The sequence below is a fragment of the Jannaschia marina genome (assembly GCF_013404595.1).
Taxonomy (GTDB): Bacteria; Pseudomonadota; Alphaproteobacteria; order Rhodobacterales; family Rhodobacteraceae; genus Jannaschia; species Jannaschia marina.
Map to the genome: position 1 here is coordinate 1 of NZ_JABVAX010000016.1, position 56120 is coordinate 56120.

General features: G+C 65.9%; 55 protein-coding genes, 1 tRNA gene, 2 pseudogenes and 1 riboswitch (1 of these 59 running past the window's edge). Of the genes and pseudogenes, 29 read left to right on the forward strand and 29 right to left on the reverse strand.

Translation table 11 applies throughout. From position 1 onward, the window contains the following. A partial coding sequence (locus HSX43_RS19715) for a hypothetical protein (protein ID WP_235962725.1) occupies window positions 1-374 on the forward strand: 374 nt, incomplete at its 5' end. Window positions 375-951: 577 nt separating this feature from the next. On the opposite strand, the gene HSX43_RS17110 is transcribed toward HSX43_RS19715, so the two are convergent. From HSX43_RS17110 to HSX43_RS17125, 4 genes are read right to left on the reverse strand one after another with little or no spacing between them, the layout of a single operon-like run. Beyond that, complete coding sequence (locus tag HSX43_RS17110) at window positions 952-2961, reverse strand: S8 family serine peptidase (RefSeq protein WP_179381359.1); 2010 nt, start codon at window positions 2959-2961, stop codon at window positions 952-954. Window position 2962: 1 nt separating this feature from the next. Then, on the reverse strand, window positions 2963-4153 hold the full coding sequence (locus tag HSX43_RS17115) for a phosphatase PAP2 family protein (RefSeq protein WP_179381360.1): 1191 nt from the start codon (window positions 4151-4153) through the stop codon (window positions 2963-2965). 29 nt (window positions 4154-4182) lie between these two features. Continuing rightward, the gene (locus HSX43_RS17120) at window positions 4183-5967 is read right to left on the reverse strand and encodes a winged helix-turn-helix domain-containing tetratricopeptide repeat protein (RefSeq protein WP_179381361.1); all 1785 of its coding nucleotides are present in this window, start codon (window positions 5965-5967) and stop codon (window positions 4183-4185) included. Window positions 5968-5975: 8 nt separating this feature from the next. After that, window positions 5976-6620, reverse strand: a complete 645-nt coding sequence (locus tag HSX43_RS17125) for a hypothetical protein (RefSeq protein ID WP_179381362.1) — start codon at window positions 6618-6620, stop codon at window positions 5976-5978. A 276-nt stretch (window positions 6621-6896) separates the two neighbouring features. Between HSX43_RS17125 and HSX43_RS17130 the strand changes: the two genes are divergently transcribed. Continuing rightward, the gene (locus HSX43_RS17130) at window positions 6897-8387 is read left to right on the forward strand and encodes a hypothetical protein (protein WP_179381363.1); all 1491 of its coding nucleotides are present in this window, start codon (window positions 6897-6899) and stop codon (window positions 8385-8387) included. 656 nt (window positions 8388-9043) lie between these two features. Then, window positions 9044-9326 (forward strand): annotated as a pseudogene (locus HSX43_RS19720) (hypothetical protein); the annotation flags it as partial. Window positions 9327-9425: 99 nt separating this feature from the next. Here HSX43_RS19720 and HSX43_RS17135 read toward each other — a convergent pair. The 8 genes from HSX43_RS17135 to HSX43_RS17170 form a co-directional block, all read right to left on the reverse strand. Further along, window positions 9426-9502, reverse strand: a tRNA-Pro gene (locus tag HSX43_RS17135). Window positions 9503-9548: 46 nt separating this feature from the next. Next, window positions 9549-10523, reverse strand: a complete 975-nt coding sequence (locus HSX43_RS17140; protein ID WP_179381364.1) for a DMT family transporter — start codon at window positions 10521-10523, stop codon at window positions 9549-9551. A 104-nt stretch (window positions 10524-10627) separates the two neighbouring features. After that, entirely contained in the window at window positions 10628-11104 is a 477-nt protein-coding gene (locus tag HSX43_RS17145) for a GNAT family N-acetyltransferase (protein WP_179381365.1), read from the reverse strand. Next, window positions 11101-12204 (reverse strand): 3-isopropylmalate dehydrogenase, encoded by a 1104-nt coding sequence (gene leuB / locus HSX43_RS17150; protein ID WP_179381366.1) that lies wholly within the window; start codon window positions 12202-12204, stop codon window positions 11101-11103. Before leuB ends, HSX43_RS17145 begins: the two co-directional genes overlap by 4 nt. Before the next feature lie 57 nt (window positions 12205-12261). Then, window positions 12262-13110, reverse strand: a complete 849-nt coding sequence (locus HSX43_RS17155; protein ID WP_179381357.1) for an endonuclease/exonuclease/phosphatase family protein — start codon at window positions 13108-13110, stop codon at window positions 12262-12264. Between the two features lie 89 nt (window positions 13111-13199). Next, window positions 13200-13973 (reverse strand): hypothetical protein, encoded by a 774-nt coding sequence (locus HSX43_RS17160; RefSeq protein ID WP_235962715.1) that lies wholly within the window; start codon window positions 13971-13973, stop codon window positions 13200-13202. Between the two features lie 329 nt (window positions 13974-14302). Next, on the reverse strand, window positions 14303-14908 hold the full coding sequence (gene leuD, locus HSX43_RS17165) for a 3-isopropylmalate dehydratase small subunit (protein ID WP_179381368.1): 606 nt from the start codon (window positions 14906-14908) through the stop codon (window positions 14303-14305). Between the two features lie 29 nt (window positions 14909-14937). Continuing rightward, window positions 14938-15747: a DUF4198 domain-containing protein gene (locus HSX43_RS17170; RefSeq protein WP_179381369.1), complete on the reverse strand. Its 810-nt coding sequence runs from the start codon at window positions 15745-15747 to the stop codon at window positions 14938-14940. On the opposite strand from HSX43_RS17170, the gene HSX43_RS17175 reads away from it, so the two are divergent. Next, on the forward strand, window positions 15746-16921 hold the full coding sequence (locus HSX43_RS17175) for a HupE/UreJ family protein (protein ID WP_235962716.1): 1176 nt from the start codon (window positions 15746-15748) through the stop codon (window positions 16919-16921). The genes HSX43_RS17170 and HSX43_RS17175 overlap by 2 nt on opposite strands. Here the strand turns inward: HSX43_RS17175 and HSX43_RS17180 are convergent. Further along, a complete protein-coding gene (locus HSX43_RS17180; protein WP_179381370.1) occupies window positions 16913-17875 on the reverse strand; it encodes a DNA topoisomerase IB in 963 nt (320 codons plus the stop codon). The two genes, HSX43_RS17175 and HSX43_RS17180, sit on opposite strands and share 9 nt — an antisense overlap. 91 nt (window positions 17876-17966) lie before the next feature. Between HSX43_RS17180 and ade the strand changes: the two genes are divergently transcribed. The 5 genes from ade to HSX43_RS17205 all read left to right on the forward strand — a co-directional run bounded on the left by ade (window position 17967) and on the right by HSX43_RS17205 (window position 22954). Next, on the forward strand, window positions 17967-19769 hold the full coding sequence (gene ade / locus HSX43_RS17185) for an adenine deaminase (protein WP_179381371.1): 1803 nt from the start codon (window positions 17967-17969) through the stop codon (window positions 19767-19769). After that, the gene (locus HSX43_RS17190) at window positions 19766-21250 is read left to right on the forward strand and encodes an AMP nucleosidase (RefSeq protein WP_179381372.1); all 1485 of its coding nucleotides are present in this window, start codon (window positions 19766-19768) and stop codon (window positions 21248-21250) included. Before ade ends, HSX43_RS17190 begins: the two co-directional genes overlap by 4 nt. Before the next feature lie 114 nt (window positions 21251-21364). Then, entirely contained in the window at window positions 21365-21655 is a 291-nt protein-coding gene (locus tag HSX43_RS17195; protein ID WP_179381373.1) for an HU family DNA-binding protein, read from the forward strand. A gap of 118 nt (window positions 21656-21773) precedes the next feature. Next, a complete protein-coding gene (locus tag HSX43_RS17200) occupies window positions 21774-22649 on the forward strand; it encodes a DMT family transporter (RefSeq protein ID WP_179381374.1) in 876 nt (291 codons plus the stop codon). Window positions 22650-22687: 38 nt separating this feature from the next. Further along, window positions 22688-22954 (forward strand): hypothetical protein, encoded by a 267-nt coding sequence (locus tag HSX43_RS17205; protein ID WP_179381375.1) that lies wholly within the window; start codon window positions 22688-22690, stop codon window positions 22952-22954. A 469-nt stretch (window positions 22955-23423) separates the two neighbouring features. Here the strand turns inward: HSX43_RS17205 and aroC are convergent, their stop codons facing one another. Continuing rightward, window positions 23424-24527, reverse strand: coding sequence for a chorismate synthase (gene aroC / locus HSX43_RS17210; RefSeq protein ID WP_179381376.1), 1104 nt, complete (start codon window positions 24525-24527; stop codon window positions 23424-23426). 54 nt (window positions 24528-24581) lie between these two features. Then, window positions 24582-25478, reverse strand: coding sequence for a homocysteine S-methyltransferase family protein (locus HSX43_RS17215; RefSeq protein ID WP_179381377.1), 897 nt, complete (start codon window positions 25476-25478; stop codon window positions 24582-24584). A gap of 86 nt (window positions 25479-25564) precedes the next feature. Beyond that, window positions 25565-25664, forward strand: a riboswitch (TPP riboswitch). 37 nt (window positions 25665-25701) lie between these two features. On the opposite strand from HSX43_RS17215, the gene HSX43_RS17220 reads away from it, so the two are divergent. The 3 genes from HSX43_RS17220 to HSX43_RS17230 are packed head-to-tail and all read left to right on the forward strand — an operon-like array spanning window position 25702 to window position 28897. Next, window positions 25702-26682, forward strand: coding sequence for a thiamine ABC transporter substrate-binding protein (locus HSX43_RS17220; RefSeq protein ID WP_179381378.1), 981 nt, complete (start codon window positions 25702-25704; stop codon window positions 26680-26682). A 3-nt stretch (window positions 26683-26685) separates the two neighbouring features. Then, the gene (locus HSX43_RS17225; protein WP_179381379.1) at window positions 26686-28218 is read left to right on the forward strand and encodes a thiamine/thiamine pyrophosphate ABC transporter permease ThiP; all 1533 of its coding nucleotides are present in this window, start codon (window positions 26686-26688) and stop codon (window positions 28216-28218) included. Beyond that, window positions 28205-28897 (forward strand): thiamine ABC transporter ATP-binding protein, encoded by a 693-nt coding sequence (locus HSX43_RS17230; RefSeq protein WP_179381380.1) that lies wholly within the window; start codon window positions 28205-28207, stop codon window positions 28895-28897. Before HSX43_RS17225 ends, HSX43_RS17230 begins: the two co-directional genes overlap by 14 nt. A gap of 54 nt (window positions 28898-28951) precedes the next feature. Here the strand turns inward: HSX43_RS17230 and HSX43_RS17235 are convergent, their stop codons facing one another. After that, a complete protein-coding gene (locus HSX43_RS17235; RefSeq protein WP_179381381.1) occupies window positions 28952-29410 on the reverse strand; it encodes a c-type cytochrome in 459 nt (152 codons plus the stop codon). A 236-nt stretch (window positions 29411-29646) separates the two neighbouring features. On the opposite strand from HSX43_RS17235, the gene HSX43_RS17240 reads away from it, so the two are divergent. The 4 genes from HSX43_RS17240 to HSX43_RS17255 all read left to right on the forward strand — a co-directional run bounded on the left by HSX43_RS17240 (window position 29647) and on the right by HSX43_RS17255 (window position 34200). Further along, window positions 29647-30990 carry a helix-turn-helix domain-containing protein gene (locus HSX43_RS17240; RefSeq protein WP_179381382.1) on the forward strand — a complete coding sequence of 448 codons (1344 nt, stop codon included), beginning with the start codon at window positions 29647-29649 and terminating at the stop codon, window positions 30988-30990. A 25-nt stretch (window positions 30991-31015) separates the two neighbouring features. Further along, window positions 31016-31573 (forward strand): isopentenyl-diphosphate delta-isomerase, encoded by a 558-nt coding sequence (idi, locus tag HSX43_RS17245; RefSeq protein ID WP_235962717.1) that lies wholly within the window; start codon window positions 31016-31018, stop codon window positions 31571-31573. Between the two features lie 276 nt (window positions 31574-31849). After that, the gene (gene hslV / locus HSX43_RS17250; RefSeq protein WP_179381383.1) at window positions 31850-32407 is read left to right on the forward strand and encodes an ATP-dependent protease subunit HslV; all 558 of its coding nucleotides are present in this window, start codon (window positions 31850-31852) and stop codon (window positions 32405-32407) included. A 35-nt stretch (window positions 32408-32442) separates the two neighbouring features. Continuing rightward, window positions 32443-34200: a methyl-accepting chemotaxis protein gene (locus tag HSX43_RS17255; protein ID WP_179381384.1), complete on the forward strand. Its 1758-nt coding sequence runs from the start codon at window positions 32443-32445 to the stop codon at window positions 34198-34200. 3 nt (window positions 34201-34203) lie between these two features. On the opposite strand, the gene HSX43_RS17260 is transcribed toward HSX43_RS17255, so the two are convergent. Beyond that, complete coding sequence (locus HSX43_RS17260) at window positions 34204-34578, reverse strand: DM13 domain-containing protein (protein ID WP_179381385.1); 375 nt, start codon at window positions 34576-34578, stop codon at window positions 34204-34206. 139 nt (window positions 34579-34717) lie between these two features. Here HSX43_RS17260 and hslU point away from each other — a divergent pair, with 139 nt between their 5' ends. Together hslU and HSX43_RS17270 are read left to right on the forward strand one after the other, a co-directional pair. Then, on the forward strand, window positions 34718-36016 hold the full coding sequence (gene hslU / locus HSX43_RS17265; RefSeq protein ID WP_179381386.1) for an ATP-dependent protease ATPase subunit HslU: 1299 nt from the start codon (window positions 34718-34720) through the stop codon (window positions 36014-36016). A gap of 4 nt (window positions 36017-36020) precedes the next feature. Further along, window positions 36021-37271, forward strand: coding sequence for an MFS transporter (locus HSX43_RS17270; RefSeq protein WP_235962718.1), 1251 nt, complete (start codon window positions 36021-36023; stop codon window positions 37269-37271). Here the strand turns inward: HSX43_RS17270 and HSX43_RS17275 are convergent. The 3 genes from HSX43_RS17275 to HSX43_RS17285 are packed head-to-tail and all read right to left on the reverse strand — an operon-like array spanning window position 37239 to window position 39350. Further along, the gene (locus HSX43_RS17275; RefSeq protein WP_208454655.1) at window positions 37239-37805 is read right to left on the reverse strand and encodes a Smr/MutS family protein; all 567 of its coding nucleotides are present in this window, start codon (window positions 37803-37805) and stop codon (window positions 37239-37241) included. The genes HSX43_RS17270 and HSX43_RS17275 overlap by 33 nt on opposite strands. Before the next feature lie 14 nt (window positions 37806-37819). Beyond that, on the reverse strand, window positions 37820-38689 hold the full coding sequence (locus tag HSX43_RS17280; protein ID WP_179381389.1) for an MltA domain-containing protein: 870 nt from the start codon (window positions 38687-38689) through the stop codon (window positions 37820-37822). Window position 38690: 1 nt separating this feature from the next. Beyond that, a complete protein-coding gene (locus HSX43_RS17285) occupies window positions 38691-39350 on the reverse strand; it encodes a Tim44/TimA family putative adaptor protein (RefSeq protein WP_179381390.1) in 660 nt (219 codons plus the stop codon). A gap of 100 nt (window positions 39351-39450) precedes the next feature. On the opposite strand from HSX43_RS17285, the gene HSX43_RS17290 reads away from it, so the two are divergent. Both HSX43_RS17290 and secB read left to right on the forward strand, forming a co-directional pair. Then, window positions 39451-39921, forward strand: coding sequence for an FxsA family protein (locus HSX43_RS17290; protein ID WP_179381391.1), 471 nt, complete (start codon window positions 39451-39453; stop codon window positions 39919-39921). 75 nt (window positions 39922-39996) lie between these two features. Then, entirely contained in the window at window positions 39997-40533 is a 537-nt protein-coding gene (secB, locus tag HSX43_RS17295) for a protein-export chaperone SecB (RefSeq protein WP_179381392.1), read from the forward strand. Window positions 40534-40572: 39 nt separating this feature from the next. Here the strand turns inward: secB and dnaQ are convergent, their stop codons facing one another. From dnaQ to HSX43_RS17315, 4 genes are read right to left on the reverse strand one after another with little or no spacing between them, the layout of a single operon-like run. Beyond that, the gene (dnaQ, locus tag HSX43_RS17300) at window positions 40573-41262 is read right to left on the reverse strand and encodes a DNA polymerase III subunit epsilon (RefSeq protein ID WP_179381393.1); all 690 of its coding nucleotides are present in this window, start codon (window positions 41260-41262) and stop codon (window positions 40573-40575) included. After that, window positions 41259-41831, reverse strand: a complete 573-nt coding sequence (gene coaE, locus HSX43_RS17305; protein WP_179381394.1) for a dephospho-CoA kinase — start codon at window positions 41829-41831, stop codon at window positions 41259-41261. The genes dnaQ and coaE overlap by 4 nt, the downstream gene beginning before the upstream one ends. Then, window positions 41828-42646, reverse strand: a complete 819-nt coding sequence (locus tag HSX43_RS17310) for a shikimate dehydrogenase (protein WP_179381395.1) — start codon at window positions 42644-42646, stop codon at window positions 41828-41830. The genes coaE and HSX43_RS17310 overlap by 4 nt, the downstream gene beginning before the upstream one ends. Further along, window positions 42643-43233, reverse strand: a complete 591-nt coding sequence (locus HSX43_RS17315; protein WP_179381413.1) for a Maf family protein — start codon at window positions 43231-43233, stop codon at window positions 42643-42645. Before HSX43_RS17315 ends, HSX43_RS17310 begins: the two co-directional genes overlap by 4 nt. Window positions 43234-43630: 397 nt before the next feature. Between HSX43_RS17315 and hemJ the strand changes: the two genes are divergently transcribed. The 7 genes from hemJ to HSX43_RS17350 all read left to right on the forward strand — a co-directional run bounded on the left by hemJ (window position 43631) and on the right by HSX43_RS17350 (window position 51001). Then, window positions 43631-44065: a protoporphyrinogen oxidase HemJ gene (gene hemJ / locus HSX43_RS17320; protein WP_179381396.1), complete on the forward strand. Its 435-nt coding sequence runs from the start codon at window positions 43631-43633 to the stop codon at window positions 44063-44065. Between the two features lie 150 nt (window positions 44066-44215). After that, complete coding sequence (gene rho / locus HSX43_RS17325) at window positions 44216-45529, forward strand: transcription termination factor Rho (RefSeq protein WP_179381397.1); 1314 nt, start codon at window positions 44216-44218, stop codon at window positions 45527-45529. Window positions 45530-45545: 16 nt separating this feature from the next. After that, on the forward strand, window positions 45546-46832 hold the full coding sequence (mnmE, locus tag HSX43_RS17330) for a tRNA uridine-5-carboxymethylaminomethyl(34) synthesis GTPase MnmE (protein ID WP_179381398.1): 1287 nt from the start codon (window positions 45546-45548) through the stop codon (window positions 46830-46832). Further along, on the forward strand, window positions 46833-48710 hold the full coding sequence (gene mnmG, locus HSX43_RS17335) for a tRNA uridine-5-carboxymethylaminomethyl(34) synthesis enzyme MnmG (protein WP_179381399.1): 1878 nt from the start codon (window positions 46833-46835) through the stop codon (window positions 48708-48710). Continuing rightward, window positions 48707-49315 carry a 16S rRNA (guanine(527)-N(7))-methyltransferase RsmG gene (rsmG, locus tag HSX43_RS17340; RefSeq protein ID WP_179381400.1) on the forward strand — a complete coding sequence of 203 codons (609 nt, stop codon included), beginning with the start codon at window positions 48707-48709 and terminating at the stop codon, window positions 49313-49315. The genes mnmG and rsmG overlap by 4 nt, the downstream gene beginning before the upstream one ends. Next, window positions 49312-50100, forward strand: coding sequence for a ParA family protein (locus HSX43_RS17345; protein WP_179381401.1), 789 nt, complete (start codon window positions 49312-49314; stop codon window positions 50098-50100). Before rsmG ends, HSX43_RS17345 begins: the two co-directional genes overlap by 4 nt. After that, window positions 50093-51001, forward strand: a complete 909-nt coding sequence (locus tag HSX43_RS17350; protein WP_179381402.1) for a ParB/RepB/Spo0J family partition protein — start codon at window positions 50093-50095, stop codon at window positions 50999-51001. The genes HSX43_RS17345 and HSX43_RS17350 overlap by 8 nt, the downstream gene beginning before the upstream one ends. Here the strand turns inward: HSX43_RS17350 and hemW are convergent. From hemW to rph, 4 genes and pseudogenes are all read right to left on the reverse strand, one after another. After that, window positions 50981-52144 carry a radical SAM family heme chaperone HemW gene (hemW, locus tag HSX43_RS17355; RefSeq protein WP_328795489.1) on the reverse strand — a complete coding sequence of 388 codons (1164 nt, stop codon included), beginning with the start codon at window positions 52142-52144 and terminating at the stop codon, window positions 50981-50983. The genes HSX43_RS17350 and hemW overlap by 21 nt on opposite strands. Next, window positions 52141-52523, reverse strand: a pseudogene (locus HSX43_RS17360) (RidA family protein). Before HSX43_RS17360 ends, hemW begins: the two are co-directional and overlap by 4 nt. Continuing rightward, window positions 52520-53134: a non-canonical purine NTP pyrophosphatase gene (locus HSX43_RS17365; protein ID WP_179381403.1), complete on the reverse strand. Its 615-nt coding sequence runs from the start codon at window positions 53132-53134 to the stop codon at window positions 52520-52522. Before HSX43_RS17365 ends, HSX43_RS17360 begins: the two are co-directional and overlap by 4 nt. Beyond that, complete coding sequence (rph, locus tag HSX43_RS17370; RefSeq protein ID WP_179381404.1) at window positions 53131-53844, reverse strand: ribonuclease PH; 714 nt, start codon at window positions 53842-53844, stop codon at window positions 53131-53133. Before rph ends, HSX43_RS17365 begins: the two co-directional genes overlap by 4 nt. Window positions 53845-53960: 116 nt before the next feature. On the opposite strand from rph, the gene hrcA reads away from it, so the two are divergent. Beyond that, a complete protein-coding gene (gene hrcA, locus HSX43_RS17375; protein ID WP_179381405.1) occupies window positions 53961-55025 on the forward strand; it encodes a heat-inducible transcriptional repressor HrcA in 1065 nt (354 codons plus the stop codon). Window positions 55026-55040: 15 nt separating this feature from the next. Continuing rightward, entirely contained in the window at window positions 55041-55607 is a 567-nt protein-coding gene (locus tag HSX43_RS17380) for a nucleotide exchange factor GrpE (RefSeq protein WP_179381406.1), read from the forward strand. A 136-nt stretch (window positions 55608-55743) separates the two neighbouring features. Here the strand turns inward: HSX43_RS17380 and mutS are convergent, their stop codons facing one another. Then, window positions 55744-56120 carry the 3' portion of a DNA mismatch repair protein MutS gene (mutS, locus tag HSX43_RS17385; protein ID WP_235962719.1) on the reverse strand. 2221 nt of this gene lie beyond the right edge of the window, so the window shows 377 of its 2598 coding nt (coding positions 2222-2598); its start codon lies beyond the right edge, outside the window; it ends in the stop codon at window positions 55744-55746.

A 56120-nucleotide genomic window follows, 5' to 3' on the forward strand; every position in this document is an offset into this window, starting at 1 on the left:
TCGCCTTGAACGCGGCCGCGTGCCGCTTCCTCTTCGCCATCTCGTCCGTCTCCTTCTCGAAGACCAAGATGACCTCAGATCGTAGCTCCCGTCAGCGTCCAATTTCCAGGGAGCACCTCATGCACCAAAGACAGGACGAGAGCGATGGCGGCGAGGTAGTTGCGCGGGAGCTTGTCGTAGCGGTTTGCGGCCCTTCTGAAGTGTTTCATGCGGTTGAAGAAGCGCTCGACGGAGATTGCAGCGCGCGTAGATGTCATGTGGCGCGGACGATGGTGCAGTCGATGAACCGCACCGATTGCGGGAACCGCTCGGCCAGGCACTCGAACACGGCGATCCAGACCCCACGCTTGACCCAGCGATTAAAGGGGTTTTAGGCGGTCCTGTAGGATCACCGCTCGGGCAGATCCCGCTAGGGCGAGCCGGTCCTGAAGACTCAGAAGATCGCGTTCAAGACCCGCCGGCCACCCACCCGCACAGCACCGCATCCCTCAGGCGGAAGAAACGGCAGGATCAACGCCCATTCCGCATCCGTAAGATCGAACCTCGCCGTCCAAATCTCCCGATAGTCCCAGCGCGCTTGAATCACATCGATAACGGGTGCGTACAGAGCCTAGGGCTTCGGGTGACGTCGTCATCCTTGCCTGTATCAAGCCCAATGAAAAGCGCGAAACCCTCGAAAACCACTCAAGAGCAAGCAACTCCTGCACATCGAATGGCATGTAACCGCGAAAAGGCACGTGACTCCTGTACAAAACTCAGCCTGCTTCAGGAAAACGACGGGCCGTCGACACCGATACGATCATCCGGCCAAGGGACGCGGCTGCCCGGCGGGTCTCTGAACCCGGGGAACGGGAGACGGCGGCCGAGCGCCTTGCGCGGCCTCATTTGTCACGGGGGTAGACGTCGCTTCATGACGGACCGGATGCGGATCAGCCCGGCCGAAACCCGCATTCATTTCTGTGCATCATCGAAGCGGATCTCGACGCGGAGCCCCCCTGCGCCCGCTCTTCGGGGGTCTGCGTTCAGGGGGAACGGACTTTCCCCGACGGCCATGCGGCTCCAATCGCGGGCGGTGTCGGCCTTGCCCTGAATGCCCTTCGCAGCGGCACGGGCGACCCGAGGAGCCGCAACGCTCGTCCCCGACAAGCGCGCCCAGGATCCGCTGCGCGACCCGGCGCTGATGACCCCCCGCATCAGGTAGCTCTCGTCCGACTTCGCCGCGAGATCGGGCCCCTCCCGACCGGGTGAGCCGCCACGATCGCTGGTGGGACCGGCACCTGAGTATCCGGCGACCCCCGCCTCCCGCGCGCTGTAGCCGGCGACGACGACAGGATCCGCGCCACAGGCAAATCCGTTCAGGGTGCCCGACCGCGTTATCGGACAATCGCTGCCTGTCGGATCGACCGCCAGCGGCACGCCAAACTCATCGAAGCGGACGTAGTCCGCGGCATCGAAATATGCCTGACGTCCGCCGGGAAGAGACCCTGGAAGCGTCTCGTCCCGACGGACCCAGAGGTCGATGTCACCTGCCGGCGCGCCGGCGGAGCGTTCGATCTCCAGCTGCCAGGCCCCCGCCGGTGCCAGCACCGCTTTTTCATCCAGCCCTGCCGTCGGACCGATCGTCAGACCGACACGTCCGCGTTGAACGAAGCCACCGACGTACTGATAGGCGAGGCGCGCCACTTCCTGCCCCCTGGAGTTGAAAAGTGAGGCGCGCTGACCCGGTCGGGTCGAGATGGTTTTACGTTCGCCCCCGGGCGCGGTGATGCCGATCCGGGCGAAATCCGGCTGCTCCCTTTCCTCGCTCACAGGAAGCCAGATTTGCATATGGCTCGGCGTGCGATCATCCGGCTGTGCAATGAGATCGACGTTCGTCTGCTTGCCCGGACCCGGACCCGACGCATGCAGTTGAGAGAGGTTGCTGTTCCCTGCGGGCAAGGTCAGCCATGCCTTTTGACCACGTGCCGCGAACTCCGATCCGGCCCCAACGACATGCCGGAACAGAGAGGCAAACACGCCGGTGCCGTCATGCGGCCCGCCGGTGTTGCCGTAGGAGAAGTTGAAAACGACCGGCGCGGGGCCCTTGGTCCTGGTTCTGAACCGGCCGGCCTGTTTCGCGAGAATGACGAAGGCCAAGTAAAGCAGAGGCAGCAGATCGACACCCGTCGTATCCTGAACCACGCGCGACGGCAGGATGGCACAGATGATCGGGCGTGGCGCATCGGCGTGATGCGCCTTCCGCCCCGCCGCCAATCCCATGACGTGGGTGCCGTGCGAAACGCGCCGGCTGACCGGGGAAGCGGTGCCGGCCAGAAAGTCTGCCTGCCCGGTTTCCGCGTAGAACCGGTCCTCGTCCAGAAACCCGTTGTGATGACAACGCCGCAGAAGCGCGTCGATCTCATGTCGCGAATAGGATCGGCCGAGGCTGGCGTGCGACGATCCACTATGAGGAGCCGCCTCGAAGATCGACGCGTGCTCGATCCTGCTTTCGGTCGGGCCATCGCGAAAGAGGTCGTGGCCGATGGCGATCCCGTCATCGATGACCGCCATGACGACGGCGTTGTCGTCCACGCGGATCGGGCTCAGGGCCGGTGGTGTCGCGAAACGATCGAGGAGTGCCTCCGGGATCACAGCCCCCAGATGGACGCTGACCACGCCGAAGACGTTCCGCCCGTCGTTCAAAACCTCGATCAACGGCTTCCGGGCAAAGATCGTGACGGGTTGAAGTTCTTTCACCTCTCTGCGGTCGTCGGGATCGTAAGCTACCGGGATCAATAGATCGTCGGCGAACTCCGCAAGGGCCGCCTCGAATTGGTCGATCGACACGTCCGCGATTTCGATCAGGACGGACCACCAGATGCGCGCCGGATCGTCCGGGAAATGACTCTCGGACAGGCCCAGACGGAAATCCGTATGGTGATCGAGCAGGGTGTCGTCATCCGCGTGTTGCCAGGTGAACATGTCACTCTCCCTGAACCGGGAGGTCGCCGGGCCCGAGATCCTGCCATTCCTCCAGGGCCTTTTCCCAAAGCCAGGACAGAACCGGCGCGGGCTCGCCCTTGGAGGGGGCATGCGCTTTCGCGCGCATCCACACACCGTCTCCGGATTCGGCCTTCTTCTTCAACTCGTCCTTGCGGACATCGAAGATGTCATGCCAGTCGAAATCCCCCTCCGGATCGAAATGCGTCCCGTCGAAACGCGAAGACCACCAGCGCCCGCCGTTGCACTGGCTGTAGACGTGCTCCGCAAGGGTGCAGCCCAGAACCGCGCCGGCGGCGCTGTCGACCGGGAAGTGCACTCCCGAAACCACCCGGTTGGCGGCCACCCTGGCAGCGAGGCGCATGAGCATCTCTCCCCAATACGCCTTGTCACCGTATTGAGGCGCGTTGGAGTGCAGCATGAGCCTCCAGATCAGGCGGGCCATCAGGAACGCCTCCGATGCGTGGCCACTCGGCAGCGAGCCATGGGTCGGCGTCGGGATCATCGGTTGGATCTGCGGCGAGAATTCGATGGGGCGCTTCACAGCCAGGGCGAACTTGATGCGCTGTATCAGCGGGGCCGAAAAGCTGAGTGCCGTGGAAAGGAACTCCAGCGTATGGGGGGTACGGCCGGGGTCGATAAACCCGATCGTGGAGAAGAACGGGGCCGGCGCCGTCACTTGCGTCAGGATCTCGGCGGCCCTGTCGGGACGGATCTGGGCATAGCCCGAGACAAGATCGAGCTGACGGGTTAATCGCTCCACGCTCGGGCGGGTCATCCGGAGCAGTTCGTGATACTTGATGCGCCGCATGTCCCCCTTTTTCGCACTGCGGTGCCAGAGAACGGGGCTGACATCGCCGTCGCATGTCTCGATCGAGACGTCGATACTCGCGGCAAGCTCCGCCTGGAAGATCGCGGCGCGCACGGCGGGCGACAGCCGTTTCAAGGTCCGCGGATCGTTCGCGACGCTCTCCCGGACACTGCCGATCTGATCCAATCTGGCCCCGACGATGCCGTCGCGGGTCGTCATGAAGGCATCGGCCAGCATCGGGTTCTCGCCCGCACCCGGCGCACCATAGGCGCTATAGGCGGAGTACGCCGAATAGGCCGAGTACGCCGAGTACGCCGAATAGGCGCTGTAGGCGGAATAGGCGCTTTGCGGTACGATGGTCATGTCTCACTCCCCTTCTTGAAATCTCTGGATCAATCCGGAACCCCGGCCCGGCGCAGGAGATCTGCGAAGCGTCTCCCATTCCGGAACTCGGCGCTCGGTGACGATGCCTGCCAGGCGCTGACGCGCAGATCGGGCTGCTGCCTCATCAGTTCGGCCACTGTCTTCCGGGCCCCGTCCGGGTCACCGGCTCCGACCTGTGCCGCGGCCAGGGTTCGCAGGGTGGAAACATGCGTCCGGTTCAGCCGCAGCGACTCGCGCGCGAGCGCGACGGCGCGGTCGTATTCCCCGGCCGAAAGGTTCGCGGCAGCCGTCAGCACGAGATAGAAGAACCGATGCGGATCGAGCGGCGTCAGGTGCAGGGCCCGTTCGGTGTTGCGAATGCCGGTCTCGGGGTTGTCCCGGAAAGCTGCCAGCATTCCGCTCAGCGAGAGGCCCTGGGCGTCGTTCGGATTGTAGCTGAGTGCGAGCGCGTAGCGTTCTTCGGATTCATCCAGACGACGGGCCAGATGCGCCAGCACCTGCCCTTCACACACAAGCGCCAGAACATTCGTCGGATCGAGATCCAGTGCCCTCGCGGTGAGATCCAGCGCCTCACGGGCATCGTGATCGGGGGTATCGGTCCAGCCCTGCACCGACCTCAGCACGTGCCAGCGCGCCAGCCAGGCCAGGGGCACGGGGCTGTCGGAGACCTGTTCCGCAACGTATTCCAGATACGTCTTCGCGGTATTGAACTCCTTGATCGAAAATCGGTGCATCAGCCCGATCGCGCCATGCAACACGCTGAAGAGCTTCAGGTCGCCAATAGGACAGGAATGCAACCGGCGTGTCTCGTTCAGCATGATCGCGCTGCGGATGTGATGAACGATACTGTCCACCCAATCAGCGTTCCGCATAAGCTGATCGAGGCGCAGCTTCATCCGGTCGGACCACAGCACGAATCCGTTCTCCGTGTCCGCGAGCTCCACCGAGAGGATGACGCAACCGGCTTCCGAAACCCAGAGTCCGGACAGGACGAAATCGGCGTTCAGCCGTCGCCCCACCTCGCGCACATCCCAATCGCTCTCTCCGATGCTTACCGTGGACAGGCGCGAGATGACATTGGCGTCCTGCGACCGACTGAGTGCGCTCGAGATCTCGTCGGCGGCGAAGATACCGATCGGCTCCCAGTCCCCCTTGGAAAGCGCGCGCATCGGCAGGATCGCGAGCGTTGGCAAGACATCCCGCGGGTCGAGGCGCGCCGCGACGCCTTCGGAACCCCGCAGATGCAACACGCTCTCGGGAGCGATCACGGATGCGGGGCTTGCCGGCCCCGTGATCGCCTCGGCGCGCAGCACGTAGCCGCGCTTCCGCACGGTTCTCAGAATCGAGTGATCGCCATCCCCAATGGCGCGGCGGATATCGGCGATACATTGCGTCAGGCTGTCGTCGGTGACCGATACGTCCGGCCAGACTTCGTCGATCAGCACGTCACGGGATACAAGCTCTCCCGCGCGGGCCACCAGAAGCTGCAGGATCTGCGCGGATTGGTGTCTCAGAAGTACGTCGTTTCCATCCGCCTCGGTGAGACGACCGGACTGGGCATGATAGATCGCCGTCCCGAGCCGAAATCTGTCTGACGCTCCCCCCTCACACACCGAAAATGCTGCCTCCCGAACGACCAGCCAAAACGCTCGCATTGCGGTGGAACTGCTATTGCAACCGTTCTTTGCGAGGGCAGAGTGGTTGCCACTTGGAAAACAAAAGCTTTTGCCGCTTTGCACGTGTCGAAACGGCAGATGGACCGAATGGTAGAAGCTTTCGGGTTCAAAGTACATCGCCGGCTCTATCTCATCGCTTCAAGAAAGAGAGCGGGTTCACCTGCGTCCACACAGGTCAAAGCGGAAAAGCCGATGGATTGAAGGGTCCGGGAGGACTTGGCCGAAATGGCGATGCCTCGGAAACCTTCGGCGATCGCAGGCGGCAGCGTCGGATCCTCGATCAGAAAGCCGATGGAAGCCGGTGTCGTCAGAGGCGTCATCACCAGCCAGCCGCGCTGACCGATCCGGTTCTGCGATACGCCAAGAGACGGAGGAGGCGATGCCCAGGTCATGGTCAGATCCTCCAGCTTTTCCAGCCGGATCCACGGGTTCCGCGGGTCACCGGCAAGGGGTGCCACCGCGTTGCGGAAACGCCAGTTGATGGAGACGCCGAAGATCGGCGCGGGGGCGGTCGACGTACAGAAGAGCCAATGCGTGCTCAAACGATTTCCGTCGTCATCGACACCGACGGCACGATAGGTCGCACCCACGGTCAGCGCGTCAGGGATACAGGCCGCGTCCATGACCAGCTCGATGAACGTATGGTTGCGAAGCGTCCCTTCGGTATATCGCCCCAGACCGCCGACCAGGGCCGGATCGACCTCGATCGGGACGCCACAATAATATGGAAGGATCGCCAGGTCATGTAGCATCTTGATCTGCGTGCGCATGTCTCACTTCCGGACCGCTCGAAGAAATCGCCTCAATGACCAGGATCGTCTTCGCGTCCTCGGTTCACATCCTCAGCTTGCCCGCTCTGTTCCGATCGCGCCCGAAATCAATCCGAAATTATTCCGAAACACGTTTCATCGACGTTTCGCTCAGGCTTCAGGCACCGAACGAGCGACGGAGCGAAATTTGGGGGCCGTCAGCATCCGCCGGCGGCCGATCCAATCCGAATAACCCGCTTCAAGAGGAGAGAAGACATGGGTGCCCTAAGCGACGCAATGAAGACGCTCACCGAGCAATACTACAACGCCATCGTGACCCAGCTGAACCTGAGCGACCAGCATTTCCAGCTGGCGCAGGGTAATGTGGCGCTGCCCTCGACTACGCAGAATATCTGGTCCCTGATGGATCAGGTGCCTCCGCTCTCGATCTGCGGAAACTGGACGCCGGGATCTCACAACACGTTCTCGTCGCAGTACGGCGGGGTTCTGTCGCGCGTGCATGACGCGAGCAGCGGTCAGTTCCAGGCCGCGATGGGTGACTACTACACAGCCTGGATGACCTACCTGAAGAACAACCCCCCCTCGGACGGCAAGACGATCATCCAGGTCTTCTCGGGTTGGGCCTATGCGAACATGCCGCCCGACAAGGCCAACCAGGTGATCGGAATGTTCCAGGCCGCGCTCAACGGGCCCATCACGCAGGCCCAGATGGCTTGGGCCGCGGCCGGTGGCCAGACCGGGGTGAAGGCCTACACCAGCACGGTGGAGACCATCTCAAACGTCCTCAGCGGCGCACCGAGCGGGACCGTCACTCTGGACGCATCGACCCAGTCGAGCAACACGAGCCACACCTGGGCAGCCGGAGCGGTCGAGGGATTCTACGACATCTTCTTCGGAGGCGGCGAGGCGTCCTACGACAAGGTCAGCAGCGAGGTCATCGCGAGCTCCCTGAACTTCGACATCGAATTCAAGCACGTCTCGACGATTCCGGTCACGCCGCTCTCGCAGGGGCAGGTGATCGCCGGTCCCGATACCTTCAACCCATGGTACGTTCCCAATGCCCTGACAACCGCCTACAGCAACAACAACGGAAACACGTGGCAGTCCGGCACGCCCGACTGGACGACGTACTTCGGGCCGCAAGGTTCTCTGCCGCGGGCCGTGGACGCGCTGCTTCTGGTCGACGGGATCACGATCACGATCAGCTCGTCGAAGAGTATCGCGACCTCCGACCATACGGATGTCCAGAGCGCTTTCGAGGCCGGCTTCTTTCCATTCTTCGGCGTCGCCGGGGAAGGTGGATGGACGCTCGACAAGGTCTTCGACGATCAGGGCCGCCTGGCTGTCAGCGCGAGTTGCGACGTCGGTCATCCGCAGATCCTCGGCATCCTCCAAAGCGCGATCGGGAGCTACGTGCAGAAGGACAACCTCCAGGCAGCGATGATCGCCGCCCGCGCGGGTCAAGGCACCGCGCGCTCCGCGGTCAAATCGTTCGATGCCGAAGTGCGGGCGTCGGAAGGCTCGGACGAACTGGTCGGTGTCAGCCTCAACTGGTCAGATGCCGCCATGATCGGGCTGGAGAACTTCGCCAACACCCAGGTCCGCATGATGGTCATGAACCAGGTCAACAACTGGGCGGTGAACAGCCGGCCGCACTGGGCGGACAACAGCCTTCATACCCTCAATACCGGTGTGGGCACCGCGACGGCGCGCGCCGGAAGGTCGCCCGCGGGAACGATGAGCGTCGTGATCGTCGCTTTCGCCTAGCGCGTCGGCGTAAATGCAGCCAGGCAGTTTCGGAAGCTTGGCAAGGGCCGGTCCCCACGGGGCTGGCCTTCCCATGTGGGGTCGACCAAGACTTGCCGATCGGATGGATGGCCCTGTCTCGGGTTCAACCGCCGAGGCACCGATCCCGCACTCGACGCCGGCGCGGCCCGAGGCCGCCCTCTCGTGCGGACCACGACGGGGTGCGCAGCCGAAAGGGAAGGCAGATGCACCCTCTTTCCGGCGAGTATGAAGTCCCCTATCGCGTTTGGCTCAAATCCGACGGAGAAATAAATGACGGGCTCGAAACTGAAGCATGAGGGGGCCGGGTGATCTGCCCACTCGCTCTGAACGAGAGTCTGCGAGTTTGATTTCGGGAGTCGTCGGGTTCGGGGTTGGCAAGCGCGGCGGGCGCGAAGCCCTCAAATTGCTCAAGCGTCCGGTCTTGTTGCACAAAGCTCGCCAGGGATTCACATCGCGAGGCCAGCGGCACAGCCGGTCGACATGTCCAGGCCTGTGCCTACCCGCTCCCGCACCCTGAACCGGTCCAGCTTCGACGCCGCGCGGCGCGAGCGCCGGTCGCCGACGGTCTGGGTCGACCCTGGCTTGGCACGAGACGCCTCCTGGCAAGCCCGGCAAACAGCAGACCTTCTTGTACGCCGCCCCGCCGAAACGCAAAGCCCAGGAAGAAGGACGGTTCCGGGGCGGGAGCGGGGAACGAGGCCTTGCGCGTACCCAGGTACCTCGGCCGGACGCTCTGGCGGAAATAGAGCGGCTACCACCGCGGAAGCCGCGCCGAGACCAAGCCTCTCGGGACATTGCTACGCAATGCCCTGCCGGCCAGTGGATGAACTGCATGAAGCTGCGCGGCCAGAAGCTCATGGCCGAGACCTCGACCGCTTCACCGCCCTCGACATCCCCGTCATGCAGCCCGTCGGCTGACGTCAGACGGGGAAAGGGGAACTCCAGCCGAAGGCCATTTGCGCAACAAAGCCGTGTTGCCTGGGACATAGTCCCTGCAACTTTTCATCGTCAGAAAACTGGTCGGGCAGAGAGGATTCGAACCTCCGACCCCCTGCTCCCGAAGCAGGTGCGCTACCAGGCTGCGCCACTGCCCGACCGTGGGCGCGTCCTATCGGCCCGAGACACCCGAGGCAAGGGGTTTCAGAGCCGGGCCGACGGCACCGACCGCGCCTCCTCCGAGAGCATCCGCCCGATGCGGAAGGACGTGCCCGTCTCGGGCCGCGTCCGCGTCCGCAGGACGGGCGAATTCGACGATCGGCCGCGCCCCTCGCGGAAGACGATGTAGAGCCCCGAGGCGATGATGATCGCCGCGCCGAGCGCCGTCATCGGCTGGATCGTCTCGTCGAAGAAGAGCCACCCGAAGAGCGCGGCCCAGATGATCTGCGAGTATTGCATCGGCGCGACGAGCACCGCGTCCGCCCGCCGATACGCCTGGATGAGCGCGAGGCCCGCGAGGAAGGCCAGCGCGGCCATCATCGCCCAGAGCCCGAGGTCCGGCAGGGGCATGGGCTTGTAGACGAAGGGCAGGAGCGTTCCCATGATCGCGAAGTTCGCCACCATCGGATAGAGCATCAACACTGCCGCCCGCTCCTCCCGCCCGATCTTGCGCACGATGACCGAGGCGAGGGCGCCGGTGAACGCCGCAACCAGAGCCGCCACATGCCCGGGGCCAAGCTCCACTGCGCCCGGGCGCAGGACGACGAGCACGCCGACGAGCCCCGCGACGCAGGCCCCGCCGCGATGGAGACCGACCTTTTCGCCCAGGACCGGGATCGCCAGCAGCGTGATGAGGAGGGGCGAGGCGAAGATCATCGCGTAGACCTGCGCCAACGGCAGCACCGAGAACGCGTAGAACGCGCAGAAGCCCGTCGTGACCGCCGCCACCGTACGCAGCGCCGTCCACCATGGATGCCTGGGGATGAGCGTGCCGACCTCGCTGTCGCGCAGGAGCATGAAGACGACGAGGGGGAAGGTCAGCAGCACGCTGAAGAAGACGATCTGGAAGACGGCATATCCGCCGCCAAGCATCTTCACGGCGATGTCGTGCGTGGAGAACAGCGCGAAGGCGGCGAGCGCCAGCAGGATACCGGGAAGCGGGGAGGATCGTTCGGGCATGGATATTCCGGTCTTGGTCCGCCCGCCTCCCCTGCGCGCGGCATGTTCAGCATTGCTCTAGCGCGTCGTGGCCCTGCGGCTCAAGTCCGCGATTCCGTGACGCGTCACTCTCGGCCGGGCGAACCATCGGCCAGCCGCGCCAGCGCCGGGCCGGACAACGTATAGTGTGTCTTGCCGTCGTCCGGGGCCCCGAGTGCGGCATAGAACTCCCGCGCGCCGGGTTCGCCGGTCTCCCACTGGAGGCGCAGGTGGCCCATCGTGAGGACACGTGCCGCGATTGTGCGCATCAGGGCGCGCCCCGCACCCGACCCGCGTCCGTCCGGCGCGACGAAAAGCTCCTTGAGGTAGGTGGCGAACCCCGATCCGGCGGGCACCCGCAGGGTGAAGGCGAAGCCGATCGGGCGGTCGCCCGTCCACGCGATATCGGCATGGGTGCCAAAGTCGGCGGCCAGCTCGCGCAGCAGGTCGTCGAGCATGGCCGGATCGGCGGAACCGCAGGCGTAGTGCCGCAGGCAGGCCCCGTAGAGTTCGAGAAAGGCGGCCCGGTCCGACGGACGGTAGGGCCGGACCGCCAGGCTCACGACGCGTCGAGCGCCGCGAGGATCGCATCGCCCATCTCGGACGTCGAGATCGGCGTGCCGCCGTCGGGGCCCATCAGGTCGGCCGTGCGCGCGCCGCCGGCCAGCACCGTCTGCACCGCACCTTCGAGCAGGTCGGCATGTGCGCCCTCGTCGAAGGAGTAGCGCAGCGCCATCGCGAAGCTGAGGATACAGGCGATCGGGTTGGCCTTGCCCTGCCCGCTGATGTCGGGGGCGGAGCCGTGGACGGGCTCGTAGAGTGCCTTCGGCCGGCCGTTCTCCATCGGCAGGCCGAGCGAAGCGGAGGGCAGCATCCCAAGCGAGCCGGTCAGCATCGCCGCGCAATCCGAGAGGACGTCGCCGAAGAGGTTGTCCGTCACGATCACGTCGAACTGCTTCGGCGCACGCACGAGCTGCATCGCGCCGTTGTCGGCGTACATGTGGCTCAGCTCGACGTCCGGATACTCGGCGTCGTGGATCTCCTGCACGACGTCGCGCCAGAGAATGCCCGACTCCATCACGTTGGCCTTCTCCATCGAGCAGACCTTGTTGCCGCGCTTCTTCGCCAGTTCGAAGGCCGAGCGGGCGACGCGGGCGATCTCGCTCTCGGTGTAGCGTTGGGTGTTCACGCCGACGCGCTCGTTACCCTCCTTGTGGATGCCCCGCGGCTCTCCGAAATAGACGCCGGAGGTCAGCTCGCGCACGATCATGATGTCGAGGCCGGCCACGATGTCCTTCTTGAGAGAGGAGAAATCGGCCAGCGCACCGAAGCACTGCGCCGGGCGCAGGTTCGAGAAGAGGTCCATCTCCTTGCGCAGACGCAGGAGGCCGCGCTCGGGCTTCACGCTGAAGTCGAGGTCGTCGTATTTCGGCCCGCCGACCGCACCGAGGAGCACGGCATCGACCTCCTGCGCCTTCGCCATCGTCTCGTCGGTGAGGGGCGTGCCATGCACGTCATAGGCCGCGCCGCCGACCAGATCCTCCGAGACGTCGAAGACGAGGCCCTTCTTCGCGCCGAACCAGTCGATCACGCGGCGCACCTCGGCCATGACTTCGGGGCCGATGCCGTCGCCCGGCAGGATCAGGAGGGAGGGGTTCGCCATGTCTCGGGCCTTTGCTGCAAATGGTCGATGCCGGGGTAGGGGATGACCCCGCAGCCGTCAAGGAAGCGCCACGTCGACCCAGACGAGGCGCGCGGGACCGGCGGCATCGTCGCGCAGGATGCCGCTGTCGATGACCCGCAGTCCGCGCGCCGGCAGCACGTAGTCCACCCGCATCTCGCCCGCGCGCTCCCAACGGACGGTGGCGGTGTTACCCCCGTCGGACGGGGCGACATCCTGCAGGGCCGGATGATCGAGGAGCGCACGGAGCGCCTCCGCGTGGCCTTCGCCGCGCGCGGGGTCCTGATTGGCGCGGCCGAGCACGACGGGCAGCGGCACGTCGGTTGCAAGGTCGGTCACCTGCAGAAGCTCGTCCCGGTTGCGCAAGCCGTTGCGATCCTCCGGGCCATCGAAGACAGGGGTGCCGGCGGCCAGTGTGACGAGCATCAACTGCGCTTCGCCAACCCGGAGCGGCACGCGCCATTGCGCCGTGGTCGCGAGGGGGATCTCGTCCTGCGCCGCCTCGGGCAGGAGACCGGCCGCATCAGACCGGTCGGACCAGAGGGTCGCGGAGTGGTCCTTCGCCTCTCCCAACGGATACCGTGACAGGAGCGCGAGGCCGCTGTCTCCGGTGAACCAGCCGTAGCCCAGCGCGTCGCGCGGGCCGTGCGCCCGACCGTCCCCGTCGAGGTCGTGGCCGGACGGCGTACCGCTGTTGGGCCGCAGGGCAAGCGCGTGGGGATATGCCGCGCCGAGGTCGCGCAGGCGGTCGCGCAGGGCCGAGAGCCCCGCACCGCCATGGTCCCAGTCGACATCCATCAGCAGAATCACATCCGCCCCGGCCGCGGCGATCAGCGCCAGGGCCGCCTCCGCCTGAGCGTCGCGCCCCGCCCGCAGGTCTCGCACCATGAGGCCCGGCCCCTTGCGCCCGAGGCCGCTGTCGTAAGTGGCGAAGCGGATCGTGTCGGCCCCGACAGCGCCCCCGAGCGCGAGAAAGATCAGGCCGGCAAGAAGGCCGGGTCCGGCACGCCGTCTTCCTGCCCCAGACGCCGGCGCTTGTGCGAAATCATCAGTGCAAGGCGACGCATCGCGATGCCGCGCAGGAAGAGGGAGGTCGGAAGGAAGGCCCATAGCGCCATCACCCACACCAGCATCAGATCGCTGTGCAGCATCGACAGGTCGTAGGACCGGGCGATGAACACGGCGAGGGGCGGGGCCAGATATGGCAGCAGAAGCCCTAACAGAATGTTAACGGCTCCGTCCCGGTTGAGTCGCTTCACGACGTCCGCCCCGGCGGTCGGGTCGAAGGTCGGCAGGTTGATCCAGACGTTGAAGCTGCCCGTGGGCGAGGGCCAGCCGCGAATCCGGATCAGGATCGCGAAGACGGTCAGGCCGACGAGCGAGGTCAGATAGGCGAGGCCCGCAGCGGCCCGCACCGAATGCGCCTGCGACAGCGACGTCCCCTCGGGCAAGAGCCAGAGGATCAGCCGGATCGGCGAGAGGGGGAAATCCATCGACTGCCCGAGGAGCACGCCGATCGCCATGACGAGACGGGACAGGAGCGTGCTCTCGTACTTTCCGGCGCAGGCCACCGAGATCAGGACGAGCGTGACGAAGAGCGTCAGGAACCGCACGCGGTTGAAGGGCGGGGCCCCCCGGAACTCGACGAGGCCGGGATAGGTCGAGCCGTATTCGACGATGACGAAGACCGCCGCGAAGATCGCGATGAGAACGAAAGTGTCGGTGATCTGGGAATTGGGATCCGGCAGCATCAGTGACGGTGTCAGAACCATCACCACCACGAGAAACGCGCGAATGCACGCACCTGGAAGCTGCGAAATCACTGCCTGTCGATCCTTATCGGACGGCCCCCGTTGTTTTCGGAGCCTCGTTTCTGCTGCCCTCGTTGGGGCGACTGCCTCATTCTTGCCACCAAGGTGCCTTGTTTAAGTTCACCCCGCAACCGCCTGAGGTTGAACGAAAAGCGCAAAGGTATTTTGTGTGCCCAGAAAGCCGCAAGGGCTCTCTCGAAAACCGAGAGAGCCCTTTAAAGACAGTATCTTAAGGATCGACGTTAAAGTTCTTGACGTCGCCCCCGGGATCAGACCCAGGGACGGGCCTGGGCCATGTCCCGCTCATAGCTGTCGATCGAGGCAGCCTTCTCCATGGTCAGGCCGATGTCGTCCAACCCGTTCAGAAGGCAGTGCTTCTTGAAGCTGTCGACCTCGAAGGGATAGGCCGTGCCATCGGTGCCGGTGACCGTCTGGCTCTCCAGATCGACGGTGATGCGCGCGTTCTCGCCGTTCTTCGCGTCATCCATCAGCGCATCGACCTGCTCCTGCGGCAGGACGATCGGCAGGATGCCGTTCTTGAAGCAGTTGTTGTAGAAAATGTCGGCGAAGCTCGGCGCGATGACGGCGCGGATGCCGAAATCCAGAAGCGCCCAAGGCGCATGCTCGCGGGAGGAGCCGCAGCCGAAGTTGTCGCCCGCGACGATGATCTCGGCCTTGCGGTAGGCCGGCTGGTTCAGCACGAAATCCGCGACCTCGGAGCCGTCGTCGTTGTAGCGCATCTCGTCGAAGAGGTTCACGCCGAGACCCGAACGCTTGATCGTCTTGAGGAACTGCTTGGGGATGATCATGTCGGTGTCGACATTGATGAGCGGCAGCGGCGCGGCCACGCCGGTCAGGGTCTCGAACTTGTCCATGCTGTCCTCCGGGATCTCTGCCGGAGCACTTACGCCGGTGGCACGGCGAAGGTCAACGCGGCCCAGAGCGTCTGCCAGACCGGATCGCCATCTTCGACGGGGTCAAGTGGCAGGATCGTCACCGAGTCGAGCAGGTATTCGTGCCCCGGCTCCACCGGCAGTGTCACGCGCCCCTCGCCGTCGGCGGTATGCAGCGTGATCTCGACGTTGCCCTCCGGGTCCTTGGCGAACATCTCCACCTGCGCGCCACCCTTCGGCGCGCCATCGAGCAGCACCTGAACCGGCAGGCCGGCCGACAGGTCGCCGACATAGGGGTTCGCGCCCGCGACGATCTCGGTGCGCAAGCCCCGCGCCGCATCGGCCCCAGCGCCCCCACCCACAGCGATGAGCGCCTTCGCGAAGCGGCGGTAGCTTTCCTCGAAGCCGGTCTCGGGCAGACCCCGGTCGAGGTGCTCCTGCTGCGCGAAGGCGAAATCCTTGTGGTCGGTGAACTTCACCCACTTGGCCCACTCCTTGTAGGTGACCGTGCGATCCGTCGTCTCGTGCAGGATCGTCAGCAGCCCCTCGGGCAGATCGGCCACGTCGAAGGCCGGATTGTCGCCGATACGGGCCGGCACCGCCTGCCGCTCCCCCTCGACGATCATCTCGAAGAGGGCCGAGCGGCCGGGAATGTAGGAGAGCGCAGAGCCGGCAAATTCCTCTCCGTTGCGGAAGGTCGCGGTGACCGGTCCGCCCGCCTCCACGGCGTAGTCCGTCGGTTCGATCCAGAATTCATGGGCTTGCAACGGCAGGCCGGGGGTGCACAGTGCCAGTAGAACAAGGTGAAAAGGGCGCAGCATGAACAATCTCCGGATGACGTGGCTCAGAGTGGCGCTGGCGCTCCTCGTGTCAATGGGACTGCCGATCACGGCCGCGGCACATGAGGTGCAGCCGGCGGTGGCCGACGTCACCGTCGACGAGGCCCGCGTCGAGATCGAGCTGCGCGTCGCCGTGGAGCCGCTCATCGCCGGGGTGAACCTGTCGGAGGTCGAAGACACCAACGACTCGCCCCTGTCGGACGAGAACGACGCCCTGCGCGCCCTGCCCCCGGAGGAGCTGTCCGCCGCGCTGACCGAGGCCTGGCCCTCGATCGCGGAGGGGATCACGCTGCGCGCGGGCGAGACCGACCTCGTGCCGGAGCTCACTGCGGTCGAGGTGCCGGAGGTGGGCGACGTCGAAGTCCGCCGCGATTCGACACTCACCCTCGCCGCCGATCTGCCTCAAGGCGACGAGCCGGTCGTCATGGGTTTCGACGCCGAGCTTGGCACGCTGATCATCCGGCAGATCGCCGAAGGCGAGGCCTACGAGGCGCTTCTGACCGCGGGGGCCCTCTCGGATCCGATGCCGCGCACGGGCGTCGCCACGCCGGAACTGGGCGAGGTAATCCAGCGCTACGTCGTCTCGGGCTTCATCCACGTCATCCCGGACGGGCTCGACCACATCCTCTTCGTCCTGGGCCTCTTCTTCTACGCGCTCGCATGGCGACCGCTCATCTGGCAGGTCACGTCCTTCACCGTCGCGCATATGCTCACGCTGGCGCTCGCCACGACGGGGGTCATCACCATTCCGGGCGACTGGATGTGGCTCGTCGAGACGATCATCGCGGCCTCCATCGCCTGGATCGCGATCGAGAACATCTTCGGACGCGGAGAGCGGCAGAATATCGGCTGGGGCCGCGTCGGCGTCGTCTTCCTCTTCGGGCTGGTGCATGGCCTCGGCTTTGCCTCGGTCCTGTCGGAGTTCGGGCTGGGCCAGTACCTTGCCGCCTCGCTGCTGGCGTTCATGGTGGGGCTCGAGATCGGGCACTTCACCGTGATCGCCGCGGCGTTCCTGCTCTTTGGCCTGCCCCTCGGGACGAGCCCGATCTACCGCAAGGCCGTGGTCATCCCCGGCTCGCTCGTGATCGCGGCGATCGGGGTCTACTGGGTGCTGAACCGCACCGGCTTCGCGGGCGATCTGCCCTATCTAACCTAGAAGCTTCAGAAGCGCCCGTTCGCCCTGCCGCAGCGCGGTGGGGCGGTCGGGCACGCCGACGTCCCGCCAGTCCTCGGCCAGCGCGATTACGTCGGGGTGGATGTAGGAATTGCGCGCAATGGTCGGCGTGTTGTGCAGGATCTTCGCCGCCGCCTCCGACATCTCCTTGATCGTGATGCCTTCGCCCGCGGCCATCGCCGCCTCCAACGCGCGAACCGAGCCGTTCCAGGTGCGAAAGGTCTTGGCCGTGGCCCCGTCGAGGCCCGTCGCCCCGCGCAGCCAGTCGTTCACCTGGTCGGCGTGGACGGTGTGGCGCGTGTCGTTCTCGATCCACTCGAAGACGGGCGCGCCCGGCAGGTCCGACAGGTCGTGAAGCGCGCGCATCAGCGTCCGGTCCGACAGCTGTCGTCGCACGCGCTTGCCGCCCTTCGCCCGCCAGTCGAGACGGATGCCCCGCCCGTCGATCCGAAGGTTGCGCGAGCGCAGCGTGGTCGCCCCCTCCGTCCCGTTCTCGGCGCGGTAGGCCTCGGAACCGATGCGGATCGACACCCGGTCGATCAGGCGCAGGACGGCGGCAATCGCAAAGTCCCGCTCTCCGGCTTCGCCCTTGAGCGCTTCGGCCACGCGCCGCCGGAGCGCGGGCAGCGCCGCGCCGAACTCCGGCAGCTCGCCGAACTTCTGCAGGTTGCGCCACTCGGACCAGCGCGCATGGTAGCGGTACTGCTTACGGTTCCGCGCGTCATGCCCCGTGGCCTGCAGGTGGCCGCGCCGGCGCGGCGAGATCCAGACCTTCTCATAGGCCGGCGGCACCGCCAGCGCCTCGATCCGCTTCCGCTCTCCGGCGTCGTCGATCGTCGTGCCGTCGGGCGCGCGGTAGGACCAGCCGCGCCCGGCTCGCCGGCGCGTGATGCCGGGGCGGTCGTCGGGGTAGTAGATGAGATCGGGCAAGTTCATGCGAACCAACGCGCGTCCGCCGCAATCGGGTTCCCGCCGACCGGGCAATGGCCCCGCTTGCACGTCCCCCCAACCCGTGACACCCTTTGCCATGACGCCCGAAACGCTGCCGACCTGGCCCGACTCCGCCGCTTCCCTCATCGCCATCGCCGCAGGCCGCGCCCCGGCCGAAACCGTCGTGCGCGGGGGAAAGGTCGTGAACGTGCACACGCGGGAGGTGCTCGACTGGGAGGTGGCGATCGCCCGCGGCCGCTTCGCCTACGTCGGACCGGACGCGAGCCATTGCATCGGCCCCGGAACGGAGGTGATCGACGCAGCGGGGCGCTATGTCATCCCCGGTCTCTGCGACGCGCACATGCATGTCGAATCGGGGATGCTGACGCCGGCCGAATTCGCCGCCGCGGTTATCCCGCACGGCACCACGGCGATGTTCACCGACCCGCACGAGATCGCCAATGTGCTGGGCCTGCCCGGCGTGCGGCTCATGCACGACGAGGCCCGGCGGCAGCCCTGCTCGATGTTCGTGCAGATGCCCTCCTGCGCGCCCTCGGCTCCGGGGCTGGAAACGACGGGGCACGAGATCACGCCCGACGACGTGGCCGAGGCGATGACCTGGCCCAGCATCGTCGGCCTGGGCGAGATGATGAACTTCCCGGGCGTGATCCACGAAGATACGAAGATGCTGGCCGAGATGGCGGCGACCGCCGACGCGGGCAAGACGATCGGGGGGCACTACGCCTCGCCCGATCTCGGCCCGGCCTTCCACGCCTATGCCGCGGGTGGCCCCGCCGACGACCACGAGGGCACCTGCGAGGCCGACGCCATCGCCCGCGTGCGGCAGGGGATGCGGGCGATGATGCGCCTCGGCTCCGCCTGGTACGACGTGGAAACCCAGATCACCGCCGTCACCGAAAAGGGCCTCGATCCGCGCAATTTCATCCTCTGCACCGACGACTGCATGGCCGGGACGCTGGTGAACGACGGGCACATGGACCGGGTGCTGCGCCACGCGATCGACTGCGGCTGCGATCCGCTGATCGCGCTGCAGATGTGCACGATCAATACGGCGACGCATTTCGGGCTGGAGCGGGAGCTCGGGTCGATCGCGCCGGGCCGTCGCGCCGATCTCATCCTGACGTCGGACCTGACGACGCTTCCTGTCGAGCATGTGATCGCACTCGGACAGACCGTGGCGAAGGACGGCAGGCTGACCGTGGCCTGCCCGCACCTCGACTGGCCCGCCGAGGCCCGCGAGACGGTGAACATGGCGCGGGATCTGAGTGCGAACGACTTCGACATCCCCGCCGCCGAGGGCGCGCACGAAGTGACCGCCCGTGTCATCGGCGTGGTCGAGAACCAGGCCCCGACGAAGGCGCTGACCCGTACGCTGCCGGTCGTCGACGGGTGCGTGGACACGACAGGCCACGCCGACACCTGCCGGATCGCCCTCGTGGAACGGCACCGGGCGACGGGCGGCGTGACCAACGCGCTCGTCTCGGGCTTCGGTTATACCGGGCGGATGGCGCTGGCCTCGACCGTCGCGCATGACAGCCACCACATGATCGTCGTCGGCACCGATGCGGAGCAGATGGCGCTTGCCGCCAACCGCCTGCGGGCCGTCGGCGGGGGCGTCACGCTCTGGTCCGACGGGGCGGAACGCGCGCTCGTCGAGTTGCCCATCGCCGGCCTCATGTCCGACAGCCCCGCCGCCGAGGTCGCCGCCAAGGCCAGCGCTCTGATGCAGGCGATGCGCGACGCCGGGTGCACCCTCAACAACGCCTACATGCAGCATTCGCTGCTGGCCCTCGTCGTCATCCCCGAGTTGCGGATCAGCGATATGGGCCTCGTCGACGTGACCACATTCGAACTGACCGACCTGATAGAGACCACATGACGCTGAACACCTCCCCCATCTGCAGCCCCGATGACCGCCCCGCGCGCCAATTCAACGACGCGGCCGAGGCCGTGGCCGAGCTCAAACGGCTCTACACCGAGGCGACGCAGTACCTGCAGATGCAATTCCAGGCGGCCCTCGGCGGCGCGATCCCCGAATGCCGCTACCGCGCCTACTACCCGGAGATCCGCATCACGACGACGAGCTTCGGCCGCGCCGACAGCCGGCTGAGCTTCGGTCACGTGGCTGAGCCGGGCCAGTACGCCGCGACGATCACCCGGCCCGACCTCTTCGAGCATTACCTGACGCAGCAGATCGGCCTCCTGATGACGTCGCACGACATCCCGGTCTCAGTCGGCTATTCCACGACGCCGATCCCGGTGCATTTCGCCGTGCTGAACGATGCGGACCTGAACGTGCCGCAGGACGGCGTCCTGCCGTTCCTGATGCGCGACGTCTTCGACGTGCCCGACCTCGAGACGACGAACGACGCCATCGTCAACGGCGTAGGCTTCACCTACGAGGACGGGGCCAAGCCGCTCGCCCCCTTCACGGCGCAGCGGGTCGATTATTCGCTCGCCCGGCTTGCCCACTACACGGCGACGTCGCCGACGGACTTCCAGAACCACGTCCTCTTCACCAACTACCAGTTCTACGTGGACGAGTTCATCGCCTATGGCCGCGAGGCACTGCGCGACCCGGCATCCGGCTATGTCGCGCTTGTCGGGCCGGCCGGACAGCGGATCACCGCCGACGATCCGGACAAGCCGATGATGGATCCGGCCAAGATGCCGCAGATGCCGAGCTACCACCTGACGCGCGAGGGCGGGCAGGGCATCACGCTCGTCAACATCGGGGTGGGGCCGTCGAACGCGAAAACGGCGACCGACCACATCGCCGTCCTGCGACCCCATGTCTGGCTGATGGTCGGGCATTGCGCGGGGTTGCGCAATTCGCAGTCGCTTGGCGATTTCGTCCTCGCCCATGCCTACCTGCGGGAAGACCATGTCCTCGACGACGATCTGCCGGTCTGGGTGCCCATCCCGGCGCTGGCCGAGGTGCAGGTCGCCCTCGAGGAGGCCGTGGAACAGACGACGCAGCTCGAAGGCTACGAACTCAAGCGGATCATGCGGACGGGCACGGTGGCGACCATCGACAACCGCAACTGGGAGCTGCGCGAGCAGGCCGGCCCCGTGCAGCGCCTCTCGCAGAGCCGGGCCGTCGCGCTCGACATGGAAAGCGCGACGATCGCCGCCAACGGCTTCCGCTTCCGGGTGCCCTACGGCACGCTGCTCTGCGTCTCCGACAAGCCGCTCCACGGGGAGCTGAAGCTGCCGGGCATGGCGTCGGACTTCTACAAGACGCAGGTAAGCCGCCATCTGATGATCGGCATCCGCGCCATGGAATCCCTTCGCGAAATGCCTCTGGAGCGTCTGCACAGCCGAAAGTTGCGCAGTTTCGAGGAAACTGCGTTCCTTTGACGCCACTTTCCGCCGAGACACCGCAAAAACAGGGTCACAAATTCTTGTGACCTCGCGAAAAGGCGGGTTAAGGTCCGCCCAATCAGCAAGCCTACGGGGAAGGGAGAGCCGCAAATGGCGAACAAACCGATGACAAAGACGCAACTCGTCGCCGCACTGGCCGAGAAGATGGACACCGACAAGAAGTCGGCTTCCGGTGCGCTCGACGCGATCGTCGAAATCATCACCGAGGAAGTGTCGAACGGCGGTGCCGTGACGCTTCCGGGCGTCGGCAAGATCATGTGCCGCGAGCGCCCCGAGCGCATGGTGCGCAACCCCGCCACCGGCGAGCAGTTCAAGAAGGACGCCGACAAGGTGGTCAAGATGACCATCGCGAAGGCCCTCAAGGATTCGGTCAACGCCTGATCGACCGGCCCCGCGGGGCCGCTCTCGACGATGACGAAGGCTCCCTCGCGGGGGCCTTTTTCATGTCGGGTCACCATGCGCGCCTTGCCTGCCGCGCCGAAATCGTCAGGGTCTCGCCATGGATCTCCGCGCGATCACCTATGGCCTGCTCTTCGCCTTCATGTGGTCGTCGGCCTTCACCTCCGCCCGCATCATCGTGGCCGAGGCCCCGCCGATCCTGTCGCTCTCGCTGCGCTTCGCGATCTCGGGTGTGCTCGGCATGGTCATCGCCTACGCCATCGGCGAACGGATGCGCCTGACGCCCGGCCAATGGCGGGCCGTGATCGTCTTCGGGCTCTGCCAGAACGCGCTCTACCTGGGGCTCAACTTCGTCGCGATGCAGTGGATCGAGGCCAGCCTCGCCGCGATCATCGCCTCGACGCTTCCCCTGCTGGTCGCGCTGGCGAACTGGGTGATCTTCTCCGAGCGCACGCGCCTCCTCGGCGTCGCGGGTCTTCTCGCCGGCACGCTCGGTGTCCTCCTCATCATGGGCACGCGGCTGCAGGGCGGGGCCGATGTGACGGGCATCGCGTTTTGCGTCCTGGGCGTCATCGCCCTCACCGTGGCGACGCTCTCCGTCCGCGGGGCATCGGGCGGCGGCAACCTCCTGATGGTCGTCGGGCTGCAGATGCTCGTGGGCTCCGCCGCGCTGCTGCCCGTCGGCCTTGCGCTGGAAACCTGGGAGGTCACCTGGACGCCGCGCCTGATCGCGGCGCTCACCTATACGACGCTCGTTCCGGGCCTCGCCGCGACGTGGATCTGGTTCCTCCTCGTCGGCCGCATCGGCGCAACCCCGGCAGCGACCTTCCACTTCCTCAACCCGTTCTTCGGGGTCGTCGTCGCCTGGGCCCTGCTCGGCGAAAGACTCGGCCCGCTCGACATCGCCGGCGTGGCCATTGTGACGCTGGGCATCCTCGCGGTGCAGCTCAGCCGGTTGAACCAGCGTGAGCGTTAGGGATTCCTTAATACACCTCGTTAGACTATATGTTTGTCATGGCCGTTGATCAGAACATCGAAAATCAACTACGCGCGCTCGTGGTCGACCGGATCGGCGAAGACGCGTTACGCGGCTTCAGTGTTGAGGACTATTTCGATCACAATGGTGAGCAAGCTCTTCGGATCACGCTGACCTTCGATGCGCAGGCATTCGACGAGATCGACCGACTCGACCTGATGACCGATCTTTTCGACGCTTTGCGCGAGCGGAAGATCGACCTGTTTCCCTACACGACGTTCCTGCGGGAGGGGGAAGCGGCCTGAAGCCCGCAGATCTCATCGAAACGGCCGAGCGGCTGATCGACGGTCCAGTCCGCAGACGCCCGCGCCAGAGCGATCTGAAACGGGCTATCAGCACAGCCTACTACGCTTGTTTTCATGCCCTGTGCAGAACTTGTGCCGACATGTCGGTCGGCGGGAACAATGCTGCACGGTCGCAAGCCGCGTGGCGACATGCCTACCGCGGCGTGATGCATCGACAGGCTTCGGAAATGCTCACGAAGCACGCTCCAACCCTTCGCTTTCCTAGCGAGGTGCGAAGCTTCGGTATCCTTTTCAAGACCCTCCAAGAGAAGCGTCATTCGGCAGACTACGACCCTCATAGTAGCTTTTCGAAGGCAGAAGCGATTTCCACCGTCGTCGACGCAAAGCGCGCGATCTCGCTCTTCGAGGCTATCCCGACCAAGGATCGTAGTGCTCTCGCTGTCCTCATTCTACTCGGTAAACCACGTCCCTAACCGATCCGCCCGCCGGTCTCTCCCACCTGCCCCCGATGCAGCAGGAAGTGATCGAGCACGACGCAAGCCATCATCGCCTCTGCCACGGGCACCGCGCGGATGCCGACGCAGGGGTCGTGGCGGCCCTTGGTCACGATTGTCGTGTCCTCGCCCGACTTGGTGATCGTGCGGCGTTCCGAGAGGATCGACGACGTCGGCTTCACCGCGAAGCGCACCACCAGGTCCTGCCCCGTGGAGATACCGCCGAGAATGCCGCCGGCGTGGTTGGAGGAATACACCGGCCCGTCCGGGCCCATGGAAATCTCGTCGGCGTTGTCGCGGCCCGTCAGGCGCGCGGCGTTCATGCCCTCGCCGATCTCCACGCCCTTGACCGCGTTGATCGACATCATCGCCGCCGCGAGGTCGGTGTCGATCTTGCCGTAGATCGGTGCGCCGAGACCAGCGGGCACGCCCTGCGCGACGCATTCGATGACGGCCCCGACGGAATTGTGGTCGTCCTTGCGCAGCCAGTCGAGATGGTCTGCGAACTCACCCGCCGCGACCGGGTCGGGGCACCAGAAATCGTTGCGCCCGATCTCGTCCCAGTCGAAGCGCGCGCGGTCGATCCCGAGCTCGCCCATCTGGACCATGTAGCCGGTGATCCGCACCTCCGGCAGCAGGAGGCCCAACGCCGACCGCGCGACGCCACCCGCCGCGACCCGCGCCGCCGTTTCGCGCGCGGAGGAGCGCCCGCCGCCGCGGTAGTCGCGGATGCCGTACTTCTGCCAGTAGGTGATATCGGCGTGGCCCGGGCGGAATTTCTCGGCGATCTCGCCGTAGTCCTTCGACCGCTGGTCGGTGTTGCGGATCATCAGCTGGATCGGCGTGCCCGTGCTGACGCCCTCGAAGACACCCGAAAGGATCTCGACGGCGTCCGGCTCCTTGCGCTGCGTGGTGTGCTTCGACTGGCCCGGCTTGCGCTTGTCGAGCCAGTGCTGAAGCGCCTCGGCCTCCACCGGCACGCCCGGCGGGCAACCGTCGATCGTCGCCCCGAGCGCGGGCCCGTGGCTTTCGCCCCAGGTGGTGACGCGGAACAGGTGACCGAAGGTATTCAGGGACATCGCGGGCCTCTCGATTGCCCGAGCGGGCCTAGCGCATGGCCCGGTCCAAGGCAATCAGCGGTGGAAGCCGGTGGCCCGGTGGCCCGCCCTCCCGAGCGCCCGGGCGACGGCCGCGATGTGATCCGGCCCGACCTCGCAGCAGCCGCCGAGGAGCGTCGCCCCCGCCGCGCGCCAGCTTTCCGTGAACTCGGCGTAGCGGCCGGGCGTCATGTCCGTCCGCGCCGACAGCGCATCGACCGTGCCACCCGGTGTCAGCGCCTCCACGGAGGTGAAGGCATTGGCATAGCCGCCGAACGGCAGGCCGCTGTCGGCGAGGCGCGGCAGGGACCGGCTGATCGCCTCGGGGCTGGAGCAGTTGAGCAGAATGCCATCTGGTTTCTTCGGCACGAGCCGGGCCAGCGCCTCGGCCAGCGGCTCCTCCGAGCGCAGGCGGTCGGTGCCGTCGTCGGCAAGGCTGAGCGCGAGGAGGACGGGAAGATCGCTCTCCTTCGCCGCGTCAAGCGCGGCCGTGGCCTCGTCGATGCTGGACATCGTCTCGATCAGCAGAATGTCCGCCCCCGCCACCTGCGCCGCCACGAGGCGACGGTATTCGGCCAGCGCGAGCGGATAATCGAGGCGCACGTCGGCCCGATAACTTGCCACCAGCGGCGGCAGGCAGGCCGCGATCTGCACGCCAGCCGTCGCGGCCCGACGCGCCAGTCGGAGCGCCGTGGCATGGGCTTCCGCGAAGCGGTCGCCGATCCCGTTCCGGGCCATGCGGGTCGGTGTGACCGTATAGGTGTTGAGCGTAAGAACCCGCGCGCCGGCAGCCACGAAAGCCGCGTGGACCTCGGTCACGACCTCGGGCGTGTCGAACATGACCTGCAGCGACCAGAGCGGATGCGCCGACTTGCCGGCCCGGCGCAGGATCTCCTGTCCGTTGCCGCCATCGAGTAGCGTGATGTCTGCCAAAACCATACCCTCCCGCGCCGAACCGGGCGCGCAGACAGCATGTGGCGCGGCGGGGGCTGGCGTCCAGCCGTCGGCTGTTCTATCCACGTGCCACCTCGGGGGGCCCGACAGGGCTGAGATGCATCACGCGGACCCGTTGAACCTGAACCGGTTAAGACCGGCGGAGGGAAGGTTTGCCGCGCAAGGCTCCTCGCCCCCGTCCGTCGCCATGGGAGTGAGAGAGATGAAGACCACCACCATCGCCACGGGCCTGACCCTGATCGCCGCCGCCGCCAGTGCGGAGCCGCTCACGGTCTATGCCCCCGACTACTTCGGCAGCGAATGGGGCCCCGGCCCCGCGATCAAGGCCGCTTTCGAGGCGGAGTGCGAGTGCGAGATCGAATACGTCATCGGCGACCTGCTGCCGCGCCTGCGGCTCGAGGGCGACCGGACGCCGGCCGACGTGGTGATCGGGCTCAACATCGACGACGCGGAGCGCGCGCGCCAGATCGGCATCTTCGCGCCGCACAACGTCACCTTCGGCGAACTGACGATGCCGGTCGAATGGACCGACGACGTCTTCCTGCCCTACGATTGGGCCTACGCGGCCTTCATCTACGACGCCACCAAGATCACCGAGGTGCCCGAGACCTTCGCGGCCTTCCTCGAAATGGACGACGACATCCGCATCGCCGTGCAGGACCCGCGCGCCTCGGCCTCGGGGCTCGACCTCGCGCTCTGGATCCACAGCGTCTTCGGCGAGGAGGGCGCGACCGACGCCTGGGCCGCGCTGGCCCCGAGGATCGCGACGGTCACCAAGGGCTGGTCCGAGGCCTACGGGCTCTTCACCGAGGGCGAGGTCGACATGGTCTTCAGTTACGCCACCTCGCCCACCTACCACATCATCGCCGAGGGCGACGACACGAAGAAGGCGATCCTCTTCGAGGAGGGGCACTACGTCACGGTCGAGACGGCCGCGCAGGTGGCCGCGACCGATCAGCCCGAGCTGGCGCAGGCCTTCATGGACTTCATCCTGACCGAGGGCTTCCAGTCGATCATCCCCGAAGGCAACTGGTCGATGCCCGCGAACCTGCCGTTCGAACAACTGCCCGAGGGCTTCCAGACCCTGCCCCTGCCCGAGACCGCGCTGACCTACACCGCGCCCGAGGCCGAGGCCCTGCGCGACACCGTTGTCGGGCAGTTCGAGGCCGGCTTGCGGAACTGAGCCATGGGCGCGCGACTGGGCCTTGCGGCGGCGCTCGCGCTCGCCGCGGCGCTCCTCCTGCCGCTCGGCGCGGTCGCGTGGCGGGCGGAAGGCTGGAGCGGGCTCAGGCCGTCGGACTGGGGCGCGCTCTGGTTCACGCTCTGGCAGGCGGCCGTCTCGGCGGCGCTCTCCGTCCTCCTGGCCGTGCCCGTCGCGCGCGCCCTCGCCCGGCGCCGTTTTCCGGGGCGCGGCGCGGTGCTCCTCCTCCTCGGGGCCCCCTTCATCCTGCCGGTGATCGTCGCCGTCCTCGGCCTCGTCGCCGTCTTCGGGCGCGCGGGCGTCGCCAACGTGGCGCTCGGCTGGCTCGGGATCGAGCCGGTCTCGATCTACGGTTGGCAGGGCGTGATCCTCGCCCATGTCTTCTTCAACATGCCGCTCGCCACGCGGCTCATATTGCAGGGCTGGCTCGCGCTACCCGGGGAGCGGCTGCGCCTTGCCGCAGCGCTCGGCTTCACCGCCGCCGATACTTTCCGTCGCCTCGAGTGGCCCATGCTGCGCGCCATCGTGCCCGGCATCTTCCTCGTGATCTTCCTCATCTGCACGACCTCCTTCGCGGTCGCGCTGGCGCTCGGCGGCGGGCCCGGCGCGACGACGGTGGAACTGGCGATCTACCAGGCGTTCCGCTTCGACTTCGACCTGTCGCGCGCCGCCCTGCTGGGCGCGATGCAACTCGCGCTCGGGGCTGCAGCCGCCGCGCTCTCGCTGCGGCTGGCGCTGCCGTCGGGCTTCGGGGCCGGGCTCGACCGGGCCGTGCCGCGATGGGACAGCCGGGGCGTCGGCCTGCGCCTGCAGGATACGCTCGCGATCGCGCTGGCCTGCGTCTTTCTCCTTCTACCGATGCTCCTCGTCCTCGTCGAAGGCGCGCTCCACGTCACCGCCCTGCCCCGCGTGGCCTGGGAGGGCGCGCTGCGCTCCCTCGTCATGGCGCTCGCCTCGGCGGCGCTGACAGCGGGGATGGCCCTGCCGATGGCCATGGCCGCCGTGCGCCGGGGCGGCGGCGCGGTCGAGACGGTGGGCACGCTCTCCATCGCCGCCTCGCCGCTGGTGCTGGGGACCGGACTCTTCATCCTGCTCCTGCCGGTGACGAACCCGGTGGACATGGCCCTGCCGGTGACCGTCTTCGTCAACGTGATCCTGGCGCTGCCCTTCGCCCTGCGCGCCCTCATTCCCGCGATGCGCACGCTGCAGGCGGACTATGGCCGCCTCGCCGCCTCCCTGGGCCTCGTCGGGTTTGCCTGGCTCCGGCTCGTCGCCGTGCCCCGGCTCGGGCGACCGCTCGGCTTCGCCTGCGGCCTGACGGCGGCGCTTTCGGCGGGCGACCTCGGGGTGATCGCCCTCTTCGCCTCGCCCGACCGCGGCACGCTGCCGCTCGTGCTCTATCAACTCATGGGCTCCTACCGGATGGAGGAGGCCAAGGCCGCCGCGCTCGTCCTCGTGCTGATGTCTCTGGGGCTGTTCTGGCTGTTCGAAAGGGGAGGTCGCCATGTTGAGACTTGAGGGGCTCCGGCTGTCGCAGGGCAGTTTCGGCCTCGACGCGGACGTCGCCTTTCCGGCGGGCGGCGTCACCGCACTCATGGGGGCGAGCGGGTCGGGCAAGTCGACGCTTCTGGCCGCGATCGCGGGGTTCCTGGATCCGGCGGCGGGACGGATCGTGATCGAGGGAGCGGACGTGACCGACCTCGCCCCGGGCGATCGGCCGCTGTCGGTCCTGTTTCAGGATCAGAACCTCTTTCCCCACCTCACGGTCGCTGAAAACGTGGGCCTCGGCCTGCGCCCGGACCTGCGCCTGTCGGATGACCAGCGCGCAGCCCGCGACCGCGCCATCGCGCGTGTGGGACTGGACGGAATGGCCGACCGATTGCCCCGCGACCTTTCCGGCGGACAGCAGAGTCGCGCGGCGCTGGCGCGGGCGCTTCTGCGCGGACGGCCCTGGCTTCTGCTCGACGAACCGTTCTCGGCGCTCGGCCCGGCCCTGCGGACGGAGATGCTCGCCCTCCTGCAGGAAACGGCGCGGGACGAGAACCTGTCCGTCCTTATGGTGACCCATGCGCCCGAGGATGCGCGCGCCGTCGCCGACCGCACGGCACTCGTCGCGGACGGTGCGCTCTCCGCCCCCGTGGATACCGCGACACTCTTCGCCGACCCTCCGCCCGCGCTGCGCGCCTATCTCGGCTGAAACGCGAAGGGCCCCGCACATATGGCGGGGCCCCTGTCGTCCGGAAAGGCCGGATCAGTTGGTCTCTTCGGCTTCGCCCTCGTCCGAGAACTGCGCCAGGAATGCATAGAGGTTCACCGCGTCCTCTTCCTTGCGCACGCGGTAGGACATCTTGCCCCGGCCGTTGTCGCCCGCGACCTCCCGCAGGTGACCCGTCGGATCCTGCACGTAGGCGACGAAGTTCTCCTCGTCGTAGACCATGCCAGCCTCACCAGCGGCGACGATGAGGTCGGAGTAGCGGAAATCCTCCACCGTGCCGGCGGTCCGGCCGACGATGCCATAGAGGTTCGGGCCGGTCTTGGCGGCGCGGCCGGCCAGGACTTCGCCGTCGGCATTCTCGACCACATGGCAGGACTGACACTGGCGGAAGGCGCTCTCGCCCGCCTCCGCGTCGCCCGAAGCGGCAAGGTGCCCGTCGGCGAAGGCCGGCGTGGCCAGGATTGAGGCGACGGCGGCGAGCTGTGCGAGTTTCATGGGTGATCTCCCTGGTAGTGGCTGTCGTGGTTAGCTATTCGTGACGGAACCTAAGGCAAGAGATCGTCACAGCAAGGCACGACTAGGCAACACAAATCTGCGTCACTGGCCGACCCGGCACTTCGTCGCAGGCGGACCGACCTGAAACCGCTTGGTTTTGGACGTGTTGGGTCTATGTTTCTCCGAACGACAGGAAGACCCGATTTTATCCAGTTTCACCAGGCGAGGAAGCTCGTATGAGTGCCCGTGATCTCCAATCCCTCCCACAGTCGACGCCCGATGCCCGCGAGGCGACGATCGCAGACGTGTCGTTCGACGTCGGCAAAGATGGAAGGATTGCGGCGATCGAGGGAAGCCTGCCCGATACCGAAGGCTGGATCGGTGCCGATATCTCCGGTGTCGTGAGCCCCGCCGGGCTCCGCCGGATCGAGGCTGCGCGCAGGGGTGCAGTGGCCGGGCGCTTTCACATCGACCTGCTGCTGCCGGGCGGCGAGAGCCTGCCGCTCTCGGCCTGGCTCCGGACGGAGGGCGATGGATACCGGCTTCTGGGCTTCGACGAGACCCCGCTCGCCGACGCCGTGGCGCGCGCCGACCGGCTTCAGGCCGCGCTCGACGCGGCCGAGGGCGAGGACCGGATGGCCCGGGGTCTCCACCTCGCGACGCTGGCGCATCTTCCCGTCGCTCTCGTCCTCGTGGATGTGGCGAGCGGCCGTGTTCTCGAAGCGAGCAAGCGCGCGGCGACCGTGCTCGGGCTTTCTATGGAGGGGCCCGCCTCGAACGGCCTCGGCATCGCCTTCACGCAGTGTTTCGAAGGGCGGCGACGCAGCGAATTCATCGACGGCCTCTGCGCGGCGGCGACGGCGAACCGCAGTGTCACCTCCGACCTGCGCGCCGGGCGCGGCAAGGTGGTCCTGCACCCGAACCTGACCCGTGCGGGCGGCAGTCTGATCCTCGTCTGCCGACTCGAGACGGACGGTGATACGCCGGCCGCGGCCGGAACCGGAGGAGCCGTCTTCGCAGCGACCGCCGACGGCATGGTGATCGTCGACGAGGCGGGCCGCATCCAGTCGACCAACGCCGCCTTCCGCGACATGGTCAGCGCGACTTCCGATGCCGTCCTCGACGGTCGCCCGCTGGAGACGTTCCTCGCCCGTGGCGCGATCGACCTGCGCGCCATGACCGAGCCGACGCGCCCGCGCGTCCTCAACACGCAGGTCGTCGGCCTCAACGGGCAGCGGCTGTCGGTCGAGATCTCGTCGGCCGACCTGCCGGGCAGCGGTCAGGGCCTCATCCTGCGCGACACGACCCATGCGGAGATCACCCGCGCCACCGCGCAGACGCCGGAGCTTACGGTGGGCCTGCCGAACACCGGCGCGGACTTCGCGCGCCAGGTCGGCACCGTGCCCCTGCGCGACATCGTGGCCGGCATGACCGATGTGATCGAGAAGGACTGCATCGAGGCCGCGATCGCGCTCACGCAGAACAATCGCGTTTCGGCCGCCGAGATGCTGGGCCTCAGCCGACAAAGCCTGTATGTGAAACTTCGCAAGTTCGGCTTGCTGGAGAAGGGCGACGACTGACGCCCGGCACGAAGGGCGCGGTGACATGACTTCCGAGACGACGAACGCGATGGGCGAGATCCTTATCCCCGCCTGGGTGGATGGCGTGCTGACGCCCGTGGAGAAGCTCGACGCGCACCGTCGTGGACTCCGGCACAAGGCGGTGTCCGTCTTCCTGCTTTCCGGCGATCGGCTTCTGATTCAGCAGCGCGCCGCAGGCAAGTACCATACGCCCGGGCTCTGGGCGAACACCTGCTGCACGCATCCGCACTGGAACGAGGCCCCTGCGGCCTGTGCCCATCGCCGGCTCGACGACGAACTCGGGATCACCGGTGTGGCTCTCGCCCGGCGGGAGGCCATCGAGTATCGGGCCGAGGTCGGACCCGATCTGATCGAGCACGAGGTCGCCGAGGTCTTCGTGGGGCATGTGGACGACGGCCTCGCGATCCGCCCGAACCCCGACGAAGTCCAGGCGACGCGGTGGATCCCGCTGTCACGTCTCATGGAGGAGATCGGCTCGACGCCGGACCTTTTCACGCCCTGGATCCGCATCTACATGCAGGAACATCACGAACGGATCTTCGGGGAGACAGACACGGCTTGAGGGATCGCTACGAGGAAGCCCGCATCCGGGGAGACAGAGAACGACCAGTCTGTCGATCCCCCGATGCGGGCAGACGACCCTGTCTGAAAACAGGGACGATCCGGCGGCGACCGAGTGCCGATCGGGACAGCGACCCAGCCACGCGGCCCGGATAGTGTAAGGTTAGTGATACATCGTTTTTCGTCAAGACGGATTTACAATTTTGCGTGATTCCGCCTGATTTTACAACCAGTACACGTATAGCGTGTACCGCGACTCTCGCAGAAGGAGCGCTCCATGTCCGAAGACTTCCCCGGCTGGCACGGCACGACGATCATTGGTGTCCGCAAGGGGGGCCAAGTCGTCGTTGCCGGCGACGGACAGGTGAGCCTGGGCCAGACGGTCATCAAGGGCACCGCGCGCAAGGTGCGACGGCTCTCGCCCGGCGGGCATGACGTGGTCGCGGGTTTCGCCGGCTCCACCGCCGATGCCTTCACCCTGCTCGAGCGGCTCGAGTCGAAGCTGGAGGCGACGCCAGGGCAACTCGCCCGCGCGAGCGTGGAACTGGCGAAGGACTGGCGGACCGACAAATACCTCCAGAAGCTCGAGGCGATGCTCATCGTCACCGACGGCAAGGATCTCTTCGTCATCACCGGAGCCGGCGACGTGCTGGAACCCGAGCACGACGTCGCGGCCATCGGCTCGGGCGGTAACTACGCGCTGGCGGCGGCAAGGGCGTTGATGGACGGGGACCTCGACGCCGAAACGATCGCCCGCAACGCGATGGGCATCGCGGCCGACATCTGCGTCTACACGAACGGCAATCTGACGGTCGAAGCCATCGACGCGGATTAAACCGATCTTAAACTCCGTCCCCTAGGCCTGCGTCCATGGACGGAGACGACAAGAGCCCGACACGCGTGCAGATCTGGGAGCAGACCTCCCGGATGCACGAGTCCGCGATCATCGCAGATCAGGAACTGGCCAAGCGCTACGCGGTCTGCGCGTCGCTCGCGATGATCCCGGTCTGCGGGGTCAGCGCCTGGCTGGCCGGCAACGCGATCGCACCCATCCTGATCGCCGCAACCGTGTTCGGCGTGCTGAGCGTCGTGATGCTGCGCGTGAAGGGGCGGACGGGCCGCGTCCTCCTCGCCCTGTCGCTCTTTTCGCAGGGGTTCCTCGTGGCGGCCGCCCTCGCCGGTCACCCCTGGCATATCGAAAGCTACGGGTTTCTCTTCATCTTCATGGCGATGCTCACCGACATGCGGGATCGTGCGGTGATCGTGGCGGCGCTCGCCTACTGCCTCGTGCGCCAGCTCGTCCTCGTCTTCGTCGCGCCCGAACTCATCTTCCCACCCGCACCGATGACGGACCATCTCCAGCGTTTCGCGGTTCACAGCATCATCCTGGCGATCTCCGCCGTCTTCTTCATTCTGGTCGTCACGCGCCGCGCAACGATCAGCAACCATATCCGCGAGACGCAGGGAAAACTCGCGACGGCCATGCAGTCGGCCGAGGACGCGCGCCTTGCGGCCGAGGAGGCGGTGCAACAATCCGAATGCGCGCGCGCGCGGGCCGAAGCCGCCCGGGCGGATGCGGAGATGGCGCGCAAGTCGCTCGAGGAGAGCGCCGAGACGGCGCGGCGGGCCGATGAGACGGCACGCCGGGCCGAAGCCGAGCGACAGCAGGCATCCGCCGAAACCGCCGAGCGACAGCAATACGTCGTCGGAACGCTGCGCGCCGCGCTCTCGGAGCTTGCGAACCGCAACCTGACAGCGCGCATCGACACCCCGCTCGACAGCGAGCATGACCCCGTTCGCCTCGACTACAACGCCGCGCTCGACGGGCTTGCAGAAGCCATCGCGACGGCGGCACGTCACAGCGAACAGGTCGAGATCGACAGCGAAGCGATCGGGCAGCAGATCGCGGAACTCACGAACCGGACGGAGCGTCAGGCCGACACGCTCGAAGCGGCCACCGACACGATCACCACGATCATGTCCCGCGTGAAGGTCGCCGCCGACGGCGCGCGCCGGGTCGACGATCTGGTCAAGACCACCCACGCATCGGCGCAGACCGCGGAATCGGTCGTCACCCGGGCGGCCGCGGCCATGTCGGAGATCCGCGAGGTGTCGGGCCGGATTTCGTCGATCGTCCAACAGATCGGCGAAATCTCCTTCCAGACGAACCTGCTGGCCCTCAACGCGGGGATCGAGGCCGCGCGGGCTGGCGACGCCGGGCGGGGCTTCGCCGTGGTCGCGGCAGAGGTCGGTGCCCTCGCCCGTCGCACCGCCAAGGCCGCCGAAGAGATCAGCGGCCTCGCCCAGCACAGCTCCGAGCGCGTGTCGGAGGGCACCGGGCTGGTCGAGGACACGGAGGCCGCCCTGCACGAGATCGAAGCCCACATGACCGAGCTTCTGGCCACCGCCTCCGCCATCGCGACCGCCGCCGAGGAACAGTCGACCCATTTCGAGGAGGTGGGCGGTGCCGTGGGCGAGCTCGAGACGATGACGGAGCACAACGCCCGCATGGTCGAGGCGTCGAACGCAGCCGTGAACGAGTTGCGCCGCAGCGCGCAGGTTCTGTCACGCAAGATGCGGGAGTTCAGGATCGGCACCGAGGCGGCACGGCCCCGCCTCAGCGCCTGATCGTCAGTTCAGCCTGGCAACGCCCAGCGGCACGTTGAACCGCTCGCACCAGATCCAGACTTCGTTGTATCGGCTCGGGTCGATCCCGGCGGGGATGGCATAGCTCGACGCGCCGTTCTTGTTCTTGAGAAGGCCCATCAGCGTGTTGGGGTCATAGCCGTCCCGTCCCAGCGCGACCTTCGGGTCGGGCGCATTGCCGAAACGGAAGTCGTCGAGCAGGTTCACCTGATTGCCCGCGACCTCGGCAGTGCCCGAAATCCCGTAGCGCGCGGCACCGGTGAACGTGCCGAGACGGCCATGGCCGCCGGCGACGGCGGGAAGGGCTGCACCGGCAACGAGGCCGGTGGCGGTGAGGGCAAGAAACGAACGGCGGTGCATAACTGTCTCCGGGTTGGTGGTCTGCCCGGAGACTGCGCGCGGAATCGCGCCCTGCCTAGCCCACCCCACGCGCACGTGAGCGCCGTTGCGTTTCCGTGATCGGCGCTTAGTTAGGGGCAAATACCTATCGGAGTGCCCCATGACTGACCTGACCCCGCGCGAGATCGTATCCGAGCTCGACCGGTTCATCATCGGACAGAAGGATGCCAAGCGCGCGGTCTCCGTCGCGCTGCGCAACCGCTGGCGGCGCAAGCAACTGGGCGACGACCTGCGGGACGAGGTCTACCCCAAGAACATCCTGATGATCGGGCCCACCGGCGTCGGCAAGACGGAGATCAGCCGCCGCCTCGCCAAACTCGCGCGCGCGCCCTTCCTGAAGGTCGAGGCGACGAAGTTCACCGAAGTCGGCTACGTCGGCCGCGACGTGGAGCAGATCGTGCGCGACCTCGTCGACGCGGCCATCGCCATGGTGCGCGAGCAGATGCGCGACGACGTGAAGTCCAAGGCCCACGGCGCAGCCGAGGAGCGGGTGATCACCGCGCTCGCCGGGACGGACGCGCGCGAGGGCACGCGCGAGAGCTTCCGCAAGAAACTGCGCGCCGGAGAGCTCGACGACAAGGTGATCGAGCTGGAGGTACAGGACACGTCGAACCCGATGGGCATGGCGATCCCGGGTCAGCCGGGCATGGACCAGATGGCCAACCTCGGCGATCTCTTCGGCAAGATGATGCAGCGGACGGTCAAGAAGCGGATGAGCGTCGCCGCCTCCTACGACCTCCTGATCGACGAGGAGGCGGACAAGCTGCTCGACGACGAAACCGTGAAGCGCGAGGCCGTGCGCGCGGTCGAGCAGAACGGCATCGTCTTCATCGACGAGATCGACAAGGTCTGCGCCCGCTCCGACGCGCGGGGTGGCGACGTGAGCCGCGAGGGTGTGCAGCGCGACCTTCTGCCCCTGATCGAGGGCACGACGGTCTCGACGAAGCACGGGGCGGTCAAGACCGACCACATCCTCTTCATCGCCTCGGGTGCCTTCCACATCGCCAAGCCCTCGGACCTCCTGCCGGAACTGCAGGGTCGCCTGCCGATCCGGGTGGAGCTGCGCGCGCTGACCGAGGAGGATTTCGTCCGCATCCTGACCGAAACGGACAACGCGCTCACGCGGCAGTATTCGGCCCTGATGGCAACTGAGGAAGTCACGATCACCTTCACCGAGGAAGGGATCGCCGCACTGGCCCGCATCGCCGCGCAGGTGAACGAGAGCGTCGAGAACATCGGCGCGCGGCGGCTCTATACCGTGCTCGAACGGGTCTTCGAGGAACTGTCCTTCGACGCGCCTGACAAGGGCGGTCAGGAAGTCACCGTCGATGCCGCCTTCGTCGAGGCGCAATTGGGCGAGCTGGCCCGATCCACCGACATCTCCCGCTACGTGCTGTAGCGGCTTGACGGGCCCCGCCGCCTACCTCCGCTTCGTCCGGAAGAACGCGGCCTTCCTTTCGGCGGGCCTCGTCATCAGTTTCACCTCGAGCTACGGGCAAACGTTCTTCATCGCGCTCTTCGCCGACCGGATCATGGCGGCGAACGGGTTGAGCGACGGGGAATGGGGCCTGATCTACACCGTCGCCACGACCGCCTCGGCCGTCCTGATGGTCTTCGCCGGCGGGCTGACCGACCGGATGCGCGTGCGCCGGCTGATGGTCTTCGCCGGCGTCGGACTGGCCCTCGCCTGCCTGGCCATGGCCACCCTCTCCGGGGCCGTTGTGCTCCTCCTCACGGTTCTGGCGCTGCGTTTCTTCGGGCAGGGGCTTATGAGCCATATCGCCGCCGTCGCGATGGCCCGCTGGTTCGTGGCAAGCCGGGGCAAGGCACTCTCGATCGCGGCAATGGGATTCGCACTCGGGCAGGCCGTTCTGCCGCTCGTCTTCGTCGCCCTCCTCGCGGTTGCCGAGTGGCGAATGCTCTGGGCCCTTTCGGCGGTGCTCGTTCTCCTGACGCTGCCGTTGGTCCTGCGCCTCCTGCGGGCCGAGCGGACGCCGCAGGCACTGGCAACCGAACGCCCCGCACCGGGGCTCGGCGGTCTGCACTGGACGCGGAGCGCGGTGTTGCGGCACTGGCTCTTCTGGCTGATGCTGCCGCTCCTCCTCGGGCCACCGGCTTTCGGCACGGCGCTCTTCTTCCATCAGGTCCACCTGACGGCGGTGAAGGGCTGGGCCATGATCGACTACGTCGCGCTCCTGCCGCTCCTGACGGTGGTTTCGGTCGCGACGACATTCGCCTCCGGTGCCTTGATCGACCGGGTGGGCACCGGGCCTCTGATCGCGCTCTACATGCTCCCCTTCGCCGGCAGCTTCATGATGATGGGTTCCGCGGAAACTCTCGGCATGGCGGCACTGGCCCTCCTGATCTTCGGGCTCGGAATGGGAACGCAAGCGACCGTGCCGACGGCCTTCTGGGCGGAGTACTTCGGCACGCGACACCTCGGCTCGATCAAGGCGTTGGCCGTGGCGATCATGGTGTTCGGGTCGGCCGTCGGCCCGGGACTCACGGGTGTGCTGATCGATGCGGGCTACGACTTCGACGCGCAGATGCCCTGGATCGGCGTCTATTTCCTTCTGGCGGCCGGTCTTGCCACGCTCGGCGTGGTCCGCGCCCGCACCACCCTACCGGCGAAGGTAGATGTAGTAGGCTCCTGACCCGCCGTGCGAACGATGCGCCTCGGTGACCTGGAGGATGAGGGGCGCGAGCGGCGGCAGGCGCAGCCACTGCGGCACCTGATGCTTGAGCACGCCGAGCCGGGTCGGGATCGGCCCGAAATCCGGCTTCCGCTTGCCTTTGCCTGTCACCACGATCACGAGCCGCTTACCCGCCGCATGGGCATCGAGCACGAACCGCGTGAGCGCCGGATGCGCGGTGTCGAGCGTCATGCCGTGAAGGTCGAGCTTTCCTTCGGGACGCAGCTTTCCCGAGCGCATTCGCTTGTGGGTCTTCGCATCCATTCGCAGGGGTGCACCGTTCACCTGCTCCGAGAGCGTCGGTGCGAGCGCATGGCCCGACGTGCGCGGCCGCGCGCGACTGCCGATCTCGAACGCGGGTGCGGGGGTCGACGCGGGACGGGGCCGCGCGATGGCTTTGGGCAGCGTCTCGGGGGCCGGATCGGGTCGCTCGGGGTGGAGCGGATCGGCGGTCTGCCGGTAGCGCGCCCAGACCTCGCGGTCCTCCGCGCTCAATCCCCGACGACGCTTCACCGCGGCACCAGAGGCACGAACCGTCCCATCGCGTTCAGTGCTCCGGCGGCGCGACCCGCCGCATCGCCCGTCCCGAAGAACAGATCGGCACGCCCTGCGCCCTTGATGGCCGAGCCGGTATCCTGCGCGATACAGAGCCGGGCGTGACCGGCGACCTCGACCCAGATCGGGGTACCGAGCAGCGTATGATCCGGGTCGACGGCCAGGCTGCGCAGCGCCGTCACCTGGCAGAGCGTGCCCTGCGGCCCCTGCCCCGCGGGCGCGTCGGACACCTTGAAGAAAACGTAGCTCGGGTTCTCCGCCATCGCACGCAGCCCCCGCGCAGGATCGACGCGCAGCCATGCCTTGAGTGCTTCGGCCGTCAGGTTTGGCCCGAGGAGGCCGCGCTCGATCAGGCGCTTGCCGATGGAGACATAGGGCTGCCCGTTGGTGCCGGCATAGCCGACGCGCAGCGTGCCGCCATCGGCGAAGCGCAGTCGACCCGACCCCTGCACCTGCAGGAAGAAGCGGTCGACCGGATCGCGCAGCCAGGCGATCTCGTACCCGGCGAGGAGCGGTTCGATCTCCGCCCGGGGCGCGCCGACCCCGCCGACTGGCGGCGCGTGGATCGGGCAGGGAAATTCGGCGCTCGGGCCGCGCGCCGCGTCGAGTTCGGGTTCGTAGTAGCCCGTGAAATGCCCCCGAAGCGGCACGCCGGGTCGGAACCGCGTCTCGAAATAGCTGCGCGCGTCGCCGTCGATCGTCACGCCCCCCTGCCGCAGGGCCGCGGCGGCGGCGTCCAGATCGTCCTCCGCCCAACCGGGCAGGTCCGAAAACGAAAGCCGCCCCGTTTCGGGGGCGGCGGAGGGGACGCGGGCGGCGGTCACGTCACTCGTCCGTGGCGACCAGTTTCCAGTTCGGATCGCCCGTGCCCATCTTGCGGGCGAAGGTCCAGACGTCGCGCTGCTTCTTGATCTGGTTCGGGTCGCCCTCGATCACCGTGCCGTCGGCGTCCTTCACCACGCTCGTTAGCTCGCCCACGAACCGCAGCGTGATCTGGGCCTCTTTGTCCGTCTCGTCGAAGCTCGCGTGGCGCAGCGTCGTCTCCCGAACGCCGATGAAGCTCGCCTCGATCCTGAGACCTTTGTCCTCCCGGTCGGAAATGACCGACAGGAACGCCTCGTAGATGTCTTCCGACAGGAAGGGCTGCACGTCGCCGAGATCGCCGTTCTCGAAGGCCATCAGGATCATCTCGTAGGCCTGCCGCGCACCGCCGACGAATTCGCTGACCGAGAACCCCGGCTCCGCGGCCTTCATCGCGGCCAGCGCCTCGGCGCTCTCGCTGCCCTCGTCGACGAAATCGGTGATGTCGCGGTCGGGGCCGCCGTCGATGACCTCGAACTCCCGGCGCACTTCGGGCGTCCGCGACGCGGGCGCGATGGGCGGCTTCTCGAACCCCGTGCGCGTGCCCAGAACGTTCTTGAGCTTGATCACGAGGAAAAGGGCGATCCCGGCCAGGACGAGAAGTTGTATCACGGCGTCGTTCATCCTTTTCTCCGACAGGTCGGGGTCTTGGTATTGCCCCCGTGGCACATATGTAAGGCCGCAAGGGGGTCAAGGGAAGCCACGCCCCCGGTAAGGAGACGTCATGCCGCTTCTGGCCCTGTTCATCATCGTCCCGCTCGTGGAGATCGGGCTCTTCATCCAGGTCGGCGGCTGGCTGGGTCTCTGGCCGACGCTCGGCATCGTCGTGGTAACGGCGATCATCGGCACCGCGCTCGTCCGGCGGCAGGGCCTGCAGGAGCTGGCCCGCGTGCAGCAGGCTTTCGACCGGCTCGACAATCCGACACGCCCGCTTGCCCATGGCGCGATGATCCTCGCGTCGGGCCTACTGCTCCTGACGCCCGGGTTCTTCACCGACGCGGTCGGCTTCCTCCTTCTCGTGCCGCAGGTGCGCGACCGGGTGATGGCCGCCGTGCGCAGCCGCGTGAAAGTGCAGTCGTTCACGATGGGTGGCCCGGCCGGACAGCAACGGCACCACCCGGAAGAGGATGTGGTCGAAGCGGACTACGTCGAGGTGCCCCCGCGCGAGGGCCCGTCCGGCTGGACGCGCGACTGAGGGCGGTGCGGTTGTGAGGCAATCCGGCCTCTGCTAGGCGGGGCCGACCGAATTTTCACACCCGAGGACCGTTAGATGGCCGACGAAGACCAGACGACCGAAGACCAGACCACGCCCGAGACCCCCGCCCCGAACGGTGCGGCGCAGCCGCAGCAGATGCCGCAGATGAATATCCTGGGGCAGTACATCCGCGATCTGTCGTTCGAGAACGTGGCCGTGCAGAAGGGTCAGGTGATGGAGGGACAGCCCGACATCAACGTCCAGGTCGGTCTCGAAGCCAAGAAGCGCAGCACCGAAGGCCAGTACGAGGTCGCGGTGAAGCTGAATGTGACGGCCAAGGTGAAGGGCGGTGACACACCGGTCTTCGCGATGGAGCTCGACTACGCCGGGGTCTTCGCGATCTCGAACGTGCCCGAGAACCAGATGCATCCCTACCTGATGATCGAATGCCCGCGGATGCTCTTCCCGTTCCTGCGCCGCATCGTCTCGGACGTGTCGCGCGACGGCGGCTTCCCGCCGCTCAACCTCGAGAATATCGACTTCGTCTCGCTCTACCGCAACGAGCTGACGCGCCGGGCGCAGGCACAGGCGGCCGAGGCTCCGAAGGTCTGACCGAAGCGGACGGCCCGGCCGAGCGCGCGTCGGGCCGCCCTAGCGTAGCGTCTTCCAGAGCGCAGCGTCTCCAAGACCTTCCACGAAAGCCGCATGAGCCTCGGCCTCGGCCTCGCTCACGCGCGACGGCAGAGGCGTCGGACGCGGGCGCGGCACCCATTCGGTGCCGTCCGTATCGGGCCCCGAGGCACCCCGACTGACCAGCGACATCGCAGGCTGCCGCCCGCCGATCAGCTCCAGGTAGACTTCCGCCAAGATCTCGCTGTCGAGGAGCGCGCCATGCTTCACCCGGCTCGAGTTGTCGATACCGAAGCGACGGCAGAGCGCGTCGAGCGACGCGGGCGAGCCCGGAAACTTGGCGCGGGCGATGGCAAGCGTGTCGATCGCCCGGTCCATATGCATTATCGGCAGGCCCATCCATTGAAGCTCCGCGTTGAGGAACTTCATATCGAAGGCCGCATTGTGGATCACGAGCTTCGCGTCGCCGATGAAGTCGAGGAACGCCTGCCCGACCTGCTTGAAGACGGGAAAATCCTTCAGGAAGTCGTCACCCAGCCCGTGCACCTGAAAGGCGTCGTCGGGCATCGTGCGCTCGGGGTTGATGTACTGGTGGTACTCCCGCCCCGTGCGAACATGGTTGATAAGCTCGACGGCCCCGATCTCGACGATGCGGTCGCCGCTTTCGGGCTCGAAGCCCGTCGTCTCGGTGTCGAGAACGATTTCCCTCATGTCAGCTCCTCCACGATCTCGGCGACCCGGGACCGTGCGCGGTCCATGTCCGTCGTCTCGATGATGTAGTCCGCCCGTGCGCGCTTGTCAGCGTCGGGCATCTGCCGTGCAAGAATGAGGTCGAGCTCCGCCGGCGACATCGTGCCCCGCGCGAGGATGCGGGCCCGCTGCGTCTCGGCATCGACGGTGACGACGGCGACGCGGTCGCAGGCGGCATCTGTCCCCGTCTCGAAGAAGAGCGGAACATCCCAGACGACGAGGCCCGCGCCCTGTTTCACGGTCCAGGCCCCACGGTCGGCAGCGACGAGCGGATGGACGATGGCGTTGAGCGCGTCGAGCCCGGTCTCCGGCTCGGCGTTCAGAGCGGCGCGCAGAGCGGATCGGTCGATACCGGTCTCCGTCCGCGTGCCTGGAAAGCGGCGTGCGACCGGCTCGACGGCCGCACCACCCTCGGCATAAAGCGCATGAACCGTCGCATCCGCATCCCAGACGGGCACGCCAAGATCGCGGAACATCTGCGCCGTCGTGGACTTGCCCATGCCCATGGATCCGGTGAGGCCCAGGATCATGCGAGTACGGCCGCGCACAACTCCGCATCGACGACCGGAGCGCGCCCGAACCAGGCTTCGAACCCCGGCGCCGCCTGATGCAGGAGCATCCCCAGCCCTTCCACGGTAACCGCGCCGCGCGCCGCGGCATTGCGCAACAGCGGCGTCTCAAGCGGGCTGTAGACGATGTCGGCCACCGTCGTACCGTCAGCCATGGCACCGAGGTCGAAATCGAGCGGTGGCTGTCCGCTCATCCCGAGGCTCGTCGTGTTCACGAGAAGACCGTGATCGGCGAGCGCCGTGGGCCCGTCCTCCCAATCGAGAGCGGTCACATGGGCGTCGAAGAGCGCCGCCAGGGTTTCGGCCCGGGCGCGCGTGCGGTTGACGATCGTGATGTCCGGCACGCCCGCATCGAGCAAGGCGGCCACGATACCCCGCGCGGCACCGCCCGCACCCAGGACGAGCGCGGGATGATCGGGCCGCCAGCCCGGAGCCTGTTGCCGAAGGTTGGCAATGAAACCGTAACCATCTGTATTGTCTGCTATAATACGGCCATCCGACTCGAAGCTCAGCGTATTTGCTGCTTCGACGGCCCGGGCCCGGTCGGTCACGTCATCGGCCAAACGGAAGACGGCTTCCTTGTGGGGAATGGTGCAGTTCAACCCCCGAAAGCCGAGATCGGGCAAGAGTCGCAAGGTCGCCTCCAGCCGATCCGGCGTGACGTGGAGCGGAACGTAGTGACCGTCGATTCCGTAGCGTCGCAGCCAGTGGCCGTGGAGTCGGGGCGACCGACTCTGCGCGATGGGATCGCCGATGACGCCGGCAAGAACGGTCATACTTCGAGGTCTCCGCGGGTGACGAGAAAGTCGATCAACGGCAGAAGCGGTAGACCCAGGACGGAGAAGTAGTCCCCGTCGACGCGGTGGAAGAGCCGCGCACCCTCGCCTTCGAGCGTATAGCTTCCGGCGGACCAACGGATCTCCTCCCAGTGGCGCGCGACGTAGCCCGCAACGTAATCGGCGCTTGCGGCGCGCATGGTCATCGCGACCGTCGAGACATGGCGCCACACCGGCTTGCCGTCCTCTGCGACGACCGCGGCTGAATGGAGGCGGTGCTTGCCACCCGCGAGCGCGGTGAGCTGCGCGACGGCCGCTTCCGGTGTCTCGGGCTTCGAGACGAGTGTTCCGTCATGGTCGAGCACCTGATCGCACCCGAGGACGAGCCCCGCTTCGCGGACGCGCAGGGCTTTCATCTCGGCCAGGGCATCGGCCACGTTACGGGGTGGATGACCCTCGGCCAGGAGCGCATCCTTGACCATCTCCTCGTCGACGCGGGGCGGCCGGGCTTCGAACGGGATCGCCGCGTTGCGCAGGAGCGTCTGGCGCGTTTGCGAAGTGGAGGCGAGAATCAGCATCGGCGACAGCGGGACAACCTTGGGGAAAACCGGGGGTGAAATCCGGTGGGAAAGACTGTGACAGGAGTGAACCCTGCACGTCCGGAGGACAAGTCGGCACATCCGCGAATTTTTTCGGGAACCTTTCGGCGTCGGATGCGTTTGCACGCCAGCTGTGGAACGTCTGACCCTGTACCCCGTGCTCACCCCTGCACCCCCCAGGACGTTCCACAGCAATACCGCTCGGCAGCCTTTGCTCGGCCATGGGTTATCCCCAGACACACGCGTAAGATGAGGTGGATCATCCTGAATTGTGGAGCGATGCAGGAGAGCGGTTTAATCCCCGTTTTCCACCGCTCCAACAAAGAACATCATCCTTCTCTTTCTCTTTCTTTAAGATAGGAAGGTCGGGACGAAAGGGAGCACCATGGGGGACCTGTATCTCTGGCTCAAGGCCGGGCACGTTATCTCTGTGATCGCGTGGATGGCGGCGATTTTCTACCTACCGCGGCTCTATGTCTATCACGCGGAGAAGGCCGAAAACGTGCCGGAGATGATCCCGGTGCTGGAGGTGATGGAGCGTCGACTTCTGAAGGCGATCATGACCCCGGCGATGATCGCGACCTGGGGGTTCGGACTCGTCCTGATCGGGTTCGGCGGGATCGACTGGGGATCGGTCTGGGCCTGGGCGAAGGCATTGAGCGTGGTTGCGATGACCGTCTTTCACATGTGGTGCGCGGGGGAGCGGAAGCGGCTTCTGACCGGGTCGCTCCGACAGGGCCGGTACTACCGCATGATGAACGAGGTGCCGACGCTCCTCCTGATCGTGATCGTGGTGGCGATAATCGTCCGACCGTTCTGACAAGGGGTGTTCGATTGACTTGGCGGTCTCCTCCGCTTAGGTGGCTTGCACCGGTGGGTCGTCCTGATCCGAAGGCCGGTTTTCGAAATTCCAGTTGTGACCGCGATCCCGGGGAGGGGCCGCGCCGCTTCCCCGTAGGAGTGCATCCAGATGCGTGATGAAACGACACCCGAGACCGAGGCCGTGAACGACGACGTGCCCGGTCAGCTCAACCTCCGTGATCTCAAGGCGATGTCGCCCAAGGCGCTTGTCGACATGGCCGAAGAGCTCGAAATCGAGAACGCCTCGACCATGCGCAAGGGCGAGATGATGTTCTCGATCCTGCGGGAGCGTGCGGACGAAGGCTGGGAGATTTCGGGCGAAGGCGTGCTCGAGGTGCTGCAGGACGGCTTCGGCTTCCTGCGCTCGCCCGAGGCGAACTACCTCTCCGGGCCCGACGACATCTATGTCTCGCCCGAGGTCATCCGCCAGCACTCGCTGCGCACCGGTGACACTGTGGACGGTATCATACAGGCCCCGGACGACAACGAGCGCTACTTCGCGCTCACCAAGGTCACGGAGATCAACTTCAACGATCCGGAGATGGCCAAGCACAAGGTCAGCTTCGACAACCTGACGCCGCTCTACCCGGATGAACGCTTCAAGATGGAGATCGAGGATCCCACCATCAAGGATCGTTCCGCCCGGATCATCGACCTCGTCGCGCCGATCGGTAAGGGCCAGCGCAGCCTGATCGTGGCTCCGCCGCGGACGGGTAAGACGGTGCTTCTCCAGAATATCGCCAAGTCGATCGAAACGAACCACCCGGACTGCTATCTCATGGTCCTGCTGATCGACGAACGGCCCGAGGAAGTCACCGACATGCAGCGATCGGTGAAGGGTGAGGTCGTCTCCTCTACTTTCGACGAACCGCCCACCCGACATGTCGCCGTTGCCGAGATGGTCATCGAGAAGGCCAAGCGCCTGGTGGAGCACAAGCGGGATGTCGTCATCCTTCTCGACTCGATCACGCGCCTCGGCCGGGCCTACAACACCGTCGTGCCGTCGTCGGGCAAGGTTCTGACCGGGGGTGTGGACGCCAACGCGCTCCAGCGTCCGAAACGCTTCTTCGGTGCCGCGCGCAATATCGAGGAAGGTGGGTCGCTCACGATCATCGCGACGGCTCTGATCGATACGGGCAGTCGGATGGACGAGGTGATCTTCGAAGAGTTCAAGGGCACCGGTAACAGCGAGATCGTGCTCGACCGCAAGGTGGCCGACAAGCGCGTCTTCCCGGCCATGGATATCCTGAAGTCCGGCACGCGTAAGGAGGATCTGCTGGTCGATCCGAAGAACCTTCAGAAGACTTTCGTGCTGCGCCGGATCCTGAACCCGATGGGGACGACCGATGCAATCGAGTTCCTGATCGGGAAGCTGAAGCAGACGAAGACGAACTCCGATTTCTTCGACTCGATGAATTCCTGATCGCGGAGGCACCGGGGTGGAGGAGACGATCTTTGCCCTGGCGACCGCGCAGGGAAAGGCCGGCGTAGCTGTCGTCCGGATTTCGGGACCGCAGGCGGTAGATGTGCTCGAGGCACTCGGTGCGCGGCCACCGGACCCGCGGTGCAGCCGCGTCTCCGTTCTGCGAGACGCCGCCGGCGAGATGCTGGATCAGGCGCTCGTGCTGGCTTTTGCAGAAGGCGCGAGCTTCACCGGCGAGTCGGTGATCGAACTGCACCTGCATGGCAGTATCGCGGTCGTGCGCGCTGTGCTTACCGCGATTTCCGACACCGGGCTCGCGCGTCTGGCCGAACCGGGAGAGTTTACCCGTCGTGCCCTTCTGAACGGACGGCTGACCTACGCCGAGGTTCAGGGACTCGGTGACGTGATCGATGCGGAAACGGAAGGGCAGCGTCGACATGCGATGCGTGTCCTGTCGGGCGAAGTCGGCGATCGCATCGGTGCCTGGCGACGCAAATTGATCCGTGCGACGGCGCTGGTGGAGGCGACGATCGACTTCGCGGACGAGGAGGTGCCGGAAACGGTCGACGAGGAAGTCATCGAGTTGATCTCTACGGTTCGTGCCGAGCTCGTGGAGGAGATCCGGGCAGTTTCGGGCGTGGCGCGCCTGAAGTCCGGCTTCGAGGTTGCCTTGGTCGGGGCTCCGAATGCCGGGAAATCGTCATTGCTCAACGCATTGACCCGAAGCGAGGCCGCGATCGTGACGGACGTGGCAGGTACGACAAGAGATATCATTGAAGTTCGTTTTGAAATCAATGGTTTACTTGTAGTTTTCATAGATACCGCGGGTCTTCGACCGACTGAAGACATGGTGGAGTCGATTGGCATCGCCCGAGCTCTCGAACGGGGAGAGCGAGCGGATCTTCGCATTCTTCTGCACGAGGAAGATCGTGCGCCGCCTTGGCCATTCGAGAAAGGCAAGGACGATTTCGAGCTTCGGACGAAAGGGGATCTCTACGGAGATGAAGACGCGATTTCGGTCGTCACGCGAGCTGGCTTGGAAACCTTGCTGGAGCGTATCGGGGGTATTCTTGGAGGTCGGGTCTCAGACACGGGACTGATTTCTCGGGAAAGGGACCGTCTGGCGTTAACGGAGGCAGAGGTCCGTTTGAGCGAGGTGCTGTCGCAGTTCGATGTGCTTGAAACGGACATTCTGGCGCACAAGCTTCGCGAAGCGATCGCCGCCTTACAGGCTGTAATCGGCGGGGTTGATATTGAGCAGGTTTTGGACGAAGTGTTCTCTTCTTTCTGTTTGGGCAAATAGGTGTTTCACGTGAAACATTCGCAGTTTGACATTGTCGTCGTTGGTGGCGGTCACGCGGGTTGCGAGGCGGCACATGCAGCGTGGCGTATGGGTGCGTCGGTTGCACTGGTGACATTCCGGCGGGACGATCTTGGGGTGATGTCGTGTAACCCGGCGATGGGCGGATTGGGGAAAGGTCATCTCGTTCGAGAGATCGATGCGCTCGATGGTTTGATGGGGCGCGTCGCCGATAAGTCGGCAATCCAGTTTCGCTTGCTCAATCGTAGGAAGGGGCCAGCGGTTCAGGGCCCCCGAGTGCAGGCGGATCGTGTCTTGTATCGGCAAGCAATGCAGGCTGAATTCGATGCCGCCGAGGGCCTGACAATTATCCAGGGTGAGGTAGTCGACCTCTGCTCCGGGACAGATGGTGAAATCTCCGGCGTCTGCCTTGGTGACGGAACAGATATTCACGCCGGTGCTGTGATCCTGACATCCGGAACCTTTCTACGCGGATTGATGCATATCGGTGAGCAAAAAACGGTTGGTGGGCGCATGGATGCTGCGGCATCGACGCGGCTTGCTGACCGCGTTCGTGATCTGGGTGTCTGTATCGGTCGCCTGAAGACGGGGACGCCTCCGCGACTGCGGCGCAAATCGATCCGGTGGAACGATTTGGAGCAACAGCATGGCGATGAAACGCCTACATTGTTTTCTTTCCTCCACACAAAACCCTTTGCACCTCAAACCTCTTGCGCCATCACGCACACAAACGAGCGGACCCATGAGATAATTCGTGCAAATCTGGAACGTTCCGCAATGTACGGTGGAATGATCGAAGGAACCGGCCCGCGATACTGTCCATCCATTGAGGACAAAGTGGTCCGGTTTGCTGAGAAACCATCTCACCAAATCTTTCTCGAGCCAGAGAGCCTCTCGACCGATCTGATCTATCCGAACGGTATTTCGACTTCGCTTCCTGCTGATGTGCAGGAAGACTATGTCCGTTCGATCGCGGGCTTGGAAAACGCCGAAATCGCTCAGCTGGGTTACGCAATCGAATACGACTATGTCGATCCACGCAGTCTGACATCGGCTTTGGCGGTCAAAGGATGTCGCGGATTGTACCTTGCGGGTCAGATCAACGGGACGACAGGCTACGAAGAAGCCGGTGCCCAGGGCCTCGTTGCCGCTCTCAACGCCGTGCGTTTCGTTCGAGACGAAGACGCATGTCATTTCTCGCGGACGGAGAGCTATATCGGGGTCTTGATCGACGATCTGGTGACGCGCGGCGTTACGGAGCCATATCGTATGTTCACGTCTCGTGCGGAGTATCGTTTGTTTCTGCGCGCCGACAATGCCGACAGCCGGTTGACGGAAACGGGGATCGGCCTTGGGTGCGTAGGAAATGTCCGACGGACCGCCTATCGTAGAAAGCAGGATCAACTTTCAACGACGCGGCAGCGGCTGACCGCACATGCCGTGCCCCTTCGCAATCTTGCACTGCAGGGCGTCAAGATCCGTCCGGATGGCCCGGCAATCTCCGTACTTGATGCCCTGCGGTTGGCAGATGTCGACTATGATGTTTTGAGCAAGGCGGGCTGCCTTGAAGCAGCGACGGAAAAATGGGTTGTCGAACAACTCAAACGCGATGCGACCTACGAGATCTATGCCGAGCGGCAACGACGTGAAATTGAGAAGGTGAAGGCCAACGAGGCCTTGGTGATCCCGTCAGACTTCGATTTTTCGCAGGTTGAGGGCCTTTCGAACGAGATCCGTATAAAATTGAGCAAAGCTCAACCCGAGACGCTCGCACATGCGGGGCGGATGGAAGGTATCACGCCTGCAGCGATCGTTCTGCTTCTTGCGCATCTCAAGTCTTCCCCACGGAAATCTGCGTGAACCGCTCCGACATTGCACGGCATGTTTCACGTGAAACATTGGCGGTCTTTGACGGCATTGAGTTGTTGGTGAGAAAGTGGACTCCCAAGATCAATATCGTGTCCCGCAAGACGCTCGAAACCTTTTGGCAGCATCATATCTCCGATGGCCTTGCTCTGGTTCAGCAGATCGGGTCAGCACGAAGCTGGGTCGATATGGGTAGCGGCGGTGGCTTTCCCGGTCTTGTTGTCGCCGCCTTGGTAGGGAGCGAGACCTCCGTCACGCTGATCGAAAGCGACGCGCGGAAATGTGCATTTCTCAAAACGGCTCGTCGTGAGCTCGCACTGAACTGCGAGATTGTTCATGGCCGGATCGAAGATGTTACCCCCAGACACTCCGACATCGTCAGTGCCCGCGCCCTTGCAGCTCTGCCCGCGCTCCTCAGTCTTGGTTCGCGTCACGGTCACGGGGAAACGACCTATCTTTACCCCAAGGGTGTGAACTGGGCCGAAGAAGAGATGGAAGCGCGTCGGGATTGGGACTATGAATTAGATGTGATCGAACGGACTACTGACAGTGGGTCCGTGATTCTCAAGATCACCAAGCTAAGAAAAGTTCGAGCATGAGATCCAAGATCATCAGTCTTGCCAATCAGAAGGGCGGCGTCGGAAAGACCACCACTGCGATCAATCTCGGCGCGGCGCTTGCGGTCCGTGGCGAGCAGGTTCTCGTGGTTGATCTCGACCCGCAGGGAAACGCGTCGACCGGCCTCGGCGTGTCCAAGGGCACGCGCACCCAGAGCACTTACGACCTGTTGCTTGGAGACGCCGCGCCGAGCGATATCGCGCACAAGACCGACGTCGACGGTCTCTATATCATTCCCGCCACCATGGACCTCAGTTCTGCCGACGCCGAGCTGATGAGCAGCGCGCGGCGGGTGATGCATCTTCGGAACGCGCTCCGGCTGCGAAGCGCGCCCTATTCCTACATCCTGATCGACTGCCCGCCATCACTTAACCTACTGACAGTAAACGCTTTTGTTGCATCGGATACGGTTCTCGTTCCGCTCCAGGCGGAGTTCTTCGCGCTTGAAGGTCTGTCCCAACTGCTTCTCACCGTGCGGGAAGTTCGGTCGACGGCAAATGCGGACCTGCGCCTCGAGGGCATCGTCCTCACCATGTTCGATCGCCGCAACAACCTCTGCCAGCAGGTCGAGGAAGACGCCCGCGAGAACCTCGGGGATCTCGTCTTCGAAACCAAGATTCCCCGGAACGTTCGGCTGAGCGAGGCCCCGAGCTATGCCATGCCGGTCCTCAACTACGACCCAACGTCGCGCGGCGCGATTGCCTACCGCAGCCTGGCCGCCGAGCTTCTCCAGCGTAACGAACAGAAACAGGTCTCCCATGTCTGACGCTCCACCAAAGCGCGCGATGCGACGCGGCCTGTCCGCCCTTATGGCCGACGTCGGCGTTTCCGCCACCGACATGTCCACCGCGCCGACGCCGGATCGCACGTTGCCGATCGAGAAGATCCGGCCGAATCCGGATCAGCCGCGCCGCACCTTCGACGAGGATCACCTCTCGGATCTTGCTGCGTCGATCGCGCAGAAGGGTATTCTGCAGCCACTCATCGTCCGGCCCGATCCGGGCGCGGCCGGCGAGTTTCAGATCGTCGCCGGCGAACGCCGCTGGCGCGCGGCGCAGCGCGCCGGTCTGCATGAGGTGCCAGTCATCCAGCGCGAGCTCGACGACACCGAGGTTCTGGAGATCGCGATCATCGAAAACATCCAGCGCGCTGATCTGAACGCCATCGAGGAGGCACTCGGCTTTCGGCAGCTCATGGAGCGGTTCGGTCATACGCAGGAGCAGTTGAGCAGCGTCCTGGGCAAATCGCGCAGCCACGTCGCCAACCTGATGCGCCTTTTGAAACTGCCCGAAGCCGTGCAGGACATGCTGCGTCAGGGTGCGCTTTCTGCGGGTCATGCCCGGGCCCTCATCAACGCACCGGACCCGGTTGCGCTGGCCCGGCGGGTGGTGTCGGCCGGCCTCTCCGTGCGGGAAACGGAGCGCCTCGCCAAGGCCACGACCGAAGGTACGGCATCGCCGGGCAAGTCGGGCCGTGCTGGGGCCGCGCCGGAGAAGGACGCCGATACGCGTGCGCTCGAGGGCGACCTTTCCGCAAGTCTCGGCCTCTCGGTTCAGATCAACCATGCAGCCGGGGACGAGGGCGGGCATCTCTCGATCCGCTACAGGTCGCTCGACGACCTCGATCGCCTGTGCGAGTTGCTCTCGTCAGGGCTCGATCGGGGATAGCTCGGCCAGGATCGCGTCGAGAAGCAGCGCACCCGCCTCCGTCGTCCGAAGCCGGTCGCCGGATGTCGAGACCATGCCAAGCTCAACCATCCTGCCCAGGCTCGAGGCGTCGACGTCACCGCCCAGACGCCGGAGTCGGCCGAGGTCTATACCGTCGCGCGTCCGTAGCCCCATCAGAAGGTATTCCTCGGCAACTTCCGCCGGCGGCAGCGCGTCCTCGCTCTCGGTGCCGCTTCCGGTTGTCTCGTTTCGGTCGAGCCAGGTGCCCGGGGCGCGATGTGCGACGGTCGCAAGGCGCGCCGTGCCGAAGGACAGACGCCCGTGTGCCCCCGGTCCGACCCCGAGCCAGTCACCGCCGCGCCAATAGATCAGATTGTGCCGCGCCTCTGTACCCGGTCGCGCGTGGTTCGACGTCTCGTAGCGCGTCAGACCGGCGGCGGCGCAGAGATCCTGCGTGATGTTCCAGAGGTCGACGGCGCGGTCCTCGTCCGGCAGGCCCCGCAGCTTCCCCACGGCGGCGCGACGGGCGAAGACGGTCCCGGGCTCTATCGTCAGCTGATAGAGCGACAGATGCTCCCCGGCGAGGTCGAGCGCCTGTCGCAACTCGGTCTCCCAAGCCTTCGCGGTCTGATCCTGACGCGCGTAGATCAGGTCGAAAGACACGCGATCGACGACCGATTTCGACACTTCGAGCGCCGCAAGCCCCTCGCGGACGTCGTGTTGTCGACCGAGCCGGCGCAGGGCCCCGTCGTCGAGGGCCTGTAGCCCGAGCGAGAGCCGATTGACGCCCGCATCGGCAAAGGCGGCGAAGCGATCCGCCTCGACCGACGTGGGGTTTGCCTCCATCGTGACTTCAAGGTCGTTGGCCGGCGTCCAGAGGCCGCGCGCCGCTTCGATCACGGCGGCCAAGGTCTCGGGGGCCATCATCGAGGGGGTGCCCCCGCCGAAGAAGATCGTCGAAAGCCGCCGACCCGGGGTTCGCTCGGCCCAGTATCGCAGGTCGCGCTGAAGCGCCGTGGCCCAGCGGGCGTGGTCCACGCGATCCGAGACGTGGCTGTTGAAGTCGCAATAGGGGCACTTCGCCGCGCAGAACGGCCAATGCACATAGAGGCCGAATCCGGCCTCCTGCCAGTTTTCGGTCACGTCCCCCGGAATGCCGTGACCTCCAGCTCATAGAGCATTTCGGGTTTCATCAATCCTCCACGATCATCGTCGCGGCCGGGCGGATCTGACCGAGATTGGTCTCTAAGACGGGCAAAAGCGCGTCTACGTGTCCCCGATCGCTCACAAGATGCGTAACCCGCGCGATATGTTCCATCCCGAAGCCGGCCTCGCTCAGCACACCCGTGAGCGTGTCGAAGCAGTTCTGCGCCTGCGCGGCGATCCCCTCGGGTAGCTCCATCGTCGCATAGTCGTAACCGGTGATCCCGGCTACGAAGCACCAGTCGCCCTGCACCACGGCGCGGGAGTATCCGGCCGCCGCCTCGAAGGGCGACCCGGTGGAGATGAGCCGCCGGGTCATGCCGAACCCTCGAAGCAGGCCCGCATCTTCTCAAGCGCGACGGCGCGGTGGCTGATGGCGTTCTTCTCTGCCGGGTCCATCTCGGCGAAGGTGCGCTCGTATCCGTCGGGTTGGAACATCGGGTCGTAGCCGTGCCCCGTCTCCCCCCTGATCGGCCAGACGAGCCGCCCGGCGACATGACCCTCGAACACCTCCTCGTGCCCGTCGGGCCACATCAAGAGGAGCGTCGCGCAAAACCGCGCGCGCCGTGGCTCGGGGGCATTTCGGGCTTCAAGCGCATCCCAGGCACGCGTCATCGCCTGCAGGAAATCACGGCCATCGGGCGTCTCGGCCCAATCGGCGGTATGGACGCCAGGCTGCCCGTCGAGCGCCTCGATCTCGATGCCGGAATCGTCGGCAAGCGCCGGTAGACCCGTCGCGGCGACGGCCGCCCGCGCCTTGATGCGGGCGTTGCCGGCGAAAGTCTCCTCCGTCTCCTCCGGTTCCGGCAAGTCGAAGTCCCGGTTCGACCGGCAGGTGATGCCATAGGGTGCGAGCAGGGCGCGGAACTCGTCGAGCTTGCCCAGGTTGTGGGTCGCGATCAGGAGTTCCTTGCCCTCAAACCGCCTCACGCGACGGCGGCCTTCTGCGCGGCGACGAGCTCGGAGACGCCCTTCTCGGCCAGCGCCATCAGCTCCGCAAATTGATCCTTGGAGAAGGTCGCGCCCTCCGCGCTCGCCTGCAGCTCGATCATCTGGCCCGCGCCGGTCATCACGAAGTTGCCGTCCGTCCCGGCTTCCGAGTCCTCCGGGTAGTCGAGGTCGAGCACCGACTGGCCGGCGTAAACACCGCAGGAGACGGCGGCGACGTGATCGAGGATCGGGTCGCTCGTCAGGTCGCCCGCCTTCAGCAGCTTGTTCACGGCGAGCCGCAGTGCGACCCAGCCGCCCGTGATCGACGCGCAGCGGGTGCCACCGTCGGCCTGGATCACGTCGCAATCGACGGTGATCTGCCGCTCGCCCATCGCCTGCCGGTCGATTCCTGCGCGCAGGGACCGTCCGATGAGGCGCTGGATCTCCTGCGTGCGGCCCGATTGCTTGCCGGCGGCGGATTCGCGCCGCATCCGCGAGGTCGTCGCGCGCGGCAGCATACCATATTCGGCTGTGACCCAACCCTGCCCGGTGTTGCGCAGGAACGGCGGCACCCGCTCCTCCAGCGAAGCGGTGCAGAGGACGTGGGTATTGCCGCAGCGGATCATGCAGGACCCTTCGGCATGCATCGTCACGTTGGTCTCGATGGATATGTCGCGCATCTGGTCCAGTGCGCGTCCCGAAGGTCGCATGTGTCTCTCCCGTCTCATGATTGCCCCCGACATGCCTCTGGCCCTGCCCCCATGCAACCCCCCGATTGACGCTGCCCCGGCGGTTGCATACATCCCAAACGCCCCCCGGAGGTCCGATGCCCGACAACGCGCAGATCCTGGCCGAGATGAACGACCGCTCCCGCGAAGTCTTTCGGCGGGTGGTGGAGGGCTATCTGGGCACCGGTGATCCGGTCGGCAGCCGGACGCTGACGCGGAGCATGTCCGAGAAGGTCTCTGCGGCCACCATCCGCAACGTGATGCAGGATCTGGAGTATCTGGGCCTCCTCGCCGCACCGCACGTCAGCGCGGGCCGCATCCCGACGCAGGCGGGGCTGCGCATGTTCGTCGACGGGCTGCTCGAGGCGCAGCTCGGTGATGAGGACCGGGATCGCATCGAGGCGACCGTCGGTTCCTCCGAGGATGACGTGACCGCGATGATGGACCGCGTCGGCAGCGCCCTCTCGGGTATCACGCAGGGCGCGTCGCTCGTGCTCGCCCCGAAGCGCGAGGCGCCGATCAAGCACATCGAGTTCGTCTCGCTCGCCGCGGACCGCGCGCTCGTCGTGCTGGTCTTTGCGGACGGTCACGTCGAGAACCGCGTCTTCGTGCCGCCCGAGGGCCAGACGCCCAGCGCCATGCGAGAGGCGGCCAACCTGCTGAACGCGATGATCGAGGGGCGCACGATCTCTGACCTGCAGGACTTGATGACGAAGGAGGTCGCCGCCCGACGTCAGGAGATCGACACGCTGGCGCACGACCTGATCGAAAAGGGCCTCGCCGTCTGGGAAGATGCGGGCGAGTGGTCGGAGCGCCTGATCGTGCGCGGGCGCTCGCATCTCCTGGGTCAGAGCGGCGACGCGGAGCAGCTCGACCGCATCCGCACCCTCTTCGACGACCTGGAGCGCAAGCGCGACATCGCCGAGTTCCTCTCGCTCACAGAGGAAGGCGAGGGCGTGCGGATCTTCATCGGATCCGAGAACAAACTCTTCTCACTTTCCGGTTCATCTTTGGTGGTTTCTCCCTATATGAACGCGGATCGAAAAATCGTGGGTGCGGTCGGCGTGATCGGCCCCACGCGGCTCAACTACGGTCGGATCGTTCCGATCGTCGACTACACGGCACAACTGGTCGGGCGAATGCTCGCCGCGCCCAAAGGATAGAAGACAGAGGGATTTATGGCCGAACCGAAGGACGAGTCGTTCCTCGACGACCCCGAGATGCTGGAAGAGGATTTCGATCTCGATGCCGCGATGGAGGAAGAGCCGGACGAGGCTCCGAAATCCGGGCGCGCGGCGATGGAGGCGGTCGTCGCGGAACGCGATGAGATGCGCGACCGACTGATGCGGTCGCTCGCCGAGGCGGAAAACGTGCGCAAGCGTGCCGCCCGCGACCGGGTGGAGGCCGAGCAATACGGCGGCTCCAAACTCGCGCGCGATCTGCTGCCGGTCTACGATAACCTGCGCCGGGCACTCGACGCCGCGGGCGAGGCCAACGACGGCGTGATCGAGGGCGTGAAGCTGACGCTGAAGGAGATCCTCACCGTCTTCAACAAGCACGGCATCACGCTCGTCGCGCCTGAGATCGGCGACAAGTTCGACCCGCAGCTGCATCAGGCGATGTTCGAGGCCCCCCTGCCCGATACCAAGGCCGGCGAGATCATCCAGGTCGCCGCCGAGGGCTTCAAGCTGCACGACCGCCTGCTGCGCCCCGCACAGGTCGGCGTCTCCTCGAACCCGGGCTGATCCCCCCGTCACCCTCTGGCCCGACCCGAGGGTCTCTTGCGACGCGTCATCCTCGGACTTGATCCGAGGATCCCCAAGCCACTTTCATCGCCGGGTCAGGCCCGGCGATGACGCATGAAAGGGACGAATACAGTCCCTAAACAAGCCCTTTCAGCTCATAGACCAGCTCCAATGCCGCCTTCGGCGTCAGCTCATCCGGCAACACATCGCGCAGTTTCTCCTCGGCGGCGCTCGGCTTGTGTGGTGCTGTTGCCGGCGGGGGCGTGGCGGCAAAGAGCGGCAGGTCGTCGATGATCGCCTTCGGTTTCGCTCCGCCCTCCCGCTCGCCGGCTTCGAGCGCATCGAGCACGTCGCGCGCCCGCGCCACGACCGCTTCGGGCAGGCCGGCGAGTTTCGCGACCTGCACGCCGTAGGATCTATCTGCCGCCCCCTCCCGAACCTCGTGCAGGAAGATCACCTCGCCCTCCCACTCGCGCACCGCGACGGTGGCGTTTTCCACGCCCGAGAGCTTGG

What these genes read in the sequence shown, in the direction of transcription:
- HSX43_RS17110 (WP_179381359.1), bottom strand. Translation starts at nt 2,961, where the DNA reads ATGTTCACCTGGCAACACGCGGATGACGACACCCTGCTCGATCACCAT.
- HSX43_RS17115 (WP_179381360.1), bottom strand. Translation starts at nt 4,153, where the DNA reads ATGACCATCGTACCGCAAAGCGCCTATTCCGCCTACAGCGCCTATTCG.
- HSX43_RS17120 (WP_179381361.1), bottom strand. Translation starts at nt 5,967, where the DNA reads ATGTACTTTGAACCCGAAAGCTTCTACCATTCGGTCCATCTGCCGTTT.
- HSX43_RS17125 (WP_179381362.1), bottom strand. Translation starts at nt 6,620, where the DNA reads ATGCGCACGCAGATCAAGATGCTACATGACCTGGCGATCCTTCCATAT.
- HSX43_RS17130 (WP_179381363.1), top strand. Translation starts at nt 6,897, where the DNA reads ATGAAGACGCTCACCGAGCAATACTACAACGCCATCGTGACCCAGCTG.
- HSX43_RS17140 (WP_179381364.1), bottom strand. Translation starts at nt 10,523, where the DNA reads ATGCCCGAACGATCCTCCCCGCTTCCCGGTATCCTGCTGGCGCTCGCC.
- leuB (WP_179381366.1), bottom strand. Translation starts at nt 12,204, where the DNA reads ATGGCGAACCCCTCCCTCCTGATCCTGCCGGGCGACGGCATCGGCCCC.
- HSX43_RS17155 (WP_179381357.1), bottom strand. Translation starts at nt 13,110, where the DNA reads ATGGTGCGAGACCTGCGGGCGGGGCGCGACGCTCAGGCGGAGGCGGCC.
- HSX43_RS17160 (WP_235962715.1), bottom strand. Translation starts at nt 13,973, where the DNA reads ATGCTGCCGGATCCCAATTCCCAGATCACCGACACTTTCGTTCTCATC.
- leuD (WP_179381368.1), bottom strand. Translation starts at nt 14,908, where the DNA reads ATGGACAAGTTCGAGACCCTGACCGGCGTGGCCGCGCCGCTGCCGCTC.
- HSX43_RS17175 (WP_235962716.1), top strand. Translation starts at nt 15,746, where the DNA reads ATGAACAATCTCCGGATGACGTGGCTCAGAGTGGCGCTGGCGCTCCTC.
- HSX43_RS17170 (WP_179381369.1), bottom strand. Translation starts at nt 15,747, where the DNA reads ATGCTGCGCCCTTTTCACCTTGTTCTACTGGCACTGTGCACCCCCGGC.
- HSX43_RS17180 (WP_179381370.1), bottom strand. Translation starts at nt 17,875, where the DNA reads ATGAACTTGCCCGATCTCATCTACTACCCCGACGACCGCCCCGGCATC.
- ade (WP_179381371.1), top strand. Translation starts at nt 17,967, where the DNA reads ATGACGCCCGAAACGCTGCCGACCTGGCCCGACTCCGCCGCTTCCCTC.
- HSX43_RS17190 (WP_179381372.1), top strand. Translation starts at nt 19,766, where the DNA reads ATGACGCTGAACACCTCCCCCATCTGCAGCCCCGATGACCGCCCCGCG.
- HSX43_RS17195 (WP_179381373.1), top strand. Translation starts at nt 21,365, where the DNA reads ATGGCGAACAAACCGATGACAAAGACGCAACTCGTCGCCGCACTGGCC.
- HSX43_RS17200 (WP_179381374.1), top strand. Translation starts at nt 21,774, where the DNA reads ATGGATCTCCGCGCGATCACCTATGGCCTGCTCTTCGCCTTCATGTGG.
- HSX43_RS17205 (WP_179381375.1), top strand. Translation starts at nt 22,688, where the DNA reads ATGGCCGTTGATCAGAACATCGAAAATCAACTACGCGCGCTCGTGGTC.
- aroC (WP_179381376.1), bottom strand. Translation starts at nt 24,527, where the DNA reads ATGTCCCTGAATACCTTCGGTCACCTGTTCCGCGTCACCACCTGGGGC.
- HSX43_RS17220 (WP_179381378.1), top strand. Translation starts at nt 25,702, where the DNA reads ATGAAGACCACCACCATCGCCACGGGCCTGACCCTGATCGCCGCCGCC.
- HSX43_RS17225 (WP_179381379.1), top strand. Translation starts at nt 26,686, where the DNA reads ATGGGCGCGCGACTGGGCCTTGCGGCGGCGCTCGCGCTCGCCGCGGCG.
- HSX43_RS17230 (WP_179381380.1), top strand. Translation starts at nt 28,205, where the DNA reads ATGTTGAGACTTGAGGGGCTCCGGCTGTCGCAGGGCAGTTTCGGCCTC.
- HSX43_RS17235 (WP_179381381.1), bottom strand. Translation starts at nt 29,410, where the DNA reads ATGAAACTCGCACAGCTCGCCGCCGTCGCCTCAATCCTGGCCACGCCG.
- HSX43_RS17240 (WP_179381382.1), top strand. Translation starts at nt 29,647, where the DNA reads ATGAGTGCCCGTGATCTCCAATCCCTCCCACAGTCGACGCCCGATGCC.
- idi (WP_235962717.1), top strand. Translation starts at nt 31,016, where the DNA reads ATGACTTCCGAGACGACGAACGCGATGGGCGAGATCCTTATCCCCGCC.
- hslV (WP_179381383.1), top strand. Translation starts at nt 31,850, where the DNA reads ATGTCCGAAGACTTCCCCGGCTGGCACGGCACGACGATCATTGGTGTC.
- HSX43_RS17255 (WP_179381384.1), top strand. Translation starts at nt 32,443, where the DNA reads ATGGACGGAGACGACAAGAGCCCGACACGCGTGCAGATCTGGGAGCAG.
- HSX43_RS17260 (WP_179381385.1), bottom strand. Translation starts at nt 34,578, where the DNA reads ATGCACCGCCGTTCGTTTCTTGCCCTCACCGCCACCGGCCTCGTTGCC.
- hslU (WP_179381386.1), top strand. Translation starts at nt 34,718, where the DNA reads ATGACTGACCTGACCCCGCGCGAGATCGTATCCGAGCTCGACCGGTTC.
- HSX43_RS17285 (WP_179381390.1), bottom strand. Translation starts at nt 39,350, where the DNA reads ATGAACGACGCCGTGATACAACTTCTCGTCCTGGCCGGGATCGCCCTT.
- HSX43_RS17290 (WP_179381391.1), top strand. Translation starts at nt 39,451, where the DNA reads ATGCCGCTTCTGGCCCTGTTCATCATCGTCCCGCTCGTGGAGATCGGG.
- secB (WP_179381392.1), top strand. Translation starts at nt 39,997, where the DNA reads ATGGCCGACGAAGACCAGACGACCGAAGACCAGACCACGCCCGAGACC.
- dnaQ (WP_179381393.1), bottom strand. Translation starts at nt 41,262, where the DNA reads ATGAGGGAAATCGTTCTCGACACCGAGACGACGGGCTTCGAGCCCGAA.
- coaE (WP_179381394.1), bottom strand. Translation starts at nt 41,831, where the DNA reads ATGATCCTGGGCCTCACCGGATCCATGGGCATGGGCAAGTCCACGACG.
- HSX43_RS17310 (WP_179381395.1), bottom strand. Translation starts at nt 42,646, where the DNA reads ATGACCGTTCTTGCCGGCGTCATCGGCGATCCCATCGCGCAGAGTCGG.
- hemJ (WP_179381396.1), top strand. Translation starts at nt 43,631, where the DNA reads ATGGGGGACCTGTATCTCTGGCTCAAGGCCGGGCACGTTATCTCTGTG.
- rho (WP_179381397.1), top strand. Translation starts at nt 44,216, where the DNA reads ATGCGTGATGAAACGACACCCGAGACCGAGGCCGTGAACGACGACGTG.
- HSX43_RS17345 (WP_179381401.1), top strand. Translation starts at nt 49,312, where the DNA reads ATGAGATCCAAGATCATCAGTCTTGCCAATCAGAAGGGCGGCGTCGGA.
- HSX43_RS17350 (WP_179381402.1), top strand. Translation starts at nt 50,093, where the DNA reads ATGTCTGACGCTCCACCAAAGCGCGCGATGCGACGCGGCCTGTCCGCC.
- rph (WP_179381404.1), bottom strand. Translation starts at nt 53,844, where the DNA reads ATGCGACCTTCGGGACGCGCACTGGACCAGATGCGCGACATATCCATC.
- hrcA (WP_179381405.1), top strand. Translation starts at nt 53,961, where the DNA reads ATGCCCGACAACGCGCAGATCCTGGCCGAGATGAACGACCGCTCCCGC.
- HSX43_RS17380 (WP_179381406.1), top strand. Translation starts at nt 55,041, where the DNA reads ATGGCCGAACCGAAGGACGAGTCGTTCCTCGACGACCCCGAGATGCTG.